This window comes from Streptomyces sp. NPDC004126 (genome assembly GCF_050275515.1).
Classification (GTDB): domain Bacteria; phylum Actinomycetota; class Actinomycetes; order Streptomycetales; family Streptomycetaceae; genus Streptomyces.
This window is the reverse complement of the sequence record NZ_JBNNPF010000056.1, coordinates 1-48,313: the sequence shown is the minus strand read 5'-3', so window position 1 is coordinate 48,313 and position 48,313 is coordinate 1. Positions and strand designations below refer to the sequence as shown.

Genomic DNA, 48,313 nt, shown 5'->3' with positions numbered 1-48,313 from the left:
CGGGCTGGAATTTCGCTGCGCGAAATCCAGCCCCGCCGGCGTCTGAGGCGCGGGGGTCTGGGGGCGGAGCCCCCAGAAAGGGGTCCGGGCGCAGCCCTGGGGGCACCTCCCAGCGGTAGCTGGGGGAGGAACGGGCGAAGGGTGGGTAGGGGACCTCGCCCCGCGCAGCGGCACCCCGCCCAGCGGACCGGGGGCCGAACGGCCCCGCGCAGCGGAGCGGCGGGGTCACCAGGGCGTCGGACAGCACCGCGCAGCGGATCGACGTCCCGTCGGGGTCAGGAGGCAGCGGCCCACCAGGCCCACGCCCGCGTCGAGGGACTCCTCGAACTCCTCCGCCAGATCGGGGGAGCGGCGCAGCGTCCACAGCAGGCGGGCCGACGCCCAGGCACCCGCCCGGGCCCGCTCCAGGCTCCAGGAGCCCAGCAGGTGCGTGAGCGGGTCGGCGACCTCCAGCAGGTCGGGGCCCGGCATCAGGTCCTCCCGGATGCGCTCCTCCAGGGAGACCAGGGTGTCGCCGACCCGGTGGAAGTCCGCTTCGAGGGCCGCCGGAGGGCAGTCCAGGGCGTGGCAGGTGGACACCACCGCCAGGGCCAGGTCGTGCCCGATGTGGGCGTTGATCCCGGCCAGCGCGTGCTGGAGCGGCCGCACGCCCGGGTGGCGCCGGTACTGGAGCAGCGGGCGCCAGCAGGCCGGCGCCCGGTCCGCCTCCACTGCCGTCAGGTACCGCTCCGCGAACCGCACGGCCAGCGTCTGCGCCTGTCGCGGCGCCGGGAACTCGCCCTGGCCGATCCGCCGGTGCAGGGTCTGCGTCACGGTCATGTACACCCGGTTGAAGACGGCGACACCGTCCTGCGCGGGGAGCCGCTCGTCGAGGGCGCGCATCCGCGCGAGTACCGCTTCCATGCAGGGCAGCGTCCCAGCCCGGACGCCCGGCGCGGGGAACTTGGCCGGTGGCTTCGCCGGTTCGGGCGAAGGGCCGTCAACCCCGCTTGTCGCCCCCGGCGTCGTAGTCGGACGTGCCCGAGTCCAGCAGCGGCTCCTGCTCCTTCAGGTGCGCGGGGGCGAAGTAGCGCAGCGCGTGGTAGCCGGTGATCACCACGATCGTGCCGAGCGCGATGCCGCCCAGCTCGAAGCTGTCGGTGAAGTGCAGCTCGACCCCGCCGACGCCGATGATGATGCCCGCCGCGGCCGGCACCAGGTTCAGCGGGTTGCGCAGGTCCACCCGGCCGTTCAGCCAGATCTGCGCGCCGAGCAGGCCGATCATGCCGTACAGGATCACGGTGATGCCGCCCAGCACCCCGCCGGGGATCGCGGCGACGACCGCGCCGAACTTGGGGCACAGGCCGAAGAGCAGGGCGAAGCCCGCCGCCGCCCAGTAGGCCGCCGTGGAGTAGACGCGGGTGGCGGCCATGACGCCGATGTTCTCGGAGTACGTGGTGTTCGGCGGGCCGCCCACCGCGGTGGACAGCATGGACGCCGCGCCGTCGGCGGCGATGGCGGTGCCGAGCTTGTCGTCGAGCGGGTCGCCGGTCATCTCGCCGACGGCCTTGATGTGCCCGGCGTTCTCGGCGATCAGCGCGATGACCACCGGCAGCGCGATCAGGATCGCCGACCACTCGAAGGCCGGGGCGTGGAAGGACGGCAGTCCGATCCAGTCGGCCTTGCCCACGCCGGAGAGGTCGAGCCGCCAGTGGTCCACGGCCTCGGAGCCGCCCACCGTGGAGTGGATCTTCCCGAAGAGCAGGTCGAAGACCCAGGAGACGGCGTACCCGAACACCAGGCCCAGGAAGATCGCGATGCGCGACCAGAACCCGCGCAGGCACACCACCGCGAGCCCGGTGAACAGCATGGTCAGCAGCGCCGTCCACTGGTCCTGCGGCCAGTACGTCGAGGCCGTGACCGGCGCCAGGTTGAAGCCGATCAGCATCACGACCGCGCCCGTCACCACCGGCGGCATCGCCGCGTGGATGATCCGCGCCCCGAACCGCTGGACGGCCAGACCCGCCAGGAACAGCGCCGCGCCCACGGTGAAGACCGCGCCCGTGACCACCGCGCTGTCCCCGCCGCCCGCCCGGATCGCCGCCGCGACGCCCACGAAGGAGAGCGAGCACCCCAGGTAGGAGGGGACCCGGCCGCGCGTCGCGAGGAGGAAGATCACCGTCGCGATGCCGGACATCATGATCGCCAGGTTCGGGTCCAGGCCCATGAGGACCGGGGCGACGAAGCTGGCGCCGAACATCGCCACGACGTGCTGGGCGCCGAGCCCGGCGGTGCGCGGCCACGACAGCCGCTCCTCGGGCCGCACCACCGCGCCGGGAGCGGGCGTCCGCCCGTCTCCGTGCAGGGTCCAGCGCACGCCGAAGCCCATGTCCCACCACTTCCGTTCCGTCGGCCGATCAAGGATCCTGGCCGCCTGCCGGTAGATCACCACAGAGATCACCGCGGAGATCACCGCAGCGGGCCAGCGGATATATTACGGCCGGATAGGGGCTGGTTCGTCCCGATTGGCGGGAGCGGCCGCGCCCGGCACCCGCCCGGTCCGCAGCACCCCCGCCCCCGCGGTCAGCGCGCAGGCCAGCAGGGTGACCAGCCCGAACGAAACCACCAGCGAGCTGGCGTCCGCCACCGCCCCGATCGCCGACGGCGCGATCAGCCCCGAGGTGTACGTGATCGTCGCGACCCCGGCGATCGCCTGCGCCGGAGCCGGCCCGCTGCGCGCCGCCGCCGCGAAGGCCAGCGGCACCACCACCGCGATGCCGAGCCCGATCAGCGCGAAGCCCGCCATGGCCGCCGCCGGCTGCCGGACGCCGACCACCAGCAGCCCGCCCGCGACGGCCAGCACCCCGCCCGCCCGTACGGTCCGCACCGCCCCGAACCGGTCCACCACCCGGTCCCCGGCCAGCCGGGCCAGCGCCATGGTCAGCGCGAACGCGGTGGTGGAGGCCGCCGCCGGCCCGGCCGCCGAGCCCAGCACGTCCCGCAGGTACACCGCCGACCAGTCCAGGCTCGCCCCCTCCGCGAAGACCGCGCAGAAGCCCACCCCGCCGATCAGCAGGGCCGTCCTCGGCGGCCGGGCGAAGCGCGGCGGGGCCTCCTCCTCGCGGGCGGCGCGCAGGTCCAGCACCCCGCGTACGGCGACCAGCCCGGCGGCGGTGAGGGCCAGAGCCGCGACCAGGTGGTGCAGCCGGGCGTCGGCCCCCGCGTGCGCGGCGACCGTACCGGCGGCCGAACCCAGCAGCGCGCCCACGCTCCACATGCCGTGCAGCGAGGACATGATCGACCGGCCGAGCCGGTTCTCCGTCTCCACGCCGAGGGCGTTCATCGCCACGTCCGACATCCCGGCGGTCGCCCCGTAGACGAAGAGGGCCCCGCACAGGGTCCACAGGTTCGGGGCCAGCCCCGGCAGGACCAGCGACAGCGTCCACAGGGCCAGCAGCCCGCGCAGGGCCGGGCGGGCGCCGAAGCGGTGGCTGATCCGGCCGGCCAGCGGCATCGCCAGCGCCGCGCCGAGGGCCGGGAAGCCGAGGGCCAGGCCCAGGGTGCCCGCACCGAGCTGGGCGTGGTCCTGGATCCAGGGGATGCGGGTGGCGAAGGAGCCGGTGACGCCGCCGTGGACGCAGAAGACGGCGGCGATCGCGAAGCGGGCGTGGCGCAGGCGCGCCGGGCTGAGGTCGGGTTCCCCTGTCATGGGAAGTAAACTATCAGGGAGCCTGCCTGATAGTTAGAGCATTTCCTTCCCTAGGATGGGCGCCGTGACCCCTGCCAAGGTGCTGACCCCCGCCGCGACGGCCGCGCCGTCCCCCGCCTCGCCGAGCACGGCCCGGGCCATCAACGACCGCCTCGCCCTCGAACTCCTCCAGGAGGAGGGGCCCCTGACGGCGGCCCAGCTCAAGCGGCTGACCGGACTGTCCCGCCCCTCCGTCGCCGACCTCGTCGAACGGCTCGGCGCGGCCGGGCTGATCGAGGTCGTCGGGGAGTCCGGCGAACAGCGCCGCGGCCCCAACGCCCGCCTCTACGGGATCGTCGCCGGCCGCGCCCACCTGGCCGCCCTGGACGTACGGACCGACAGCGCGACCGCCGTCGTCACCGACCTCCTCGGCCACCCCCTGGCCCGCGCCGCCCTGCCCGTCGACGCGGTCGGCGAGGCCGTGGCCCGGCTGGCGGAGCTGACCCGGGAGGCCGGAGCCCGGGAACTGCACACCGTGGTCGTCGGCGCGCCCGGGCTGGTCGCCCCGGCGAGCGGCGAACTGCGCGACACCGGCGGTCTGCCCGCCTGGCACCGGGACCTGGTGGCCGCCCTCCAGGAGACCCTGCCGGCCCGGGTGCTGGTGGAGAACGAGACCAACCTGGCGGCCCTGGCCGAGCAGCGCGTCGGAGCCGCCCGGGACCTGGACTCCTTCGTGCTGCTGTGGCTCGGCGCGGGCGTCGGCGCCGCCGTCGTCCTGGACGGGCGGCTGCGCCGGGGCGCCTCCGGCGGGGCCGGCGAGATCGGCTTCCTGCCCGTGCCCGGCACCCCCGGCCTGCCCTCCGCCACCGACTGCGGAGGCGGCTTCCACTCCCTGGCCGGGCGCGCGGCGGTGGCCGCCCTGGCGGTCGAGCACGGCTTCACCGGGCCCGTGGAGGAGGCCGTGGCAGGCGCGGCGGGGGAGGCCTTCCTCGACGCCCTCGCCGGGCGGCTCTCCCTCGGGGCGGCGGCCGTCGCCGCCGTCCTGGACCCGGGCTGCGTGGTCCTCGGCGGGGAGCTCGGCCGTGCGGGCGGCCCCGGCCTCGCCGCCCGTGTCGCGGACCGCCTGGCGGCCCTGACCCCCGTCCCGACGGAGGTCCGCGCCACCGGGCTCGGCGGCCCGGCCGTCCTGGAGGGGGCCCGCCTGGCCGCCCGGGCGGCCGCCCAGGACGACCTGTTCGGCTGACCCCCCCCGGCTGAGCCCCCTCGCTCACTTCCTCCGCTGGAGGAACTCCCCGAAGGTGATCCGGCCCACCGCCCGCCCGGGGGCCAGGTTCCCGCCGCGCCGGAAGCCCGCGTACGCCTTGCCCGCGAGCGGCAGCGGGACCACGCGCCGCCTGCTCCCGGTCGCCGCGAGGTAGGCGCGGCCCCAGTCCGCCAGCGTGCGGGTCTCCGGGCCGCCCATGTCGGGCACCCGGCCCGCCGGGACCGGCACGGCCAGCTCCGCGAGCCGGTCCGCCACCTCCTCGACGGCGACCGGCTGGACCCGTACGCCCCCGGGCAGCGGTACCACCGGCAGCTTCGCCGCCGTGGCCACCACCTGCGCCACCAGGTCGTGGAACTGGGTCGTGCGCAGGACGGTCACGCCCAGCCCGGAGTCCTCCAGCATCCGCTCCACACGCCGCTTCACCGCGTAGTACCCGAGCGGCACCACGTCCACCCCGACGATCGAGATGTAGACGACGTTGGTGACGGTCCCGCTGCGCCGGGCCGCCGCGATCAGGTGCCGGGCCGCGAGGTCGTCGCCGCCGCGCGGCGAGCTGGCGCAGTGCACCACCACCTGCGCACGCGCCATCGCCGCGTCCAGCCCGCTGCCGTCCCGCAGGTCCACGGGGAATTCGGGGGAGTGCCGGCTCAGGACCCGGACCTCGTGGCCCCGGGCCCGCAGCCGGTCGACGACCAGTGCCCCGAGGTTCCCGGTGCCGCCGGTGACGAGGATCGTGCTCATGAGGGTGTCCTTCCGCGTGGGAGTGCCTTCCCCCTGAAGACAGAACAGGGCCGCGGAATGTGACGTGCCGCGCGCGGAGGGCCCGGACGCGCGAGGACCCGGTGGCCGCCGGGCCACCGGGTCCTCACTCACGCTCGGTACAGGGGGTCAGCAGGCGCCCTGGTCCTTCCAGACGCCCCACTGGCCGGTGGTGCCGGGCTCCTCGTTCTGCGTCCACCACTGGGCCTTCCAGGTGTGGCCCTTGTGCGAGACCACGCTCCCGGAGTTGTAGACCGTGCCCGCCGCGTACGCCGGGGAGGTGCAGGTCCCGGGGGTGGTCGGCGGGGTCGTCGGCGGGGTGGTCGGAGGGGTGCTGCCGCCGCCCGGCTCGCCGGTGGTGGTGCCGCGCGCCAGGTCACCGGCGAGGGCGTAGGTGGTGCCGGAGATGTTCACCGTCCAGTTGGAGGGCGTGGACACCGGCAGGTAGTAGTTGAACGCCAGGTCGACGGAGGCGCCCGGGGCCAGCGTCTGCCAGGCCGGGAGCTTCAGGGAGACCCGCTGGAAGTCGCCCTTCAGGCCGCCGACGTTGCTGCCGGTGTGCCCGGTGGCGATCACCTTCGTACCGAAGCCGGACTGGTCCGAGGCGTTGGCCGGGGCCGAGGTGCCGTAGTCGAACTGGAACTCGGTGCCGCCGGGCAGCGTGCTCTTCGTGTTGTTGGTGATCTTGAGCTTCGGGGTGATCGGGTAGTTGGAGTCGCCCAGCTTGAACTCGGTGAACTCCGTCTTGATGTCCACGGCCTGCGCCGGAGGCACGGTGGTGGCGCCGGCCTTCTTCGCGCCGTACGGGGTGGCGGCCTTGAACTTGTCGTACATCAGGGAGGTGAGCGTGTCGCCCGGCTCGTACTGGCCCTTGGCGGCGTTGTAGGCGTAGTCGCCGGCCAGTTCCCAGACCATCGTGCCGCCGATGCCCCGGTCGACCACGTAGTCGGCCTTGGCCGCGACGGACTGCTCGTCCTCGGTGGACAGGAAGACCTTCTTCTGCGCGTTCCACAGCCACGGCGCCACCAGCGTGGAGTCGTACTTGCGGGCGTAGCTGCCGGTCAGGGTGGTGTTCGCGGGGAAGCCGTACTTGGCGACGTAGTCGCCGACGACGCCCTTCTCCAGGTTCTTGGCGTGCCACATCGGGTTGGAGCCCGCCGGGGACTCGACCCCGTTGGCGTCCTTGTCGTGCCACAGGTTGTCGATGCCGACCGCGCCGTCACCGCACTTGGTCAGACCGGCGCCCGCCGGGCAGCTGGTGGCCGGGGCCTTGCCCCACAGGCCGTCCGTGCCGCCCTGCACGTTCTTGAAGCCGCGGGTGTAGTACGGCAGGCCGATGTTGATCCGGCCGGAGGGCATCGAGCCGCGGAAGTAGTGGTAGGCCCAGTCGGTGTTGAGGTACCCGACTCCGCCGTACTGCGCGCTGCCGTAGACGCCGGCGGCCGCCAGTTCGGCGTCCTTGCCGTCGTCGAAGAGGGAGGCGTTGGGGCCGACGTACTCGTTCCAGGCGCCGTGCAGGTCGTAGGACATGATGTTGACGTAGTCCAGGTACTTCTGCATCTGGAACGTCTCCATGCCCCGCAGCAGGTAGCCGGAGGAGGGGGCGGCGACGGAGAGCAGGTAGTGCTTGCCGTCGGCGGCGCCCGCGCGGTCGAGCTTCTCGCGCAGCGTCTTCATGAGGACGTCGTAGCCCTTGACCAGGCCGGCCCGGCGGGCGTTGGACAGCTGCCAGTCCAGCGGGTTGCCCGCGTCCTTCATGGTGGTCGGGTACTCGTAGTCGATGTCGACGCCGTTGAACCCGTACTTGCGGACGAACTCCACCGAGGAGTCCGCGAAGGTCTCGATGCCCGCCTGGTTGACCGAGCCGTCGGCGTTGGTGGCCATCGAGTAGAAGCCGCCGGAGGCGACCCGGTTGCCGTCGTCGCCGAAGTAGCCGCCGGTCTCGGCCCAGCCGCCGACCGAGATCAGGGTCTTCACGTTCGGGTACTGCTTCTTGAACTTGTTCAGCAGGTTGAAGTGGCCCTTGTACGGGAGGGCCGGGTCCATCTCGGCCCCCGCGACGCCCGGCCAGGTCATCCCGGTGGCGGCGTTGTTCGCGTTGTCCGACCCGACCGAGATCTTGTTGTCGGCGCCGACGTGGGCGAAGGCGTAGTTCAGGTGGGTGACCTTGGACCACGGGATGTTGTTGGCGAGGTAGGCGGGCGTGCCGTCCTTGCCGGTGCGCCAGCCGGTGAAGTAGCCGATGACGCGGCGCTGGTGGTCGGCGCCCATCTTCTCGCGGCCTTCGGAGTCGTAGACCGAGCAGTACGGGACGTCGACGCCGGTCGTCTTGTAGAGCCCGTCCGGGCGACAGGTCTCGTTGTCGGGGGCGGCGTGGGACACGCCCGCGGAGAGTCCGCCGAACAGCAGTCCGGCGATGGTCGCGCCGGATGCCAGGAGCATCGCTCTCGTACGCGTGGGGGACAGCATGGAGCCTCCTGGGGAGGGGAGGATGGCAGGGCCAACGTGCGGCAACAGGCAGGAAGGTGGCGCTGGTTGGCCCGTGACGTGCGCACGTCGACAGGCCGGCTCCCGGGGAAGATGAAGGGAACGTTAAAAGGACTAGACCAACCCGTCAATAGGTCTGGACCAAAGCGGGGCGGGCGGGGATCGAGACACCGGTGGCGCAATAGGGGCGCTCGAGAACGGCGCCCGTGTGAGCCAGGCCACAGCGCTTCACCCGCATGGCCTCCGATCACCCGTGGCACACTGGCCCTAGTACCAGTAGCAGCGCACTCCGGGGTCGGTGTAATTCCGAACCGGCGGTATAGTCCGCGACCCGTCCGCATCCAGCGGCCGGTTGACCAGGTGAAATTCCTGGACCGACGGTTAAAGTCCGGATGGGAGGCAGTGCGCGGCGGGCCAGTCACCGGTACGCCGCCGTCGGCGGTCCATCGGCGTATCCCCAGCGGATACGTGTCGGACGGACCGTGCTTTCCGGCCTCGGCGTCCCCGCGTGCGCTACCCGCTTCATCTGTCGTATCCCGACAGGCCCCGGAGTCCGTGCCCGATGAGGCAGGAGGACCCGGTGGCGACACACGCCGCGCAGGCAGCACCCGACCCGAGCATCACCGCGATGCGCCGGGCCATCGAGCTGGCCTCCCGCGGACTCGGCTCCACCAGCCCCAACCCCGTCGTCGGCTGCGTCATCACCGACCCCGCGGGCGCCGTCGTCGGCGAAGGCTGGCACGAGCGGGCCGGCGGCCCGCACGCCGAGGTCCACGCCCTGCGCGCGGCGGGGGACGCCGCCCGCGGCGGCACCGCCTACGTCACCCTCGAACCCTGCAACCACACCGGCCGCACCGGCCCCTGCGCCCAGGCCCTCGTCGACGCCGGCATCACCCGCGTGGTCTACGCCGTCTCCGACCCGAACCCGCAGGCCAGCGGCGGCGGAGCCACCCTGCGCGCCGCCGGGATCGCCACCGAGGCCGGCCTGCTGGCCGACGAGGCCGAACAGGGCAACACCGCCTGGCTGACCTCCGTCCGCCTCGGCCGCCCCCACGTCACCTGGAAGTACGCCGCCACCCTCGACGGCCGCAGCGCCGCCGAGGACGGCAGCAGCCGCTGGATCACCTCCCCCGAGTCCCGCGCCGACGTCCACCGGCTGCGCGCCGAGGCCGACGCGGTCCTCGTCGGCGGCGGCACCCTGCGCGCCGACGACCCCCACCTCGCCGTCCGCGGCGTCGACGGAGCCGTCCAGCCGCTGCGCGTCGCCCTCGACACCCGCGCCGGCCTCCCGGCCACCGCCCGCATCCTCGACGACGCCGGCCCCACCCTGATCGTCACCGGCGAGGACGCCGACACCGCGCACCTGCCCGGCACCGACGTGCTGCGGCTGCCGCTGCGCGACGGCCGCCTCCCCCTCGACCTCCTCCTCGCCGAGCTGTACGGGCGCGGAGTGCGCTCCGTCCTCCTCGAAGGCGGACCCACCCTCGCCGGAGCCTTCCTGGAAGCCGGGGCCGTCGACCGCGTCGTCGGCTACATCGCCCCGGCCCTCCTCGGCGCCGGCCCCGCCGCCCTCGCCGGCGCCGGCATCACCAACATCGCCCACGCGGTACGCCTCGACATCACCGAGGCCGTCCGCACCGGCCCCGATCTGCGCATCACCGCCGTTCCCGCCAACGCCCCCAAGGAGCACTGAGTGTTCACCGGAATCGTCGAAGAACTGGGCGAGGTCACCGCCGTCGAGCAGCTCGCCGAGGCCTCCCGCTTCCGCCTGCGCGGCCCCGTCGTCACCGAAGGCGCCAAGCACGGCGACTCGATCGCCGTCAACGGCGTCTGCCTGACCGTCGTCGAGACCGAGGACGGCGAGTTCACCGCCGACGTCATGCAGGAGACCCTCAACCGCTCCAGCCTCGGCGCCCTCGCCGCCGGCTCCCGGGTCAACCTGGAGCGCCCCATGGCACTCGGCGGGCGCCTCGGCGGCCACCTCGTCCAGGGACACGTCGACGGCACCGGCCGGATCCTCTCCCGCACCCCCTCGGAGCACTGGGAGATCGTCAAGGTCTCGCTGCCGGAGAACCTCGCAAGGTACGTCGTAGAGAAGGGCTCTATCACTGTGGACGGCGTCAGCCTCACCGTGGTCGAGGCCGCCGCCGACTACTTCACCATCAGCCTCATCCCCACCACCCTCGCGCTGACCACCCTCGGCATCAAGCAGAGCGGCGACCCGGTCAACCTCGAGGTCGACGTCCTCGCGAAGTACGTCGAGCGCCTGCTGGCCGCCGGCGTGAACCCCCTCCACGCGAAGGAGACGGAGCAGTGACCGCCCTGACCTGGCTCAACACCCAGGCCTTCGAGGTCTTCGGGCAGAAGGTCATCTGGTCCGACATGATCGGCAACCTGATGGGCCTGGCCGCCCTCGCCCTCGGCTGGCGCCGCTCCATATGGACCTGGCCCGCCCAGCTCCTCTCCGGCCTGATCCTGGTCACCGCCTACGCCTCCGCCCACCTCGCGGGCGGCGTCGGCAAGCAGCTCCTGGTGATCTCCGTCGCCGTCTGGGGCTGGCGCGCCTGGCAGCTCGGCCGGCAGAAGGCCCAGGACGGCTCCATCGCCGTCCGCACCGCCACCTGGAAGGAGCGCGGACTGCTCCTCGCCGGAGCCGCCGCCGGCACCCTCGCCGTGGGCGGCCTGTTCACCCTCTTCCCGAACCTGTCGTGGAGCCCGTGGGCCGACGCCTACATCTTCGTCGGCACGATCGTGGCGATGGTGGCCCAGGCCCGCGGCCTGGTCGAGTTCTGGTTCGCCTGGCTCCTCGTCGACCTCGTCGGCGTCCCCCTCGCCTTCAACAGCGGCCTGGCCTTCTCCGGCCTCGTCTACGTCGTCTACTTCGCGCTCGTCCTGTGGGGCGCCTACGACTGGTACCAGCGCTCGCGCACCACCCCCGCCACGGTTCTCGAAGGAGCAACGGCATGACCACCATCCTCAAGTCCGTGCCGGACGCGGCCGACCAGGAGACCTTCCGCCTCGACCCCGTCGAGCAGGCCATCCGCGACATCGCCGCCGGCCGCCCCGTGGTCGTCGTCGACGACGAGGACCGCGAGAACGAGGGCGACCTCGTCATCGCCGCCGAGAAGGCCACCCCCGAGATCGTCGCGTTCATGATGAGCGAGTGCCGGGGCCTGATCTGCGCGCCGATGGAGGGCCCCGAGCTGGAGCGCCTGGAGCTCCCGCAGATGGTCCAGAACAACACCGAGTCGATGAAGACCGCCTTCACCGTCTCCGTCGACGCCACCGCCGAGCACGGAGTCACCACCGGCATCTCCGCCGCCGACCGCGCCACCACCCTGCGGCTGCTGGCCAACGGCACCTCCGAGCCCGGCGACTTCGTCCGCCCCGGCCACATCTTCCCGCTGCGCGCCAAGCCCGGCGGCGTCCTGGTCCGCAACGGCCACACCGAGGCCGCCGTCGACCTCGCCCGGCTCGCGGGCCTGCGCCCCGCCGGCGCCATCGTGGAGATCGCCGGCGAGGACGGCGTCATGCTGCGGCTCCCCGAGCTGATCCCCTTCGCCCGCAAGCACGGCCTGACGATCATCTCCATCGAGGACCTGATCGCCTACCGCCGCTCCTCCGAGCCGACCGTCCGCCGCGAGGCCGAGGTCAGCCTGCCGACCGCCGCCGGAGACTTCACGGCGTACGGCTACCGCTCCACCGTCGACGGCATCGAGCACGTCGCCCTCGTCCACGGCGAGATCGGCGACGGCGAGGACGTCCTGGTCCGGATGCACTCCGAATGCCTGACCGGCGACATCTTCCAGTCCCAGCGCTGCGACTGCGGCCCCCAGCTCCAGGCCGCCATGGCCCGCATCCAGGCCGAGGGCCGCGGCGTGGTCGTCTACCTGCGCGGGCACGAGGGCCGCGGCATCGGACTGCTGTCCAAGCTGCGCGCCTACGAGCTCCAGGAGCGCGGCCGCGACACCCTGGACGCCAACCTGGAACTCGGCCTGCCCGCCGACGCCCGCGACTACGGGGCCGGCGCCCAGATGCTCGCCGACCTCGGCGTCCGCAGCGTCCGGCTGCTGACCAACAACCCCGACAAGTCGGACGCCCTCGTCCGCCACGGCATCGCCGTCGCCGGCCGGGAGCCCATGCCCGTCGAGGCCGGGGAGCACAACCTGCGGTACCTGCGCACCAAGCGGGACCGGATGGGCCACGACCTGCCCTGGCTGGAGGGTGCCGTACCCACCTCCGCCTGCGGCAACCAGTAGCCACCCACCAAGCAGACACACCACCCGTACCCACCCAACCGAAACACCGAGGAGCAGAGCTGTGAGCGGCAAGGGCGCACCCGAACTGAGCGTGAAGAACTGCGGAGACCTCCGGGTGGCCGTGATCGCGGCCCAGTGGCACGAGAAGGTCATGGACGGTCTGGTCGACGGCGCCCTGCGGGCCCTGCACGAGCTGGGCATCGACGAGCCCACCCTGCTCCGCGTCCCGGGCAGCTTCGAACTCCCCGTCGTGGCGAAGGTGCTGGCCGGCCGCGGCTACGATGCCGTCGTCGCCCTCGGCGTGGTCATCCGCGGCGGCACCCCGCACTTCGACTACGTCTGCCAGGGCGTCACCCAGGGCCTGGTGCAGGTGTCGATCGACACCGGAGTCCCCGTCGGCTTCGGCGTCCTGACCTGCGACAACGACGAGCAGGCGCTGGACCGCGCCGGCCTCGAAGGGTCGAACGAGGACAAGGGGCACGAAGCGGTCACCGCCGCCGTCGCCACCGCCATGACGCTGCGTACCGTCAGCGAACCCTGGCGGTAGTCCAAGGAGTGAACCCCGGCACCGGGGGACCCGGGTGAGCCCGTACTCTAAGGGCATCATGGCGAACGAACCCACCAAGAGCTTCGAAGAGCTCTTCACGGAGCTCCAGCACAAGGCCGCCAACGGCGACCCCAGCACCTCCCGCACCGCCGAGCTCGTCGGCAAGGGCGTCCATGCCATCGGCAAGAAGATCGTCGAGGAGGCCGCCGAAGTCTGGATGGCCGCCGAGTACGAGGGCAAGGAAGCCGCCGCCGAGGAGATCTCCCAGCTGCTCTACCACGTCCAGGTGATGATGGTGGCGCGCGGGATCTCCCTCGACGACGTCTACGCGCACCTCTAGGCCGGAGCCCGCCGTACCGGAGCCCGCAGTACCGGGGTCGGGGCCCCCGCCCCGCCCACACCCTTCGCACCTACGCACCAAAGGAAGCCCATGCTGCGCATCGCCGTCCCCAACAAGGGTTCACTCTCCGGACCGGCGTCGGCGATGCTCCATGAGGCCGGCTACCGCCAGCGCAAGGAGTCCAAGGAACTCGTCACGGTCGACCCCGACAACGAGGTCGAGTTCTTCTACCTCCGCCCGAAGGACATCGCGATCTACGTCGCCTCGGGCAAGCTGGACATCGGCATCACCGGCCGCGACCTGCTGCTCGACTCCGGCGCCAACGCCGAGGAGATCCTGCCGCTGAACTTCGGCCGGTCCACCTTCCGCTACGCCACCAAGCCCGGCACCGCCAAGGGCCCCGAGGACTTCGGCGGGATGACGATCGCCACCTCGTACGAGGGGATCGTCGCCAAGCACCTCGCCGACCAGGGCATCGACGCCTCCGTCGTCCACCTGGACGGCGCCGTCGAGACCGCCATCGAGCTCGGCGTCGCGCAGGTCATCGCCGACGTCGTCGAGACCGGCACCAGCCTGCGCAACGCCGGCCTGGAGGTCATCGGCGAGCCGATCCTCCAGTCCGAGGCGACCGTCATCCGCCGCACCGGCGCCGGCGTCGAGGACCCCAAGGTCGCGCAGTTCCTGCGCCGCCTCCAGGGCGTCCTGGTGGCCCGCAGCTACGTGATGATGGACTACGACTGCCGCGCCGAGCACCTGGAGCGCGCCGTCGCCCTCACCCCGGGCCTGGAGTCCCCGACGATCTCCCCGCTCCACAACGAGGGCTGGGTCGCGGTCCGCGCCATGGTCCCCGCCAAGGAGGCCCAGCGGATCATGGACGACCTGTACGAGCTCGGCGCGCGCGCGATCCTCACCACCTCGATCCACGCCTGCCGCCTCTAGGACGGTCCCGCCGGCAGGGGTCCGCACCCGGACCCCTCCCGGCCCCACCGCCCCCGTACGGCGCAGCACCCCCGCGCCGTCTCCCGTACGCGACCCCAGAAGGCCCAGCGCACCATGAGCGAGTCCGCCGCCCACCCCGCACCCCCCGCCCTGCCGGTCACCTTCCGGCCGAACCGCACCCGGGCGGTGCTGCTCAGCGTCGGGACCGTCATGTTCGCCACCATCACGGCGATCGCGCTGCTCCTGGAGAACCTCAGCCCCGGCGAGCGGGTCAGCTTCGTCTTCACCGCCGCCCTGATGGCCTCCGTCCTCGTCCTGCTCAGCCGCCCCAAGGTGGTCGCGGACGAGAGCGGCGTCACCGTGGTGAACCTCACCACCACCCGCCGCCTGGAGTGGGCGCAGATCCTCCGCGTCAACCTCCGCCCCGGCGACCCGTGGGTCTTCCTCGACCTCAACGACGGCACCAGCCTGCCCGTTCTCGGCATCCAGCCCGGCGTGGCCAGGGCCCGGGCCATCGGCGACGCCCGCGCCCTGCGCGCCCTCGCCGAAACCCACGGAACCGGCACAAACGACCACTGACCCGGCCGGGCCCCGTCGCTGCGTCCCATTGCGGCGGCGATCTCAATGACTACCCTGGTGGCGGGGCGCGCCCGTGCGCCCTCCCACCGCCCCGGGACCCCGTGGCCCGTGGGCACCTGCGACCAGAGGAGTGACTCCCTCCAGCAATGGACGGATCGTCCGGTAGTACCCGCGCCGCCCTCCCCACGGAGGCGGCGGCATGACCATCCCGCTACTGCTGCTCGTGGCGGCCTTCGCACTGATCCTCGCCAACGGTTTCTTCGTGGCGGCCGAGTTCGGCCTCGTCACCGTCGAGAAGCCCGAGGCCGAGCGCGCCGCAGCCGAGGGCGACCGCCGTGCCCGCACGGTCGTCGAAGCCCTGCGGGAGCTGTCCTTCCAGCTCTCCGGCACCCAGCTCGGCATCACCATCACCTCGCTCGTCGTCGGCATGCTCGCCGAACCGGCCCTCGCCGGCCTGCTGTCGGGGCCGCTCGCCGCCACCGGCCTGCCCGCCGGAGCCGTCTCCGGCATCGCCGTCTTCACCGGCATGCTGCTCGCCTCCGCCGTGCAGATGGTCGTCGGCGAGCTCGTCCCGAAGAACTGGGCGGTCTCCCGGCCGCTCCAGGTGGCCCGCTTCGTGGCCGGTCCGCAGCAGGCCTTCTCCCGGGCCTTCCGGCCCGTCATCGCCGGCCTCAACTCCGTCGCCAACCGCCTCGTGCGGGCGCTCGGCGTGGAGCCCGCCGAGGAGATGGCCTCCGCCCGCACCCCCGGCGAACTGGTCTCCCTGGTCCGCCATTCGGCCCAGGCCGGCGCCCTCGAACAGGACACCGCCGACCTCTTCGTACGGACCCTCTCGCTCGGCGAACTCACCGCCCAGCACGTCATGACCCCCCGCGTGAAGGTCAGCGCCCTCCAGGACACGGCCACCGCGGCCGACGTGCTGAACCTGACCCGGGCCACCGGCCTGTCCCGCTTCCCGGTCTACCGCGAGCGCATCGACGAGGTCACCGGCGTCGTCCACCTCAAGGACGCCCTCGCCGTGCCCGAGTACGAACGCGCCCGCACCTCCGTCGCCCGGATCTGCGTCGCCCCGCTGCTGGTCCCCGGCTCCCTGCCGGTCCAGCCCCTGCTGGAGCGGCTGCGCAGCGAACAGCCCATGGCCGTGGTCGTCGACGAGTACGGCGGCACCGCCGGCGTGGTCACCCTGGAGGACATCGTGGAGGAACTCGTCGGAGAGGTCCGCGACGAGCACGACCTCGCCGAGGACGACAGCCCCGAACTGGCCGCCGTACCCGGCGAGGACGGCCGCCCCTCCTGGGAGGCCGACGGCAGCTGCCGCGTGCAGACCCTGCGCCGGATAGGCCTCGAAGTGCCCGAGGGGCCCTACGAGACCGTCGCCGGGCTCGTGGCCGACCTCCTCGGCCGGATCCCCTCCCCCGGGGACCGGGCCGAGCTGCCCGGCTGGAAGCTGTCCGTCCGTCAGGTCCGGCGCAACCGCGCGGAGCGGGTGCGCCTGGTACGCCTCACCGCCGTGCCGGCCCCCGCGAGCGGCCGCCCGGCCGCCGAGCTGGAAGGCGCCGCCCTGTGAACGCGCTCCAGCTCCTCTTCGCCCTGCTCCTCGTCCTGGCCAACGGCTTCTTCGTCGGCGCCGAGTTCGCGCTCGTCTCCGTACGCCGCAGCCAGATCGAGCCGCTGGCCGCCGGGTCCAAGCGGGCCCGCCAGGTGCTGTACGGCCTGGAGAACCTGCCGCGCATGATGGCCGCCGCCCAGTTCGGCATCACCATGTGCTCGCTGACCCTCGGCGCCGTCGCCGAGCCCACGGTGGCCCGGCTGCTGGAGCCCGTCTTCCACGCCCTGCACGTGCCCGAGGGCCTGATCCACCCCCTCGGCTACGTGGTGGCCCTGTCGGCGGTCGTCTTCCTGCACCTGGTCATCGGCGAGATGGTCCCGAAGAACCTCGCCATGGCCGCCCCCGAGAAGACCGCCCTGTGGTTCAGCCCCGGGCTGGTCGCCTTCGCCCGCCTCTGCGGCCCCGTCACCACGGCGCTCGGCGCGTGCGCCGCGCTGGTCCTGCGGCTGTTCAAGGTCGAGCCGAAGGACGAGGTCGAGGCCGTCTACACCAGCGCGCAGCTGGGCCGGCTGGTGGAGGACTCCCGGCAGGCCGGGCTCCTCGAACCGGTCGAGCAGGAGCGCCTGGAGGACGCCCTGGAACTGGGCAGCCGCCCGGTCACCGACGTCCTGCTCAGGCGGGACCGCCTCGTCACGGTGGGCCCGGCCGTCACCCCCCGGCAGATCGAGCAGCTGACGGTCCGCACGGGCTACTCCCGGTTCCCCGTCCGCTCCGAGGCCGGGGCGTTCATGGGGTACCTCCACGTCAAGGACGTCCTCGACCTGGAGGACCGCGAGCGGGCGGTACCGCAGCGGGTGTGGCGCCGGATGACCACCCTGTGCTCCACCCTGCCGCTGGACGACGCCCTCAGCGTCATGCGCCGCGACGCCACCCACCTGGCCCAGGTGGCCGACCCGTCGGGCCGGATCCTGGGCCTGGTGGCCCTGGAGGACGTCCTCGAAATGCTGGTGGGCGAGGTCCGCGACCCCGCCCACCGGCCCTTCGCCCGCGCCTGATCCGGCTCAGCCCGGGACGAGTGCCTCCCACTCGTCCCGGGTCGGGCCGTCGTGCCCCGGCGCGAAGTCCGGGTTGGCCTCCAGCCAGGCCGTCACGGCCCGGTCCACCTCCTCGCTCCCGTAGGCCTCCGCGGCCGGCAGCAGGAGGTGGCGGACCCGGGCCCGGGCCCGCATCACCACCGGGTCCTCGAAGGCGCAGGCGCCCACGGCGGCCGCCCGCCGGTCCGGCGACGCCGGGGCGCTCTCGGCGAGGCGCTGCTCGTTGGCCCGGTCGGCGGCCACCTGGTCGTCGAACCACGGGCGCAGGTTCCGGACCGTCCACTCGTGGTAGCCGGACGGGTCCGAGGCCGTCTCGTCGGCGTGGGCGGCCAGGTACCGGGCGGCGAGCAGGCCGAAGGCGACGCCGTGGCCCAGCGTCGGGTTGGTGTGGACGAGGCTGTCGCCCGCGTTGACCAGGCCGGTGACCACCGGCCCGGCGTCGTCGGTCAGGGAGGTCCAGCGGTTGGGCAGGCCCGCCATGGGCAGCACGGCCGACTGCGGTTCGGGGTCCAGGCCGAGCCAGGCGGCGGCAGCGGGGAAGCGGCGGGCGGCGGCCTCGAACACGGCCGGGTCGGTGACCGCGCTCCGGGTCGGGTCGCCCGTGGAGAGCACCAGGTGCACCGCGAAGGTGTCGTTGTCGGACGGGAACACCCCGGCGAGCGCGAACGGCGCGGCCGAGCCGGTCTTCACCTTCCCGGGGTCCCGGGGGCCGTCGGCCCGCAGCGCGTACCAGCGGCAGAAGTAGGCGAGCCCGGTGCGGTGGCTGTCGACGACGGGTGCCCGGCAGCCGGCCGCCGTGAGCCAGGCGGGGACCGGCGAACGCCGCCCGGACGCGTCGACGACCAGATCAGCCCCGTGTTCCGCGTCCCCCACCCGCACGCCGGTGACCCGCGGCGGGCTGCCCTCGGCGAAGGCGAGCCCGCTCACCCGGCTGCCGTGCCGCACCTCGACGGCCGCCTCCCGGCGCACCGCCGAGGCCAGCGCCGCCTCCAGCACGATGCGCCGGGTCCGCAATGTCACCAGCTCCTCGTCCCCGTCCCGGACCGGCGGGTGCTCGCCGAACCAGTCGAAGTCGTGGTACTCCCGGGCGCCGCGCGCCAGCAGGTCCGCGTAGACGTCGGGGGTCTCGGCGCGCAGGACGCTGCGCACGGGGGCGAGGAAGGAGTGCGGCTGCACGGCCTGCGGGACCCGGGGCCGGTCCCATGCGAAGAAGTCCCGGTCGAGGTCCTCCCCGACCCCCCGGACGTCCTGCTCGTACAGGGTGACCGCATGGCCCCGCCGTCCGAGCAAGAGGGCCGTTCCCAGCCCGCTGACACCCCCGCCTATCACTGCAACCCGCGCCACTGAGGCTCCCCTTCGCGTCGTGTTGCGGATCGACCCTACAGGCCGGGTGACCCCCGCCCGGCCACCGGGTCGCCCCGCCGGCACGCCCCGCAGCCCGTCAGGAAGGGCTCGGGCCACGCCCGGAGAGCACTTCCCCGTACGCCTGCATGAGGTCCGGCAGCCGCAGCGTCGCCAGGTCCTCCCGCGACGGCTCACCGGCGAACCCCGCCAGCCGCAGGTCCCGGTAGGCGCAGCTCTTCTCGTACAGCGTGCGCAGGAACCGCCCGTTCCCCAGCTCGTCGATCCAGCCCTGCTCCACCACGTGCCCGCTGATGCTGCGCAGCTCCTCCCGCGCCTCCTCGTCCCAGCCGTCCCCGTTCGCCTCCGCCAGCACCCCGCCGATCGCGGTCAGTTCCGCCGGCCGGTAGCTCGGGAAGTCGACCCGGGTCGTGAACCGCGAGGACAGCCCCGGATTGGCGGCCAGCAGCCGGTCCATCCCCGCCGGGTAGCCCGCCAGGATGACGACGAGGTGGTCCCGGTTGTCCTCGGCCCGCTTCAGCAGCACCTGCAGGGCCTCGTCGCCGTACGCGTCGCCCTTGCTGTAGCCCGAGTTGGACAGGCTGTACGCCTCGTCCACGAACAGCACCCCGCCGATCGCGGAGTCGATCAGCTCGTTCGCCTTGACCGCGGTCTGCCCGAGGAACTCCCCTACCAGGTCGGCCCGTTGGGCCTCCACCAGGTGGTCCCCGCCCAGCAGGCCCAGCGCGTAGAAGACCCGCCCCAGGATCCGGGCCACCGTGGTCTTGCCCGTTCCCGAGGGCCCCGAGAAGACGAAGTGCCGCTTCGGCGGCTGTACCGGAAGGCCCTGCGCGGCCCGCAGCCGGGCCATGTGCAGCTGCGCCGACAGCGCCTTCACCTGCCGCTTCACCGGCTCCAGGCCGACCATCCGCTCCAGCTCCGCCAGCGCCTCGGCGAGCAGCGCCGGATCGGGCGGGCCGGCCGGCAGCCCGGGCGGGGCGCCCTGCGGGGGCACCGGCAGCCGGTGCCGTACGCCCTCCAGCCGGCCCGTTCCCGGCGGCTCCCCGGGGGTCGGCGGATCGGCGTCCACCTGCCCGTCCGGCGCGATGTCCTGGACCGGGCCGCCCCCGCCGCCCCCGCCCCCGCCGCCCAGGGCGACCGCCGCGTAGTGCCCGGCGAAGCCCTCGCTCAGGTGGCCGCCGTACCCGCCGTACCCGAAGGCGTCGGCCAGCCCGGCCATGTCGTCGGGGTCGGTGCTGTCCTCGATCGCCGTCAGCCGGGCCGCGGTGTCCATGAACGCCGGGTCCACCCGGTGGACGGCCCGGTACAGCGGCAGTGCCGCCGCGCTGCGCCCGGTGCCCTCGCGGGCCCGCGCCAGCCAGTAGCGCAGCTCCTTGCGCTGGGGCTGCTCGCTGCGGCAGCGCATCAGCGCGGCGGACAGCATCGGTTCCGCCTGCCCGTACATCTCCAGCCGGACCCGGGCCATCCCGCCGAAGAGCCCCGCCTCGATCCCGAGCAGCGGGTCGAGCACCAGCGGCTCGGTGTGCCGTACGAGCTGCTCCCAGTCCTTGACCAGGTAGGCCCGGCAGGCGTGCAGGAACCGGACCTGGGGATCGGTGTCGACCGGCGGCAGCGCGGCGAGGGCCTGGTCCAGCTCGGGGACGTGGCGGCCGTCCAGCCAGTGCGAGGCGTGGGCCAGCAGCAGGTCCCGCCGGCTCTCCAGCACCGGCTGCACCCACCAGCCCAGCCAGTACCAGGAGTTGAGGGTTCGCCGGTGCCGGGTGCGCTGTTCGCCGAAGCGGTCCCGGTGGGCGTACATCCGCAATAAGGCGTTGGTGGTGTCCACCCGCAGCGCGTGCAGTCCCAGCCAGGCGTCGGCCATGGTGGGATCGAGCCCGACCGCCGTGCGGAACTCCTCCTCGGCCTGCGGGTACGCGCCCATCGTGCAGGCGTCGACCCCGCGGAGCCAGGCGAGTTCGGCCGGAGCGTGTGCGCTGCCCGGCATGCCGAAGTCCATCACATCCCCCACAAGCATGCCCCGTGGTGCGCGGCAAACTCCGCGTCGCGCACCAGAGTTGTCGACCCCGCCGATGAAATCAGGGCTGCATCGTACCTGCGGTGACGCACCTTACCCAGGGTGCGGTGGGCACGGGTCGTGGGCGTGCCCCGGAAGCGCAGGGTAACTCAGGGTGAAGAAGGGCGGGCGCAGTGACGCGCGGCGCACCGGTCCCGGGCAGAACGAAGCCCCCGATCACGGGGGAACAATCGGGGGCTTCGCGTCCGCGGCGGCCCTTGCGGACCGCGCATTCAGAACGTACGGCGGTTCCCGGGCCCGGGTCAAGCGGGTCGGGGAAGCCCCGTGCGGCCGTCGGGGCGCGGCCGCTCAGGCCTGGGGGAGTCCGTGACGCTCGGTGACGGAAGGGGCCGTTCCCGGGGTCGCAGAAGCCCCGGAAGTCCACTCGTATCCCGTACCACTCTGGTGTACCAAGGTGTCCGCGAAGGGGCGTGAAGGGTCGTCCGAGAAGTGCGCGAGCTCCGCGCGCTCCCATCCGTCCCAGAAGTCGGAAAGCTCCTGTCCGTCCCGGTTCCGCCCGCGCCCCCAGGACCTCTCCCGCGGGGTCTCCATCCACAGCAGCCGTGCCAGACGGGGCCGCAGTGCCCGCCGTCCCGCCCCCACGCCCTCGACGAGCAGCACGGGCGCGGGCTCCAGCACCCGCTCGGCGGCGAACCGGCGCTCCACCCAGTCGTACGGGGCCCAGTGCGCGGCCCGTCCGGCGGCCAGCGGCTCCAGCACCTGCGCCCGCAGCCGCCCCGCCCAGCCGAACGGCTCCTCGTGGGTGGCCACGTCGTCCAGGTGCAGCACCGGAGCGCCGCCCAGGGCGTCGGAGAGCCGCCCCGCGAAGGTGCTCTTGCCCGACCCGGCGTGCCCGTCGATGCCGATCAGCCGCACCGGGCCGAGCGAGGGCGGCAGGGCGGCGAGCTCCCGCGCGAGTGACTCAAGTGACTGCTGTGGCTCCACCCGGCCAGGGTACGGGCCCCCGACACGGGCCCCGGGCTTCGCCGCCGCACGGCCGGGAACTGGAAGGGTGGAGCAGCCGCACCACCAGACCGACCCCCTGGGGGAACAAGCCGATGACCGCACCCACGCCACGCAGGGCCCTGCTGGCCGTCGCCCTCGCCGCCGCCACCGCGGCCACCGTCCCCGGCGGGCGGGCCTCGGCGGCCTCCGACCCGGCCGCCGCCGGCCCCGACCGGGGCCCCGCCCCGGCCCCCGAGGGCGCAGGCGGGGACGCCGCCGGGGACGCCGCCGCGGAGGCGCCCGCCGGTGCGGCCCCGGCCCGGACGGTCGACAACCGGTTCTGGTACGCGTACGCCCACTGGCAGGCCGGCACCCACCGCGGCACCACCGCCGTCGCCGGCGCCCGGCCGGGGCTGGAGATGGCGGCCCCGGCCGGCCGCACCGAGTACACCGACCCCCACACGGCCCGGAAGTCCGCCTGGGAGTACGCCACCTGGACCTCCCCCGTGCACCGCACCACCGTCCCCGCCACCGAGGCCATCGCCTCCTGGAACGCCCGCACCCCGGCCGGCACCTGGATCCAGACCGAGCTGCGCCCCTCCTACGGCGACGGCACCTCCGGCCGCTGGTACGTGATGGGCCGCTGGGCCGCCGGCGACGGCGACATCCGCCGCACCTCCGTCGACGGCCAGACCGACGGCCGCACCACCGTCTGGACCGACACCCTGGCCGTGGACGCCCCCGCCGCGGCCGCCGGCCTGCGCATCACCGGCTGGCAGCTGCGCCTCACCCTCCACCGCAGGCCCGGCGCCGCGCAGGGCCCCAAGGTCTGGCTGGCCGGGGCGATGGCCTCCGCCGTCCCCGACCGCTTCACCGTCCCGGCCTCCGCCCCCTCGGGCCGGGCGCACGAGCTGAAGGTCCCGCGCTACTCCCAGGAGGTCCACGCCGGCCAGTACCCCGAGTACGACAACGGCGGCGAGGCCTGGTGCAGCCCGACCTCCTCCCAGATGATCATCGAGTACTGGGGGCGCAGGCCCAGCGCCGCCTCCCTGGGCTGGGTCCGCCCCGGCTACGCCGACCCGCAGGTCTGCCACGCGGCCCGCTCCACCTACGACGCCGCGTACAAGGGCTGCGGGAACTGGCCCTTCAACGCCGCCTACGCGGCCACCTACCGCGATCTGGCAGGCGTCGTCACCCGGCTGACCTCCCTCACCGACCTGGAGACCCTGGTCCGCGCGGGGATCCCGGTCATCACCTCCCAGTCCTTCCTCGCGCCGGAGCTCACCGGGGCCGGCTACGGCACCGCCGGGCACCTGATGACGGTGATCGGCTTCACCGCTGCCGGGGACGTGATCGCCAACGACCCGAACTCACCGGACAACGACTCCGTCCGCCGCGTCTACCGGCGCCGGGAGTGGGAGAACGCGTGGCTGCGCACCAAGCGCCGGAACGCCGCCGGGAAGACCGTCTCGGGCACCGGCGGCATCTGCTACCTCTACGCCCCGGCCCGGCCCGGCGCGGACCAGGTCAGGGCCCTGCGGGAGGTCGGGGTGCTGTGAGGCGCGGACCCGGCCGCCGACCGGCGGGAAAGGTCCGCTCGCCCGTGTGGCTTAACGGGCTGAATATGGGCATAAAGGGCGTATAAGGCTTCTCTAGGAGGCAGCCCACCATGACCACCCATTCGAGCATCGAACAACACCCGGACCTTGCCGAGATGCGGACTCGGTTCGAGCGGGTGACGAGCACTCCCGCCGCGCAGGCCGTGGAGGCACTGGCCCTGATCTCGGGCCTGTACCTGGCGGCCTCGCCCTGGATAGCCGGGTTCAGCGTGCTGGGCCCGCTGGCCGTCAACAACCTGATCGCCGGTCTGGCCTTCTGCCTGTGCATGGGCGGACTGGGGACGGCGTACGAGCGCACGCACGCGATGGCCTGGACGGCCGTCGCGATCGGCGCCTGGACCATCGTGGCCCCCTGGGTCATGGCCGGTGAGATGGACACCACCCGCAGTGTCGTCAGCAACGTCATCACCGGCGCGGTCATGCTGTGCCTGGGTCTCGCCATGGTCTCCATGGGCGGAGGCCGGCGCACGACGACCTGACCGGGAGCGCATCCCGCCGCCGGGCCCCGGCAGCACCTCCGGACACCGGAGGCCGCCGGGGCCCGGCGGCGTGACCGGCGCCACCGGTGACGCTCGTCATATACCGCGAAAGCCGCGAACGCTGGCACATTGGACGGCATGACCGCACACACCGCAGCCCTCACCGCCCGCGCCCGCCGCCTCGTCGGCACGGGCGGCCCCAAGGAAGACTCCGCCTGGCTGGAGCACGTGCTCGGCTGGACCCTGGTGGTCGTCGTGGCCATGTTCGTCACCCAGCTCGGCCTGATCTGACCCCGTCCGACCGGTCCGACCGGTCCGACCCGTCCGACCCGTCCGACCCGTCCGACCCGTCCGACCCGTCCGACCCGGCCGTCACGAGGCTCCCAGCCGCAGGCCCTCCGTGACGATCACGTCCGAGGTGACCAGCGCGTGCTCGGCGCTGACCCGGGTCATGAACACGAACGGCGGGATGACCGGCGGGGCCGGCAGCCCGTCCGGGCTGAAGGTGACGCACAGCAGCCCCTCGATGCACCCGCTGAACCTCGTCAGGTACAGGGTCACGTCCCCGCGCAGCTCCAGGGAGTCCGCGGCCAGCGCGTACTCCTCGCCCCCGTCACGCGTGTGGAGCCGGTAGTCGCGCAGCGACGCCGCCGCCATCCGCAGCACCAGCACCCTGCGGGGCCCGTCCGCCGTGGGCAGCTCGGTGACGCCGGCCAGCGCGAAGCCCCGCGGCGCGAACAGCGAGGTGGTGACCGTCGGGGGAGTGCGGGCCGCCGTCGGCGGTCCCGCGGCGACCGGCTCCGCCCGCGCCTGCGGGGCCCCCGAGGCCAGCGCGGCCAGCAGTACGACGGGCAGCACGGCGGCCGGCAGCCGCGACGCCCCGCCGGCGGCCTCCCCGCCCCCGGCCTCCTCCCCGGGCTCTTCCGCGGCCGCTTCCTGTGCCAGCGGGGTCCAGCCGAAGCCCAGGGCGCTGCCCGCGATCCCGAGCAGCATGCCGACGAGGAACCCGCCCAGGTTGGTCGCCACGAAGGACAGCACCGACAGCAGCAGGGCGTGCACCGACACGTACGCCCGCGCCTGCGGCAGGAACCACAGGAACAGCCCCGCCACGATCAGCGCCGCCCCGATCCCGATCGCGGCGATCCCGCCCAGCCCCAGGCTGACCAGCACCGTCAGCGGCGAGAGCGGGACCAGCAGCAGCTCGGCCCCGCCCAGGACCAGCAGCAGGCCGCCCCAGAACGGCCGGGTCCGGCGCCAGGCCCGCAGCCGCGCCCGCGCGCCGCGCAGCGGCAGGGACGGCGCCGGCGCCAGGGGCCCTAGAAGCACGTCCGGCCGTCCAGGCTCACGTCCAGCGTCATGCCCTTGAGCCGGAAGTTGCCGCCGGTCGCCGACCAGGCGTGCGACTTCACGCCCACGACCTCGATGTTCCCGGCCTGGAGGCCGAACTTGCCGGGTTCGCCCCGCACCCCGTCCACCTGGTCGAGGGTGGAGGCGTCCCGGCCGATCTGCGCCGTGCCGAAGGTGGCGTCCCCATTGAGGTCCTCGCCGTCGATGACCAGGTTGCTGGCGGTCACGTTCCCGGCCGGCCCGCCGGCGGTCAGTTTGAACACGACCTTCCCCAGCGGGGTGTCGACCTCGGCGGACTGGCAGATGTCGCTGAGGGTGGCCTCCCCGATGCCCAGCAGCGCCACGGGGTGCCCCTTGCCGTCGACGGAACGGTCGGTGTGCACGTAGGAGGCGAGCCCCTTGCTGCTCAGCTTGGAGGAGGAGACCTGGAAGGAGGTCCCCGAGACGGCGAAGGAAGCGGCGAGCGCCCCCTGCGCCGTCACCACCCCCAGCACCCCGACCAGGGCGGCCGCGGGCAGCGCGACGAGCGCCGACCTCCGCCAGTCGACCCGGCCTTCGGCGGCCGCTCTGTTGCCCTTGCCCATGATGTGCCTCCCGTGTGGATTCCGGAGGATCGGTGCGAAAGGAGCGCGACAGGCAGGTCTGCCATACTGCGGGCAAATCCTGTGGCGGTTCGAGGCTAGGGCTGAATTTGAATAATAGTCAACAGCGCGGCGCAGCCCCGCGTTCGCAGGTTCGACGGGCCGAACTCATAGCCATCGGGCGGAAGTTGTTCGCCGAAACCCCGTACGACGCGCTCTCCATGGACGACATCGCACGACAGGCCGGCGTCGCCAAGGGGCTCGTCTACTACTACTTCAAGAGCAAGCGCGGCTATTACCTCGCGATCGTCGAGGACTCCGTCGCCGGGCTCGTCGCCCGAGCCGGAGGGGACACCGGCCTGCCGGCCGCCGAACGGGCCCGCCGCACGATCGACGGCTACCTCCACTACGCCGAGCACCACCGCGCCGCCTACCGCACGATCGTCACCGGCGGGGTCGGCTCCGACGACGAGGTGCTGGCCATCCGCGACTCCGTCCGCGAGGAGCTCGTCGCCACCATCGCCGAGGGCGCCTACGGCCGCCGCGAGGTCCCGCCCCTGGCCCGGCTCGCCCTCGTCGGCTGGCTCTCCGGGGTGGAGGGCACCACCCTCGACTGGATCGGCACCCCGCCGACCGCGGCGCGCCCCGAGCGGGACACCCTCGCCGCCCTGCTCGTGCGACAGCTTCGGGCGGTGCTGACCGTGATCGAGGAGTTCGTCCCCGACTGTCCGGCTCCTCCAGCGGCTCCCGAGGAGACCCCGAGCGGATCGAATGATCATGGCAATCATGTACCGGTGACGTAAAGCGCCTGATCGGGCATACTCAAGCCGCCGCAGCCGCTGAGCGAGCCGTTCCGTAACCCGGGAGGGCAGCATTCGGCTGTGAGAGCACCGAGACCCGGCGGCGCGTCCCACACCTCACGCGTCGCCGCCGTGCCCGACGAGGGAGGAGAGCGCCGCCATGACCGACCGCGCCCCGCAGCCGGTGGACCGTCAGCTGCCCACCGAGGAGTCCCGGGACCTCCTCGCGCTCGTACGCGAGATCGCCCAGAGGGAGATCCGCCCGCATGCCGCGGACGAGGAGGAGACCGGCAGGTTCCCCCGCGAGGTCTTCACCCTGCTGTCCGAGGCCGGACTGCTCGGCCTCCCGTACGGCGGCGAGTACGGCGGCGGCGAGCAGCCGTACGAGGTCTACCTCCAGGTGCTGGAGGAGCTGGCGGCCGCCCGCCTGACCGTCGGCCTCGGCGTCAGCGTGCACTCCCTGGCCTGCCACGGCCTGGCCGGCTACGGCACCAAGGAGCAGAAGTCCGCCCACCTGCCCGACATGCTCGGCGGCGGACTGCTCGGCGCGTACTGCCTCTCCGAGCCGGCCGCCGGTTCGGACGCCGCCTCGCTGACCACCAAGGCGGTCCGTGACGGCGAGGACTGGGTGATCACCGGCACCAAGGCCTGGATCACCCACGGCGGCGTCGCCGACTTCTACACCGTCCTCGCGCGCACCGGAGCCCCGGGCGCCAAGGGCATCACCGCCTTCCTCGTCCCCGGCGACGCGGCGGGCCTGACGGCCGCCGTCCCCGAGAAGAAGATGGGCATGAAGGGCTCGCCCACCGCCCAGCTGCACTTCGACGGCGTCCGCGTGCCCGACTCCCGGCGGATCGGCGAGGAGGGGCAGGGCTTCACCATCGCCCTGGCCGCCCTGGACGCCGGCCGGCTCGGGATCGCGGCCTGCGCCATAGGCGTCGCCCAGGCGGCCCTGGACGAGGCCGTCTCGTACGCCCTCGGCCGCAAGCAGTTCGGGCACCCGATCGCGGACTTCCAGGGGCTGCGCTTCATGCTCGCCGACATGGCCACCAAGATCGAGGCGGGCCGGGCCCTCTACCTCGCGGCCGCGCGGCTGCGGGACGCGGGCAAGCCCTTCTCCCGGCAGGCGGCGATGGCCAAGCTGTTCTGCACGGACGCGGCCATGGCCGTCACCACGGACGCGGTGCAGATCCTCGGCGGCTACGGCTACACCGCGGACTTCCCGGTGGAGCGCCTGATGCGCGAGGCGAAGGTCCTCCAGATCGTGGAGGGCACCAACCAGATCCAGCGCATGGTCATCGCCCGCCACCTGGCCGGCCCCGAGACCCGCTGACGCCGGACGCGTGAAAGGCTCTCGGCCGCCGGGCTGAACCCGCGGGGGTTCTGCCGTGTCGCCGGGAGCCGCACGGCGGCGCCGGAGAAGATCATGGGCGGTGACCCGCCTCAGACGCTCCGGGCCGTTCCTGCCGTACGTCCTGCTGCTGCTCGCCCTCCTCGTCGTACAGGCCGGAGGGGGAGCGGCCCGGGCAGCGCCGGCGGACCCCTGCCGGGCGGACCAGCTCGGCGCGGCGAAGGTCACCGCCTCGGCGGAATTCGACCACCGGGGCCGCAACGACACCCTCCTCACCAGCGCGATGGAGATCCGGGTCCCGACGGGTTGGGGGCCCGCCCCCGACCTGCTCCTGGACCCGCGCTCGCCGCGTTACCGCTCCGCGCTGCGCTGCCTGCTGGGCAAGGTCACCCAGAAACAGATCTACGACTCGGAATGGCGGCTCAAGCCGCTGACGGTGAAGGCCGACGGCACATGGACCACCGTCCACTACGAGGCCGTCGTATGGGTCGGGTCGCTCGGCCCCTATTCCGTTGGACCCTGGCAGCTCGACGCGGCCAAGAACGAGTGGACCGTCGCATTGCGGCCGCCACCGAATCTCGCCCGGGCCACCTGGGAGGACGTGCAGGTCCGGCTGGGCGGCCCCGGGGCCATGTCGGTCATCCCGGCGCCGGCCTTCGGTGAGAAGGGCACCGAGCTGAAGTGGCGGAACCTGAAGGGCGAGCAGGTCTTCCGGGTGGTGTTCCGTCCGCCCACGCCGCAGCAGTGGAGCGCCATCACCTGGACGGTGGGCGAGTTCTGGGAGACCTTCGGCCTCGACAGTGCCTCAGGCACCGTCTGGTACCTGGAGGCGAGCACGCTGTTGCTGCTCTGTGCCAGGAGCCTCCGACGAAGTCGGGGGAGCGACCTGGCGCCGAGGGAGGAACAGTCGCTCAAGCTGATGAAGACCTGGGCGCTCCTCCAGGCGCTGCTGGTCCTCGTGGTCTACCTCGGTGACAACGCCTTCCGCTTCATCAGCCGACAGGTCTCCTGGGCGAAGAACTACGAGCCGGATGTCTGGCTCTTCACCCTGCTGGGGCTGGGACTCGTCCTGTGCTTCCTGGGGAGGGTGGGAAAGCCCTTCCTCATCGGGGCGTGCACCTTCACCTTCTGTCTGGCGGCAGCCTGCGTCTATGTCGAATGGTCCGAATCCCCCCTGCTGACCAGCAGCGACACCGAGATCCGGCCGCCCGGTTCCTGGATCGTGCCGCTCGTCCTCCTGGCCGTCGTCTTCGTGTGCGTCTTCGGGCTGGTCTCGTCGGGGCAGAGGCTCCTGCTCATGGGCGACGGAAGACTGCCGCGTTGGCTGATGGCATCGGTCGCCTTCGTGGTGGCGGCATCGACCGTCCTGTGGTCCTTCGTCGCCTTCGGCCGGGACTGGGAACGCGCCACCTGGCTCGCCGACCCCGACTGGCAGACGTACGGGCGGGAATGGGCCACCTCCTACGACGGGTGGTGGTGGGCGTTTCCCAAGGCTGCTCTCGGCATCCTGATGCCGCTCGCCTCCTACCTGACAGCGTTGGTCCTGGTCGGGGTGCTCCGGGTCTGCCGTTCCGAACAGCACGAGGAGGACGCGTTCACGCCGGACCAGGCCGAGAAATTCCTGCTGGTGGCGCTGTTCGCCATGGCCGTGGTACCCAGCTACGCCTCGTACTACGGTTTCTCGGGTGACATCGTCGTCTTGATCGTCAGCCTCGCCACGGCTTGGGCCCTGCTCGCTCTGGGGCATGCCAGGTCCGTGCTGGAGCGGCCTTCGGCGGACAACGTCCCGCTGGGGAAGGCCGTCACGAGGACCGACCGTTCCGACTTGCTGCGCCTCGCGCGGCGCTTCCGGCAGCTCCAGTCGCGGCTGCAGCGTGCGGGCGCCGGCCAGTCGGGCGAACGCAACCCGACGCAGGAGTCGATCGAGCACGAGATCGACGAGTTGGACCGGTGTCTGCCGGAAGGGGTGCGGCCGGTGGACCTGCCGTTCGCCTGCGGTCCCATGCCCACTTGGTGGGGAAACGCCTGCAGGGGCGCGCTGATCGCATGCTGGGTCGGCCTGCCCGCCACGGCCTTGATGTACTGGACGGAGATGATCCGGAACGAATCGTGGCTCTTGACCACTCAGGCCAGCGGCGGTGTCCTCCAGATCCTCTCCGAGATCCTCTACTGGCAGTCCACCTGGGTGGCCGGAGGGTTCTTCCTCGGGGCGCTCTGGCGCGAGCTCCCCGGCCGGCACGGCCCGACCAAGGCGCTCGGTGTCGCCGCGGCGTTCACCGTACCGGTTGCGGCCCACCAGGTGATCGCCCAGACCATCGGTCAGAGCATGGAGGGGACGAACCCGGCCATGGCGGCCTTCGCCTCGGTCATGACGTTCACCGGCCTGGTCATGGACGTGCAGACGTTCCAGAGCGAGCGGCGCTACTGGCCGACCAGCGCCGGCCTCGTCGCGTACGTCTACCAGATGCGCTTCGCCTCGGTGGCGTTCTGCCTGGCGCAGCTCCTGGCTCTCGCCACGATCTGGAAGACCTTGAGCGAAGGGGGCCCGATGTCGCCCATGTCCCGGTGAACCCGTCGGCGCGCATCCGCTCAGCCCCCGTACAGCGGCCCGCTCGGCCAGATCGGGGAGGACGCGATGCGGGACCACTCCGGGTCGCGCCGTCCCGGCAGGGTGCGGCCGTCGGCGGCCCAGCGGGCCAGGAGGTCGCCGTAGATCGGCGGGTCGGGGTGGCGCGGCCGGCCGTGCTGCCCGCCCGGCGCGGGGATGGCCTGCTGAACCGATTCTTCGTAATCCGGCGGGGTGGGACGCCGCCTGCGCCCCGCTCTCGCCGACGGCGTTTCGAGAGTGGTCATGCACCGCCAACGCCGGATCCGGCGCGGGGGTAACCCGTCCCCGTCCGCGCCCATCCGTTCGAGGCGTCCCACTGTCCGCGGGGCCGGGGAGTGGCGATCATGGGCTGATGCGTACACATCACGCCCTTCCGGCGGCGCTGGCCGCCACCGCGCTCCTCGCGCTCACCGGCTGCCAGGAGGCGAAGCCCGCCGGCGGAGCCGCGGCCGGTTCCGCTCCGGCCTCGGCCTCGGCCTCGGCCCCCGCTCCCGCGTCCCCGCCCGCCGCGAAGCAGGGCACCCTCCCCGACCTCGTCGGCAAGGGGCTCCAGGCCGCGCAGGACGAGGCGCAGGCCGCCGGCTTCCACCGCCTCGTCTCGCACGACGGCCTGGGCCGGGGTCGCGCCCAGGCCTTCGACCGGAACTGGAAGGTGTGCTTCCAGAGCCCCGGTCCCGGCGCCGCGTCCACCGAGGCCAGGATCGACTTCGGCGCGGTGAAGGCCGATGAGGCCTGCCCGGCCTCGGACCCCGGCCTGCCCTCGGCGGCGGCCGGTACGACGCCCGACTTCTACCGCAAGTCCGTCAAGGCCGCCCGGGACGCCCTGCCCTCCGGCGTGAGCGTCACCGTGAAGGACGCGCGGCAGGGCCGGGCGGTCCTCCAGGAGACGAACTGGCAGGTGTGCGCCCAGCTCCCGAAGGCCGGCAACCCCCTGAACGGCGGGCCGGTGGAGCTGAACGTCGTCCGGTTCGGCGAGACCTGCCCCTGACCTCCGGCGCGGGGCGGGGCGGGGGCTTCGCGGAGCCGTGCGGTGGCTCGCCGTGCCGCCTTGGCAGGGTGTGCCGGAACCCTGGCACCGGGCGCGGTTTCTGACGTACCGTCATATCCGCTCAGCAGCCCTGACCGCCCCGTGCCCCAGGAGGTTTGCCGTGCCCGCGGACCGCCCCGTCGCCCTCGACGAGTACCCCGTCCACCAGGCCCCGCTGTCGATGAAGCACCACGTCAGCGGCGACCGGAACGCCTACGACCGCTGCATCTTCCACGTCTTCGACCACGCCGGCCGCGCCGTCCTCATCCTCGGCCTCGGCGTCTACCCCAACGCCGGGGTCATCGACGCCTACGCCACCCTGCGCCTGGGCGACGACCTCCTCGCCGTCCGCGCCTCCGACGCCCTCACCGACGACCGGATGAACCTCTCCGTCGGCCCCCTGTCGATCACCGTCGACGTACCGCTCAAGCGGCTCACCCTGCGCTGCGCGCCCGACCCTGCGGACCCGCACGGACTCTCGTACGACATCACCTGGACCGCCGAGTTCCCCGCCGTCTGGGAACCCCACCACATCCAGCGCCGCGGCGACCGCCTCATGCTCGAAGGCCGCCGCTTCGTCCAGGCCGGGAACGTCACCGGCACCGTCCGGGCCCGCGGAGAGGAGTTCACCCTCACGCCGGGGGAGTGGACCGGCACCCGCGACCGCAGCTGGGGCGTGCGCCCGATACCCGGGGAGGACGGCGGCCGGGCCGCCGAGGAGATGCGGCCCGAGGGCTTCCACTGGCTCTGGATACCCGTCCGCTTCGAGGACCGCTTCCTGATGGTCATCGCCCAGGAGGACGCCGACGGCCACCGCACCCTCAACGAGGCGGTCCAGGTCTTCCCCGAGGGCAGCGGCCGCCACGACGTCCAGCTCGGCTGGCCCCAGACCGAGATCTCCTACCGCTCCGGCACCCGCCACCCCGAGCGCGCCGTCGTGCACCTCGCCGACCCCTCCCGCAAACCCCTCGAACTCGGCGTCGAGATCCTGAACTCCTCCCCGCTCGCCGTCGGCGCCGGCTACCCGCCCGCCGCCGACTGGCAGCACGGCACCTGGCAGGGCCGCGGCTGGACCGACCGCCGCACCTACGACCTCTCCGACCCGGCAGCCCACCCCATGGCCGCCTTCGGCGTCACCGACCACTCCGCCCGCTTCACCCTCGACGGGCGCACCGGCTTCGGGATCTTCGAGCACGGCAGTTTCGGCCGCCACGACCCCAGCGGCTTCGCCGACTACTCCTCCGTCGCTCCCTGACCCACCCCCTCCCCCCGAGACAGGAAGGGCCGGCCATGGCCACGGCACCCCGCCCCCGCACCTCCACCCGAGAGCCCGAGGAACTCGGCCGCCGCCTGGAGGCCTGGCTCGACGGCCGGCTCCCCGGCGCGAAGGTCGTCAACACCACCGTCCCCGGCTCCAACGGCATGTCCAGCGAGACCCTGCTCTTCGACATCGACCACCCCGACGCCCCCGTCCGCGCCTGCGCCCTGCGCCTGGCCGCGGACCCGGCCGCCTACACCGTCTTCCCCACCTACGACATGCCCCGCCAGCACCGCGTGATGAGCCTGGTCGCCGAGCACACCGACCTGCCCGTCCCGCGCGTGCTGTGGCTGGAGGAGGACCCGGCCCCGCTCGGGGCCCCGTTCTTCGTGATGGCCCGCGCCGAGGGCCGCGTACCGCCCGACGTCATGCCCTACACCTACGAGGGCAACTGGCTGCACTCCGCCACCGACGCCGAGCGCGCCGAACTCCAGGAGGCGAGCATCTCCCTCCTCGCCCGGCTGCACGACCGGTTCCCCGCGAAGGAGGCCGAGTTCCTGCTCCCGGCCGGCGAGGGCAGCCCGCTGCGCCGCCACGTCGACGCACAGCGCGCCTACTACGAGTGGGTGGTGTCCGGCCTGGCGCGCTCGCCCCTGCTGGAACGGGCCTTCGACCGGCTGGAGGAACTCTGGCCCGCCGACGAGGGCGACCCGGTCCTCAACTGGGGCGACGCCCGCATCGGCAACGTCATCTACGACGGCTTCCGGCCGGCGGCCGTCCTCGACTGGGAGATGGCGGCCTGCGCCCCGCGCGAGGTCGACCTCGGCTGGACCGTCTACCTGCACCGCTTCTTCCAGGACCTGACCGTGGGCTTCGGCCAGCCGGGCCTGCCCGACTTCCTGCGCCGCGAGGACCTGGAACGCCGCTACGCGGAACTCACCGGGCACACCCCGAGGGACATGGAGTTCCACACCCTGTACGCGGCCCTGCGGCACGGGATCGTCATGCTGCGCATCGCCTACCGGCAGGCGTACTTCGGCGAGGTGGAGGTCCCCGCCGACCCCGACGGACTGATCCTGCACCATGCCAGCCTGGCCGACATGGTGCAGGGCACCTACTGGTAGCCGCGGATCAGGCGGCCTGCGCGTGCTGGCTCTTGCTCGGCAGCGCGGCCGCCGTCGGCCGCACGGGACGCGATCCCGGCCCGCCGACGTGCGAGAACGGCTGCGTCCGCCAGTCCAGGCCCTGCGGCAGGTCGAGGTGCACGACGACGTCCAGCTCCTGCTGCTCCGGCAGGAGCGCGCCCAGCGTCGGCAGCGCGTCCGAGACCGGGCGGCCGGTGCCGGCGCACACCGTGAGCCCGAACGGGTTCCACGGGGTCAGGCACAGCGCGTGCTGCGGCAGGTGCTCCTCGTCCGCGACGAGGGCGATCGCCTGCCCGCAGTCCGGGCAGACGGCGTGGTGGACCTCGAAGTCCTCGGCGTCGCCGGGTTCGAGGTACTCTCCGTCGTCCGCGTAGCCGGCCTCGACGGACTCCAGGGGCTCCGGTTCGGTGCGACCGGCGCGCTTGGTGTTCAGCATGGATGTACTCCCCCTTGGGTGGGCCGGGCGGGCAGGTACTTCGGCCACGGCCACACCAAGCACTTCCCGCCGCGCGGCACGAGTAACCACCAGAGCGGGATGTACGCCCGTACACGCCTGTGGCTTTGGTCACATGCCCGCCGCAGGTGCCACTTCTCCGTGGACACCGCTGTGCCGGAAGCCGCTCGGGGCAATAGGTTGTGCGGCTATGAGCGCAATGGAGGAGCTGGACCGCCAGATCGTGGATCTGCTCGTGCGGGACGGGCGGATGAGCTACACGGACCTGGGCAAGGCCACGGGCCTGTCCACGTCGGCGGTCCACCAGCGAGTACGCAGGCTGGAGCAGCGCGGCGTGATCCGCGGGTACGCGGCCGTCGTGGACCCCGAGGCCGTGGGGCTCCCGCTGACGGCCTTCATCTCGGTCAAGCCGTTCGACCCGAGCGCGCCGGACGACATCGCGGACCGGCTGGCCGGCGTCCCCGAGATCGAGGCCTGCCACAGCGTCGCGGGCGACGAGAACTACATCCTCAAGGTCCGCGTGGCCACCCCGCTGGAGCTGGAGGACCTCCTGGGCCGCCTCCGAGCCCTGGCCCACGTCTCCACCCGCACCACAGTGGTCCTCAGCACCCCCTACGAGGCCCGCCCACCGCGGGTCTGATCCAGCCTCGCCTGGGGGCACCTCCCAGCGGTAGCTGGGGGAGTTCGAGGCGCGGGGGTCTGGGGGCGGAGCCCCCAGAAGGGGTCCGGGCGCAGCCCGGGGAACGCACCCCGCCCCGCCCCACCCGGGGAAAACCGCGGCCGGCGGAGGGGCGAGACTGGTCCCCATGACCGACCGCACCCCCTCCGCCGAAGCCGCCGGAGCCACCGCACCCTCCCGAACCGTCCTCCTCCGCGGAGGCGAGGTGCACAGCCCCGCCGACCCCTTCGCCACCGCGATGGTCGTCGAGCGCGGCCACGTCGCCTGGGTCGGCTCCGAGGGCGCCGCCGACGCGTTCGCGCAGGGCGTGGACGAGGTCGTCGACCTCGGCGGGGCGCTCGTCACCCCCGCCTTCACCGACGCCCACGTCCACACCACCTCCACCGGCCTCGCCCTCACCGGGCTCGACCTGACCGGCGCCCGCTCCCTCCCCGAGGCCCTCGGCCTCGTCCGCGCGTACGCCGACCGGCGGCCCGCCGACCGGGTGCTCCTCGGCCACGGCTGGGACGCCGCCCGCTGGCCCGAGCGCCGCGCCCCGCGCCGCTCCGAGCTCGACGAGGCCACCGGGGGCCGCCCGCTCTACCTGAGCCGCGTCGACGTCCACTCCGCGGTGGTCACCACGGCCCTGCTGGACCTCGTCCCGCAGGTGCACCCGCACGGCGACGACGTCCCGCTCACCAAGGACGACCACCACGCCGTCCGCCGTGCCGCGCTCGCCGCCCTCACCCCCGCCCAGCGTGCCGAGGCGCAGCGCGCGGCCCTGGACCGGGCCGCCTCCCTCGGCATCGGCTCGGTCCACGAGTGCGGCGGGCCCGACATCTCCTCCGCCGAGGACTTCACCGGCCTGCTGGCCCTGGCCGCCGAGCACCCGGGGCCGCGCGTCCACGGCTACTGGGCGGACCGGGACCTCGCCCTGGCCAAGGAGCTCGGCGCGGTCGGCGCCGCCGGTGACCTGTTCGTGGACGGCGCCCTCGGATCGCACACCGCCTGCCTGCACGCCCCGTACGCGGACGCCCCGCACACCGGCACCGGCTACCTGGACGCGGCCGAGGTCGCCGAGCACGTCGCCGCCTGCACCGGGGCGGGCCTGCAGGCCGGGTTCCACGCCATCGGGGACGCCGCCGTCGCCGCCGTGGTCGAGGGCGTCCGGGCGGCCGCCGCCAAGGTGGGCCTGGACCGGATCCGGGCCGCCCGGCACCGCGTCGAGCACGCCGAGATGATGACCCCGGAGACGATCGCGGCCTTCGCGGAGCTCGGCCTCACCGCCTCCGTGCAGCCCGCCTTCGACGCGGCCTGGGGCGGCGAGGACGGCATGTACGCGGACCGGCTCGGCGCGGAGCGCGCCCGCACCCTCAACCCCTTCGCCGCCATGCTCAAGGCCGGCGTCCCGCTGGCCTTCGGCTCGGACGCGCCCGTCACCCCGCTCGACCCGTGGGGCACGGTCCGGGCGGCCGCCTTCCACCGCACCCCCGAGCACCGGATCTCCGTACGGGCCGCCTTCGCCGCCCACACCCGGGGCGGCTGGCGGGCGCTGGGCCGCGACGACGCGGGCACCCTCGTACCGGGCGCCCCGGCCGACTACGCCGTCTGGCGGACCGGCGACCTGGTGGTCCAGGCCCCCGACGACCGGGTCGCCCGCTGGTCCACAGACCCCCGCTCCGGCACCCCGGGCCTGCCCGACCTGAGCCCGGGCGGGGACCTGCCGGTGTGCCTGGCGACGGTGGTCGGCGGCCGGGAGGTATTCGTACGGCCACAGGGGTGATCCACCGGGCCTCGGTGCGGTACGGGCGGCCCGACCCGGATAGGTTCGGCCGGGCCCACCACAGGACGTCCCCACCGGACGGCTCCGTCCGCTCCGCGCGCCCGCGCCTCGGGGGCGAGGGAAGGTTTCGCCGGTGGGGGCGGCCCCCGGCGCGTACCGGGGGAGGGTGGCCCCGGACCGGGCCCGGCGGCCCAGTAGACAACGGTCACGGCGGCCCGCAGCCAGCGGGAGCCGGTCCGGCCCGAAGGGCCGCCGGTCCCGGTCGCCGGCTGTTCTAAAATCATCCTGTCGTGACGGGACGGACGAAGAACACACAAGGGGAACCAGTGAGCGATGGCGGGCAGCGGACGTACGGACCGCTCGGCACCACCTTGGTGATCATTCCGACGTACAACGAGGCCGAGAACATCGGCCTGATCACCGGCCGGGTCCGCGCCGCCGTCCCCGAGGCCCACATCCTGGTCGCGGACGACAACAGCCCCGACGGGACCGGCAAGCTCGCCGACGAGCTGGCGGCCGCCGACGACCACGTCCACGTCATGCACCGCAAGGGCAAGGAGGGCCTCGGCGCCGCCTACCTCGCGGGCTTCGCCTGGGGTCTGGAGAACGGCTACGGCGTCATCGTCGAGATGGACGCCGACGGCTCCCACCAGCCGGAGGAGCTGCCCCGGCTGCTCACCGCGCTGGGCGGCGCCGACCTGGTGCTGGGCTCCCGCTGGGTGCCGGGCGGCCGCGTCGTCAACTGGCCCAAGAGCCGCGAGTTCCTCTCCCGCGGCGGGTCCACGTACTCCCGGCTGATGCTGGACGTCCCGATCCGCGACGTGACCGGCGGCTACCGCGCCTTCCGCCGCGAGACCCTGGAGGGGCTCGGCCTCGACGAGGTCGCCTCGGCGGGCTACTGCTTCCAGGTGGACCTGGCCCGCCGGGCGGTCCGCAAGGGCTTCCGGGTCGTGGAGGTGCCCATCACCTTCGTCGAGCGCGAGCTGGGCGACAGCAAGATGAGCAAGGACATCGTGGTCGAGGCCCTCCTGCGGGTCACCCAGTGGGGCCTGAAGGAGCGCGCCGCCAAGCTGGCCGGCAAGCGCCGCTGACCCGGCCCGGGCCCCGGGCAACCCCTAGGGGATGCCCGGTACCTCCGGCTGAGCCCGGTTTCGCCTGGGTCCAGGCACACTGGGGGGTATGACGACCGGCACTGGCCCTTCGAGTACGGGCACTCCGACGGCCCCCCGGCGGCGCTCGCCCGCCCGTACCTTCATCCCCCTGGCGGTCGCCGCCTGGCTGATCCTGGAGATCTGGCTGCTCAGCCTGGTCGCCGGGGCGGCCGGCGGGTTCACCGTCGCGGCGCTGCTCGCCGGCGGGCTGGTGCTCGGCGTGGTGGTCATCAAGCGGGCCGGCCGCCGCGCCTTCAAGAACCTCACCCGCAGCTTCCAGCAGGCCCAGGAGCAGGCGATGGCGGGCGGCATACCGTCCGCCCCGCAGCCCCCCAAGGGCTCCGGCAACGCGATGACCATGCTGGCGGGCCTGCTGCTGATCATGCCCGGCCTGCTCTCCGACCTGGCCGGCCTGCTCCTGCTGCTGCCGCCCGTACGGGCCTTCGTGGGCCGCCGGGCCGAGCGCACCCTGGAGCGGAAGATGGCCTCGGGCGCCCCGGGCGGCTTCGGTGACGCGTTCACCCAGGCCCGGATCCACTACCCCGACGGCAAGGTCGTCCAGGGCGAGGTGATCCGCGAGGACGCCCCCGAGCGCTCCCCGGGCCCGGACACCGGCTACCGCCCCCCGCTGGCCCCCTAGCCGGGGGCCCGCCGGCGTACCCGGCACAGCGGCACGAGCACGCGGAAGCGCCGAGGGGCCCCGCCACTGATGTGGCGGGGCCCCTCGGCTACTGCGCGGTGTCCGCGGGTCAGGCGGACTTGCGGCTGTCGCGCGGATGCACGGCGATGTTCATGGCGCCGGAGCGCAGGACGGCCAGCCGTTCGGCCAGCACCTCCTCCAGCTCCTCGCGGGTGCGCCGCTCCATGAGCATGTCCCAGTGCGTTCGCGCAGGCTTGCCCTTCTTCTCTTCGGGCCCGTCCCCGTCCACCAGGAGTGCCATGGCGCCGCACGCCTTGCACTCCCACTCCGGCGGAATCTCTGCCTCAACCGAGAACGGCATCTCAAATCGATGTCCGTTCTGGCATGCGTACTCCACCGCCTGGCGCGGGGCCAGATCGATGCCGCGGTCCGTCTCGTAGCTGGTAACCACGAGCCGCGTACCGCGGAGAGCTCGCTCACTCATGAATCGTGCCTCCCGGGCTTGTCGCCCACAGGACAGGTGTCGCTGTCGTCGTCATCCGGTCAACGTCCGGTCGGCGGTATAGATTCCCGCTCCGGGTCAATGCGTCGCCCGTCGTGCCGCCCCTTGTTGTACCCACCAGTGCCCGTTTTGTCACATCTGGCAGCAGATGTCACCCAACGTCTACACTTCTTGTGCGCGCAGTAACGGTCCGCCTGGCAGGCCAAAGGCGTACACTACCGGCCCTTTGCCGCAACGTCGAAATTCGTTCGGGATTCGTTCGTGAGTCCGGATCCCCGGCGGGCGGCGGAGGGGCCGGATCCGGGCCCGCCCGGGCCCGGATCCGCGCTTCAGAGGCGTACCGGAACAGGATTGCCCGCCGCCTCCACCGCACGCCGCACCGGCACCCGGGCGAGCAGCACGAAACCCAGTGCGAAGAACACCACCAGCGAGATGATCGCGTCCCGGTAGCTTCCCGTGAGCTGGTACGTCAGGCCGAAGACCAGCGGCCCCACCCAGCTCAGCCCCCGGTCGCTCATCTCGTACGCCGAGAAGTACTCGGCCTCCTTGCCCGCCGGCACCAGGTGCGAGAACAGCGAACGCGACAGCGCCTGGCTGCCGCCCAGCACCAGCCCGATCATCGCGGCGAGCGCGAAGAACCACACCGGGGTCCGGGCCGGCAGGAAGTACCCCGCCGCCAGCGTCAGCGCCCACGCGGCCAGCGAGCCCAGGATCGTCCGCTTCGCCCCGTACACGCGGGCCAGCCGGCCCATCGCCAGCGCGCCCGCCACCGCCAGCACCTGGACCAGCAGCACCGCGCCGATCAGCGTGGACTGCTCCAGCTCCAGCTCCTCGGAGCCGTAGACCGAGGCCTGGGAGATCACCGTCTGCACGCCGTCGTTGTAGATGAGGTACGCGAGCAGGAACGACAGGGTCAGCGGGTAGCGCCGCATGTCCTTGAGGGTGGCCACCAGCTGCTTCCAGCCGCTGACGGCCGGCGCGCCGCCCGCCTCCCGGACCACCGCCCGGTCCCGCAGCCGGCGCAGCGGGATCAGCGCGAAGGCCCCCCACCACAGGCCCGCCGAGGCCAGGCAGATCCGTACGGCCTCGCCCTCGGAGAGGCCGAACGAGTCGTGGCCCAGGTACAGCACCAGGTTCACCACGAGCATCAGCGAGCCCGCCGTGTAGCCGAAGGCCCAGCCCCGCGACGAGACGGTGTCCCGCTCGTCCGGGGTGGAGATCTGCGGCAGGTAGGCGTTGTAGAGCACCATCGACACGGACAGGGCCGCGTTCGCGACGATCAGCAGGAACCCGCCCAGCAGGTAGCGCTCGCCGCCCAGGAAGAACATGGCCGCCGTCGCCGTGGCGCCGGTGTACGCGGCCACGGCCAGCAGCGGCTTCTTGCGCCCCGTCCGGTCGGCGACCGCGCCCGCCAGCGGCATCAGCAGCACGGCGAGGATCACCGACGCCGACACCGAGTACGCGAAGAAGGAACCGGCCCGGACCGGGATCCCCAGGGGGTGGACGTAGCCCTCGGCGTCCGCGGCGGCCTTCGCCACCGAGGTCAGGTACGGGCCCAGGAACACCGTGAGCACGCTCGCCGAGTACACGGACACGGCGAAGTCGTAGAAGTACCAGCCCCGCTGTTCCCGCTTGCGTGCGGCCGCCGCCTCCGCGGACGGTCTGCCGTCCTCGGCCCCGGGCTCCGTCCCGTCCGTCGTCTGCGCGCTCATTCGAGAGCCCCCTCGCTGGTCCCCGTACCGCACGGCCGCGGGCGCCCGCACGGCGGCCGGGCGGTGTCAGGCCCAGGCGCCGCGCCGGTCCAGCACCGTGCGCAAGATGTCGATCCGGTCGGTCATGATGCCATCGACGCCCAGGTCGAGGAGAGCCTCCATGCGTTCCGGTTCGTTCACGGTCCACACGTGCACCTGGAGTCCCCGCGCGTGCGCGGTCCGTACGAACCGCCGGTCGACCACCCGGATGCCCGCCTGGGTCTCCGGCACCTGGGCCGCCACCGCGCCGACGCGCAGCGCCGCCGGGATCGCGAAGGAGCGCAGCCGCAGCCCGATCACCCCGCGCACCCCGTACGAGGTCGCCAGCCGGGGCCCGGCGATCTTCTGCGCCCGGGCCACCCGGCTCTCCGAGAAGGAGCCCACGCACACCCGGTCCCAGACCCCGGCCCGCGCGATCAGGTTCACCAGCGGGTGCAGGGCCGACTCGTCCTTGAGGTCCACGTTCCAGCGGGCGTCCGGGAACTGCTCCAGCAGGTCCTCGAAGAGGGCCAGCGGCTCGGTCCCCGCCACCCGGGCCTCGCGCACCCGGCTCCAGGACAGCTCCCGGATCCGGCCGCCCATGTCGGTGACCCGGTCCAGCGTGGCGTCGTGGAAGGCCACCAGCTTCCCGTCCGCCGTCGCGTGCACATCGGTCTCGAAGTACCGGTAGCCCGCCTCGGCGGCCCTGCGGAAGGCGGCGGCGGTGTTCTCCAGCCCGTCCGCGGCCCCGCCCCGGTGGGCGAAGGGGATCGGAGCCGGATGGTCCAGGTAGGGGTGCCGGAGGCGTACGTGAGTCACGGCCGCAGTATGCCCAATGCGTCCCGCCCGGCGGGAGCGCCACGGGAGCGGGAGCGTGGCCGCGGGGTGAACGGGCGCACCCGCCCGGCGCCCGCCCGGCACCCCCCTGGCCGGAATGGACCGGCCCATGACAGTCTGGGGCCCCGCGAACAATCCAATACCGGCCCCGGGATCCCCGTCCGGGGGCCAATCCGACGAAAGTGGACCGGACGCCATGGCTCAGTGGACCTCAGCGGTCGGTGCCGCGCAGCTCGCCCGGCTCATCGGCTCCCAGCAGGACCGGCCCGCGCCGCCCGGCGCCCGCAAGCCGCCCGCGTACCGCACCCTGGCCGACGGCATCCGGCTGCTCGTCCTGGAGGGCCGCGTGCCGGTCGCAGCCCGGCTGCCCGCCGAGCGGGAGCTGGCCGGCGCCCTGTCGCTGAGCCGCACCACCGTCGCCGCCGCGTACGAGGCGCTGCGCGGGGAGGGCTTCCTGGAGTCCCGCAGGGGCGCGGGCAGCTGGACCTCCGTACCGGCCGGGAACCCGCTGCCGGCCCGCGGCCTGGAACCGCTGCCCCCCGAGTCCCTCGGCTCGATGATCGACCTCGGCTGCGCCGCCCTCCCGGCCCCCGAGCCCTGGCTGACCAAGGCCGTCCAGGGCGCCCTGGAGGAGCTCCCGCCCTACGCGCACACCCACGGGGACTACCCGGCCGGCCTGCCCGCGCTGCGCCGGATGCTCGCCGACCGCTACACCGAGCGGGGCATCCCGACCATGCCCGAGCAGATCATGGTCACCACCGGCGCGATGGGCGCCATAGACGCCATCTGCAGCCTCTTCGCCGGGCGGGGCGAGCGGATCGCCGTGGAGTCCCCCTCCTACGCCAACATCCTCCAGCTGATGCGCGCCGCCGAGGCCCGCCTCGTGCCGGTGGCCATGGGCGCGGGGCTGACCGGCTGGGACATGGACGTCTGGCGGCAGGTGCTGCGCGACTCGGCCCCCCGCCTGGCCTACGTCGTCGCCGACTTCCACAACCCGACCGGCGCCCTGGCCTCGGAGGACAAGCGGCGCGCGATGGTCGAGGCGGCCCGCTCCGCCGGGACCGTGCTGATCGCCGACGAGACCATGGCCGAACTCCAGCTGGACCCGGACCTCGTCATGCCCCGCCCGGTCTGCTCCTTCGACCCGGCCGGCTCCACGGTGGTCACCGTCGGCTCCGCCAGCAAGGCCTTCTGGGCGGGCATGCGGATCGGCTGGGTCCGCGCCGCCCCCGACGTCATCCGCAGCCTGGTCGCCGCGCGGGCGTACGCGGACCTCGGCACCCCGGTGCTGGAACAGCTCGCGGTGAACTGGCTCATGCGCACCGGCGGCTGGGAGGAGGCCGTCGGGATGCGCCGCGCGCAGGCCCGGGAGAACCGGGACGCGCTGGTCACGGCGGTGCGCCGGGAGCTGCCGGACTGGGAGTACGAGGTGCCGCGCGGCGGGCTCACGCTGTGGGCCCGGGCCGGCGGCCTGTCCGGGTCGCGGCTGGCCGAGGTGGGGGAGCGGGTCGGCGTCCGCGTCCCCTCGGGCCCCCGGTTCGGCGTGGACGGGGCCTTCGAGGGCTACGTCCGGCTGCCGTTCACGGTCGGCGGGCCGGTGGCCGAGGAGGCCGCCGTCCGCCTGGCCGCGGCGGCCAGGCTGGTCGGCACGGGGGCGGGCGGCAGCGGGGCGGAGCCCCCGCGCACCTTCGTCGCGTAGCGGGCCGGGAGGGCCTGCCTACGGCGCCTCCGCCGGGACCTCCGGGATCTCCGAGGCGTCGATCGAGGAGGGTTGCGGCTGGACCTGGAGCGGCCTGCACGGGACCGGCGGCCCCTCGCCGCCCCGGCCCGGCGCCTGGCGCTCCGGCAGCAGATCCAGCACCGCCTGCCGGTGGGCGGGGTGCGCGGCGTCGTCGTACGGGTCCGGGGTGGCCGGCACCTGGAGGCGGTGCACGGGCCCGGTGCCGAGCCGCGCGTACCCCCGGCCGGGCGGCAGCTGCGGCGGCGGGGTGGTGTGCGGCGGCAGCCCGAGCACGTCGGCGACCTGCTGGACCGGGGCCGGCCCCAGGACCACCCGGGCGCGGGTGTGCTGCCAGACGGCGTCGTTCAGCAGCTCCAGGTGGTCGAAGTGCTCGGCGACGACCACCGTGACGTGCGCGGCGCGCCCGTGCCGCAGCGGCACCTGGAGCTGGGCCAGCGGGTCGGGGCGGCCGTCGGCGGCGGCCAGGTGCGCGAGCACGCTGGGCCGGTCCAGCAGGATCCACAGCGGGCGCCGGGAGTCCTCGGGCGCGGGGCGGCCCGCCTCGCGCGCCCGGTGCGTGGCGATCAGCCGCCGCTCGGTCTCGTGCGCCGCCCACTCGACGGAGGCCAGCGCCCCCGTGGGGCCGCACTCGACGGCGAGCACCCCGGCCCGGCCGGCCAGGCAGGCGTACTCGCCGCTGCCGCCCCCCTCGACGATCATCACGTCGCCGCCCTGGCCCAGGGCCTGCAGGGCGATCGAGCGCAGCAGGGTGGAGGTGCCGCTGCCGGGCTGGCCGACGGCCAGCAGGTGGGGTTCGGCTGAGCGCGGTCCGGTCCGCCAGATCACGGGCGGCACGTCGGCCCGCTCCTCCCCCTCCAGTACGGGCACGGTGCGCTGCACGCCGCCGGGGTCGGTGAAGCCGAGGACGGTCTCGGCCGGCGAGGTCACGAAGCGCTGGGCGGCGATGTCGGTGGGCAGCGCGGCCAGCACCCGCAGGTCGAGCTGGTTGCCCTCCTCGTCCCAGTCGAAGAGGTACTCCCGCCCGCGCCCGGCCTTGGCGTGCAGCAGGGCCTCGATCCGGGCCCGCGAGGCGGTCTCGCCGTCGGTGAAGTAGGCCGGGTAGCGGATGCGGAGCCGGCTCACCCGCCCGGCGCCGTCGAACTCGTAGCCGCTGAAGGCCTCCTCCCAGGCCCCGCCGTGGGAGAACAGCGGGCTGGGGTCCTCGGCGGCGGAGAAGTACGGCACCAGCGCCTCGTACAGCGAGCGCAGCCGTTCGGCCTCGGCGTCGCCGGGTGCGGACCCGGCCGGGGAGCGGTCGCGCCCGTGCCAGGCTGCGGCCGCCATGACGCCGATCAGGGCGCAGAGGGGGCCGTAGGGGACGATCGCGACCACGAGGACGCAGGCGGCCCCGAGGAACAGCGCCGGACCGCGCTTGTCCTTCGGGGTCGCCGCCCATCTGCGCCGCCCGGTGGAGGCCAGGACGCGCAGGCCGCGTCCGATGACGATGAGCGGGTGGAGCACGTCGGTGGCGTTGTCGGCAGCCGTGCGGGCGAGGTCGCGGCCCCGGGTGAGCGACACGCTGCCGCTGCTGAGGATGCGGGGGAGGGGGCGCCGGGCCACGGTCGTCTCCTGGAGTGGTGGTGGTGCGGGGCGGTGGTGTCAGGGCCCGGGCGCTGGCGGGCTGGGCGGAACCCAGGCGGCCGAAGCCGCGGGCCTGATCGTGGGGGGCCCGTGCGGGGCCGGAGCCCCGGCGGGGCCGGCGCCCGTGCGGGCCTGGAGCGCCGGCGGGCTAGAGCTTGATCCCGCCGAGGAGGCTCGCGAGGCTCGCCGTACTGGCCGTGATGCTCGGGGCGATGGCGGAGCCGGCCAGGAAGAAGCCGAACAGCGCGCAGACGAACGCGTGCGTCAGTTTCATCCCGTCCTTCTTGAAGAACAGGAAGCAGATGATGCCGAGCAGGACGACACCTGAGATGGACAGGACCATGTGACGTTCTCCTGATGAGTCGAGGCTCCTGGTGGGTGGATACGGTCACCATCAGTTGTTCCAGGCTCACAGGAAGTATCAATGCGATAAAAGGTGCATACGGGTGAATCCTGGCTTTTTTCACTTGACCGGCCGCGCCTGACTGGCGCGGCCGGCGCTCACGGTGTGGGAGGCGCCGCCGCCAGGCATCCTTGCCTCGGACCGCCCCCGTCATGTCCCGGAACGGGCGCTACCCTGGCGATTCACCCGTACGGACGCAGTGCCGTGCGCCGTCCTGCCCTCCCGGCCTGGGGAAACTCCTTACGGGGGCGGCAAGCCGACAAGCCGGAGACGAAAGGCGGTACGACCGATGAGCGAGCACCAGGACGCCCCCGACGAGGATGTCGTCGAACTGGCCGGCAAGATCTTCGACCTCGCCCGTCAGGGTGAGGCCGCGACGCTGGCCGCCTACCTGGACGCCGGGGTTCCGGCGAACCTCACCAACGACCGCGGCGACACCCTCGTCATGCTCGCCGCCTACCACGGCCACGCCGAGGCCGTCACGGTCCTCCTGGAGCGCGGCGCCGAGGCGGACCGCGCCAACGACCGGGGCCAGACCCCCCTCGCCGGCGCCGTCTTCAAGGGCGAGGAAGCCGTCATCCGCGCACTGCTCGCGGGCGGGGCCGACCCCCACGCCGGAACCCCCTCCGCCGTGGACACGGCCCGCATGTTCAACAAGGCCGACCTGCTGGAACTCTTCGGAGCCAAGTAGTCCGCTTTTTCCGGGGCGCCGCCCGGCCCCGACGGGCCCCGCCACCTCACGGCTTGGTCACGGAGCCCTTAAATGTGGTCGCGGCGCACAAACCGCCTGGGTCATCATGGCGTCGGATTCGATTCGCGGACATGACGGACGGGCAGGAGCGGGCTGGACACGACGGGTGTCCACACCCACCCCTGCCGCACCGGCCGCCGTGGTCGCGAAGCACCGACGAGAGTGAGAAGGCAATGGTCTACATCGAGCTGAACCAGACGGCGGACGTCCTCACATGCTGTTACGCGGCTCTGTGAATCCCGATTCCCGGTCGCGTCCCCAGCTTGATTTGAGGCCATCCCCATGTTCGAACCAGTCATAGCGCCGAGCGGCACCCTGCTCGGGCTCCTCCAGCGGGGCCGCGGCGACGGCACGCTGCACGCCCTCGCAGCACCCAGGCCCGAAGCCCTCGCGGCCCTCAACCAGTGCGTGCTGCACGACCCGCGCCAGGACTGGCAGGTCGAGAACCGCTCCCTGTACTACGCGCGCCTGTACCTGGACCTCGACGGCCCCCTCGGCGAGATCGAGGCCCACCTGTTCGGCGCGGACGACCTCTTCGACGAAGAGGACCACCGGACCGGCCTCGCCCTGTCCGTCCTCGGACACCTGGCCTCGTACGGCCGCGACGACGCCCTCATGCTGCTGCGCCGCTACGCCGCCTCCGGGGCCAACTGGGCCTGGGCGCTCGACGAGCTCGCGCTGCGCGACGACGACGGGGGACTGCGCTCCCTCGCCGCACCCGTCCTCGCCCGGTTCCCCGCCACCGCCGAGGGTGAGGCGCGGCTGGCCGCCGCCGTCCGCGACGCCTACGAGCCCCGCCCGTGGGCCCTGTGGGAGGAGTTGCCCGCCTACGCGGAACGCCTGCGCGCCGCCCGCCAGCAGGGCTCCTTCGACCGCTGGCAGCGCCAGATGACCCCCAGCGGCCCCCGCCCCGGCTGGGGCGTCCAGGCCGTCTTCGACTGGGCCGCCGACGGGCTGCGCCGGGGCACCCCGCTGCACGTGCCCGCCGCGCGCTGCCTCGCCGCCGTGGCCGCCCCCGAGGACCGGCCCGCCATCCTCGCGGCCGCCGCCGGAGCCTCCGGGGAGGCCGCCCGGGCCACCGCCCTGCACCACCTGGTCCTCGCGGAACCGGAGAACCCGGCCGTCCTGGACCTCATCGAAGCCGCCGGGGACGAGCCCGCCGTGGCCGCCTACGAGCGCATGTGCGGCCCCGCAGCCCTCGACCGGGCCCGGCTCTGGGTCCACCGCCCCGACGCCCTCGGAGCGGCCGCCGCGGCCCTCCTGGCGGCCCGCGGCGGCGCCGACGACGCCGGACTGGTCCTCGGCGCCCTCCGCAACACCGTCCGCGGCTCCGGCCCGGACTCCGTCCGCCTCTTCACGCTGGTCGACGGCGCGGGCCGGCTCTCCATCGGCTGCGCCGCCCCCGTCCTGCGGCACGTCTACCGCGAGACGGCCTCCTCCCACCTGCGCGGCCGCGCGGCCCGCGCCCTGGCCGCCACCGACCCCACCTTCGGGGCGGGCTTCGCGGTCGAATGCCTCTGGGACTGCGAGGAGACCACCCGCGAGGTCGCGGCCCGCCACGCGGAGACCGCAGACGCCCGGGTGGCCCCCCGCCTGCGCCGCCTGGCGGCGGACCCGGCCGAGGAGGAAGACGTCCAGTCGGCCGTCCGCAGCCGCATCACCCCGGAATCGGCGGTGTAACCCCCGGGGCGGGCCCCGGCCCCGCGGCCCCGGGCCGGGTCTGCGGGCGCCGGTGTGCCGGGTGCCGGGCCGCTGCCGCTGCGCGGGGCTGCTCCCCTACCCGCCCTTCGCCCGTTCCCCGGGCTGCGCCCGGACCCCCCTGGGGGCTCCGCCCCCGGACCCCCGCGCCTCAATCGCCGGCGGGGCTGGAATTTCGCTGCGCGAAATCCAGCCCGCGCGGCGTTTGAGCGCACCGGGCGCGGAGCGTCCGGTATCGGGGTCAGGGGCGGAGCCCCTGGGAACGGTGGAAGGGCGGGTAGGGGAC

44 protein-coding genes and 1 riboswitch are annotated in these 48,313 nt (G+C 73.6%); of the genes, 27 read left to right on the top strand and 17 right to left on the bottom strand.

Annotation, left to right across the window (positions count from 1 at the left end):
• Window positions 1-225: 225 nt before the first annotated feature.
• From ACQKM2_RS34395 to ACQKM2_RS34385, 3 genes are all read right to left on the bottom strand, one after another.
• Window positions 226-903: a DUF5995 family protein gene (locus tag ACQKM2_RS34395; protein ID WP_427716844.1), complete on the bottom strand. Its 678-nt coding sequence runs from the start codon at window positions 901-903 to the stop codon at window positions 226-228.
• Window positions 904-979: 76 nt separating this feature from the next.
• Window positions 980-2,368, bottom strand: coding sequence for a uracil-xanthine permease family protein (locus ACQKM2_RS34390; protein WP_427716848.1), 1,389 nt, complete (start codon window positions 2,366-2,368; stop codon window positions 980-982).
• 105 nt (window positions 2,369-2,473) lie between these two features.
• On the bottom strand, window positions 2,474-3,688 hold the full coding sequence (locus ACQKM2_RS34385; protein WP_427716842.1) for an MFS transporter: 1,215 nt from the start codon (window positions 3,686-3,688) through the stop codon (window positions 2,474-2,476).
• Between the two features lie 55 nt (window positions 3,689-3,743).
• Between ACQKM2_RS34385 and ACQKM2_RS34380 the strand changes: the two genes are divergently transcribed.
• The gene (locus ACQKM2_RS34380; protein WP_427716841.1) at window positions 3,744-4,910 is read left to right on the top strand and encodes an ROK family transcriptional regulator; all 1,167 of its coding nucleotides are present in this window, start codon (window positions 3,744-3,746) and stop codon (window positions 4,908-4,910) included.
• A 24-nt stretch (window positions 4,911-4,934) separates the two neighbouring features.
• On the opposite strand, the gene ACQKM2_RS34375 is transcribed toward ACQKM2_RS34380, so the two are convergent.
• Together ACQKM2_RS34375 and ACQKM2_RS34370 are read right to left on the bottom strand one after the other, a co-directional pair.
• Window positions 4,935-5,672, bottom strand: a complete 738-nt coding sequence (locus tag ACQKM2_RS34375; protein WP_427716839.1) for an SDR family oxidoreductase — start codon at window positions 5,670-5,672, stop codon at window positions 4,935-4,937.
• Window positions 5,673-5,819: 147 nt separating this feature from the next.
• Window positions 5,820-8,159, bottom strand: coding sequence for a chitinase C-terminal domain-containing protein (locus ACQKM2_RS34370; protein WP_427716837.1), 2,340 nt, complete (start codon window positions 8,157-8,159; stop codon window positions 5,820-5,822).
• Between the two features lie 298 nt (window positions 8,160-8,457).
• Window positions 8,458-8,587: riboswitch (FMN riboswitch) on the top strand.
• A gap of 152 nt (window positions 8,588-8,739) precedes the next feature.
• Between ACQKM2_RS34370 and ribD the strand changes: the two genes are divergently transcribed.
• From ribD to ACQKM2_RS34320, 10 genes are all read left to right on the top strand, one after another.
• Complete coding sequence (ribD, locus tag ACQKM2_RS34365; protein WP_427716836.1) at window positions 8,740-9,870, top strand: bifunctional diaminohydroxyphosphoribosylaminopyrimidine deaminase/5-amino-6-(5-phosphoribosylamino)uracil reductase RibD; 1,131 nt, start codon at window positions 8,740-8,742, stop codon at window positions 9,868-9,870.
• Window positions 9,871-10,494, top strand: coding sequence for a riboflavin synthase (locus tag ACQKM2_RS34360; RefSeq protein ID WP_427716834.1), 624 nt, complete (start codon window positions 9,871-9,873; stop codon window positions 10,492-10,494).
• Window positions 10,491-11,144: a nicotinamide mononucleotide transporter family protein gene (locus ACQKM2_RS34355; RefSeq protein WP_427716832.1), complete on the top strand. Its 654-nt coding sequence runs from the start codon at window positions 10,491-10,493 to the stop codon at window positions 11,142-11,144. The genes ACQKM2_RS34360 and ACQKM2_RS34355 overlap by 4 nt, the downstream gene beginning before the upstream one ends.
• Window positions 11,141-12,436, top strand: coding sequence for a bifunctional 3,4-dihydroxy-2-butanone-4-phosphate synthase/GTP cyclohydrolase II (locus tag ACQKM2_RS34350; RefSeq protein WP_427716830.1), 1,296 nt, complete (start codon window positions 11,141-11,143; stop codon window positions 12,434-12,436). Before ACQKM2_RS34355 ends, ACQKM2_RS34350 begins: the two co-directional genes overlap by 4 nt.
• 61 nt (window positions 12,437-12,497) lie before the next feature.
• Window positions 12,498-12,983, top strand: a complete 486-nt coding sequence (gene ribH / locus ACQKM2_RS34345) for a 6,7-dimethyl-8-ribityllumazine synthase (protein WP_427716828.1) — start codon at window positions 12,498-12,500, stop codon at window positions 12,981-12,983.
• A gap of 58 nt (window positions 12,984-13,041) precedes the next feature.
• The gene (locus ACQKM2_RS34340; protein ID WP_007262950.1) at window positions 13,042-13,323 is read left to right on the top strand and encodes a phosphoribosyl-ATP diphosphatase; all 282 of its coding nucleotides are present in this window, start codon (window positions 13,042-13,044) and stop codon (window positions 13,321-13,323) included.
• A 90-nt stretch (window positions 13,324-13,413) separates the two neighbouring features.
• Window positions 13,414-14,262, top strand: coding sequence for an ATP phosphoribosyltransferase (hisG, locus tag ACQKM2_RS34335; protein ID WP_125603397.1), 849 nt, complete (start codon window positions 13,414-13,416; stop codon window positions 14,260-14,262).
• Between the two features lie 114 nt (window positions 14,263-14,376).
• Entirely contained in the window at window positions 14,377-14,841 is a 465-nt protein-coding gene (locus tag ACQKM2_RS34330; protein ID WP_427716826.1) for a PH domain-containing protein, read from the top strand.
• A gap of 199 nt (window positions 14,842-15,040) precedes the next feature.
• Window positions 15,041-16,408, top strand: a complete 1,368-nt coding sequence (locus tag ACQKM2_RS34325; RefSeq protein WP_427716824.1) for a hemolysin family protein — start codon at window positions 15,041-15,043, stop codon at window positions 16,406-16,408.
• A complete protein-coding gene (locus ACQKM2_RS34320; protein ID WP_427716823.1) occupies window positions 16,405-17,445 on the top strand; it encodes a hemolysin family protein in 1,041 nt (346 codons plus the stop codon). The genes ACQKM2_RS34325 and ACQKM2_RS34320 overlap by 4 nt, the downstream gene beginning before the upstream one ends.
• A gap of 6 nt (window positions 17,446-17,451) precedes the next feature.
• Here ACQKM2_RS34320 and ACQKM2_RS34315 read toward each other — a convergent pair whose 3' ends face one another.
• From ACQKM2_RS34315 to ACQKM2_RS34305, 3 genes are all read right to left on the bottom strand, one after another.
• Window positions 17,452-18,828 carry an FAD-dependent oxidoreductase gene (locus tag ACQKM2_RS34315; protein ID WP_427716821.1) on the bottom strand — a complete coding sequence of 459 codons (1,377 nt, stop codon included), beginning with the start codon at window positions 18,826-18,828 and terminating at the stop codon, window positions 17,452-17,454.
• Window positions 18,829-18,925: 97 nt separating this feature from the next.
• Window positions 18,926-20,842, bottom strand: a complete 1,917-nt coding sequence (locus tag ACQKM2_RS34310) for an AAA family ATPase (RefSeq protein WP_427716820.1) — start codon at window positions 20,840-20,842, stop codon at window positions 18,926-18,928.
• Window positions 20,843-21,208: 366 nt separating this feature from the next.
• A complete protein-coding gene (locus tag ACQKM2_RS34305; RefSeq protein ID WP_427716818.1) occupies window positions 21,209-21,844 on the bottom strand; it encodes a uridine kinase family protein in 636 nt (211 codons plus the stop codon).
• 113 nt (window positions 21,845-21,957) lie between these two features.
• Between ACQKM2_RS34305 and ACQKM2_RS34300 the strand changes: the two genes are divergently transcribed.
• The 3 genes from ACQKM2_RS34300 (at window position 21,958) to ACQKM2_RS34290 (ending at window position 24,233) form a co-directional block, all read left to right on the top strand.
• Complete coding sequence (locus tag ACQKM2_RS34300) at window positions 21,958-23,403, top strand: peptidase C39 family protein (RefSeq protein WP_427716817.1); 1,446 nt, start codon at window positions 21,958-21,960, stop codon at window positions 23,401-23,403.
• 110 nt (window positions 23,404-23,513) lie between these two features.
• A complete protein-coding gene (locus ACQKM2_RS34295; RefSeq protein ID WP_427716815.1) occupies window positions 23,514-23,942 on the top strand; it encodes an SPW repeat protein in 429 nt (142 codons plus the stop codon).
• Window positions 23,943-24,080: 138 nt separating this feature from the next.
• The gene (locus tag ACQKM2_RS34290; RefSeq protein ID WP_386275185.1) at window positions 24,081-24,233 is read left to right on the top strand and encodes an SCO1431 family membrane protein; all 153 of its coding nucleotides are present in this window, start codon (window positions 24,081-24,083) and stop codon (window positions 24,231-24,233) included.
• An 81-nt stretch (window positions 24,234-24,314) separates the two neighbouring features.
• On the opposite strand, the gene ACQKM2_RS34285 is transcribed toward ACQKM2_RS34290, so the two are convergent.
• Entirely contained in the window at window positions 24,315-25,268 is a 954-nt protein-coding gene (locus ACQKM2_RS34285) for a DUF6114 domain-containing protein (RefSeq protein ID WP_427716814.1), read from the bottom strand.
• The gene (locus ACQKM2_RS34280; RefSeq protein ID WP_427716812.1) at window positions 25,259-25,873 is read right to left on the bottom strand and encodes a DUF6230 family protein; all 615 of its coding nucleotides are present in this window, start codon (window positions 25,871-25,873) and stop codon (window positions 25,259-25,261) included. Before ACQKM2_RS34280 ends, ACQKM2_RS34285 begins: the two co-directional genes overlap by 10 nt.
• 107 nt (window positions 25,874-25,980) lie before the next feature.
• Here ACQKM2_RS34280 and ACQKM2_RS34275 point away from each other — a divergent pair, with 107 nt between their 5' ends.
• The 3 genes from ACQKM2_RS34275 to ACQKM2_RS34265 all read left to right on the top strand — a co-directional run bounded on the left by ACQKM2_RS34275 (window position 25,981) and on the right by ACQKM2_RS34265 (window position 30,590).
• Window positions 25,981-26,673: a TetR/AcrR family transcriptional regulator gene (locus tag ACQKM2_RS34275; RefSeq protein ID WP_427716811.1), complete on the top strand. Its 693-nt coding sequence runs from the start codon at window positions 25,981-25,983 to the stop codon at window positions 26,671-26,673.
• A 157-nt stretch (window positions 26,674-26,830) separates the two neighbouring features.
• Window positions 26,831-28,003, top strand: a complete 1,173-nt coding sequence (locus tag ACQKM2_RS34270; RefSeq protein ID WP_427716810.1) for an acyl-CoA dehydrogenase family protein — start codon at window positions 26,831-26,833, stop codon at window positions 28,001-28,003.
• Between the two features lie 100 nt (window positions 28,004-28,103).
• Complete coding sequence (locus ACQKM2_RS34265) at window positions 28,104-30,590, top strand: DUF6185 family protein (protein ID WP_427716809.1); 2,487 nt, start codon at window positions 28,104-28,106, stop codon at window positions 30,588-30,590.
• 20 nt (window positions 30,591-30,610) lie between these two features.
• Here the strand turns inward: ACQKM2_RS34265 and ACQKM2_RS34260 are convergent, their stop codons facing one another.
• On the bottom strand, window positions 30,611-30,874 hold the full coding sequence (locus ACQKM2_RS34260) for a hypothetical protein (RefSeq protein ID WP_427716808.1): 264 nt from the start codon (window positions 30,872-30,874) through the stop codon (window positions 30,611-30,613).
• A gap of 107 nt (window positions 30,875-30,981) precedes the next feature.
• On the opposite strand from ACQKM2_RS34260, the gene ACQKM2_RS34255 reads away from it, so the two are divergent.
• From ACQKM2_RS34255 to ACQKM2_RS34245, 3 genes are all read left to right on the top strand, one after another.
• Window positions 30,982-31,617, top strand: a complete 636-nt coding sequence (locus ACQKM2_RS34255) for a hypothetical protein (protein WP_427716807.1) — start codon at window positions 30,982-30,984, stop codon at window positions 31,615-31,617.
• A gap of 220 nt (window positions 31,618-31,837) precedes the next feature.
• Window positions 31,838-32,911: a hypothetical protein gene (locus ACQKM2_RS34250; protein WP_427716847.1), complete on the top strand. Its 1,074-nt coding sequence runs from the start codon at window positions 31,838-31,840 to the stop codon at window positions 32,909-32,911.
• 35 nt (window positions 32,912-32,946) lie between these two features.
• Window positions 32,947-34,038 carry a phosphotransferase family protein gene (locus tag ACQKM2_RS34245; protein WP_427716805.1) on the top strand — a complete coding sequence of 364 codons (1,092 nt, stop codon included), beginning with the start codon at window positions 32,947-32,949 and terminating at the stop codon, window positions 34,036-34,038.
• A gap of 7 nt (window positions 34,039-34,045) precedes the next feature.
• On the opposite strand, the gene ACQKM2_RS34240 is transcribed toward ACQKM2_RS34245, so the two are convergent.
• A complete protein-coding gene (locus ACQKM2_RS34240) occupies window positions 34,046-34,495 on the bottom strand; it encodes a hypothetical protein (RefSeq protein ID WP_427716804.1) in 450 nt (149 codons plus the stop codon).
• Window positions 34,496-34,712: 217 nt separating this feature from the next.
• Between ACQKM2_RS34240 and ACQKM2_RS34235 the strand changes: the two genes are divergently transcribed.
• From ACQKM2_RS34235 to fxsA, 4 genes are all read left to right on the top strand, one after another.
• Window positions 34,713-35,153: an Lrp/AsnC family transcriptional regulator gene (locus ACQKM2_RS34235; RefSeq protein ID WP_030011705.1), complete on the top strand. Its 441-nt coding sequence runs from the start codon at window positions 34,713-34,715 to the stop codon at window positions 35,151-35,153.
• 166 nt (window positions 35,154-35,319) lie between these two features.
• Window positions 35,320-36,954: an amidohydrolase gene (locus ACQKM2_RS34230; RefSeq protein WP_427716802.1), complete on the top strand. Its 1,635-nt coding sequence runs from the start codon at window positions 35,320-35,322 to the stop codon at window positions 36,952-36,954.
• Between the two features lie 326 nt (window positions 36,955-37,280).
• Window positions 37,281-38,045, top strand: coding sequence for a polyprenol monophosphomannose synthase (locus tag ACQKM2_RS34225; RefSeq protein ID WP_042800610.1), 765 nt, complete (start codon window positions 37,281-37,283; stop codon window positions 38,043-38,045).
• Window positions 38,046-38,133: 88 nt separating this feature from the next.
• Complete coding sequence (fxsA, locus tag ACQKM2_RS34220) at window positions 38,134-38,745, top strand: FxsA family membrane protein (RefSeq protein WP_427716800.1); 612 nt, start codon at window positions 38,134-38,136, stop codon at window positions 38,743-38,745.
• Window positions 38,746-38,854: 109 nt separating this feature from the next.
• On the opposite strand, the gene ACQKM2_RS34215 is transcribed toward fxsA, so the two are convergent.
• The 3 genes from ACQKM2_RS34215 to ACQKM2_RS34205 form a co-directional block, all read right to left on the bottom strand.
• Window positions 38,855-39,229 (bottom strand): RNA polymerase-binding protein RbpA, encoded by a 375-nt coding sequence (locus ACQKM2_RS34215; protein WP_007262928.1) that lies wholly within the window; start codon window positions 39,227-39,229, stop codon window positions 38,855-38,857.
• 347 nt (window positions 39,230-39,576) lie between these two features.
• On the bottom strand, window positions 39,577-40,959 hold the full coding sequence (locus ACQKM2_RS34210) for an MFS transporter (RefSeq protein WP_427716799.1): 1,383 nt from the start codon (window positions 40,957-40,959) through the stop codon (window positions 39,577-39,579).
• A gap of 66 nt (window positions 40,960-41,025) precedes the next feature.
• Window positions 41,026-41,796 (bottom strand): glycerophosphodiester phosphodiesterase, encoded by a 771-nt coding sequence (locus tag ACQKM2_RS34205; protein ID WP_427716798.1) that lies wholly within the window; start codon window positions 41,794-41,796, stop codon window positions 41,026-41,028.
• Window positions 41,797-42,010: 214 nt separating this feature from the next.
• Here ACQKM2_RS34205 and ACQKM2_RS34200 point away from each other — a divergent pair, with 214 nt between their 5' ends.
• Window positions 42,011-43,513 carry a PLP-dependent aminotransferase family protein gene (locus tag ACQKM2_RS34200; RefSeq protein WP_427716796.1) on the top strand — a complete coding sequence of 501 codons (1,503 nt, stop codon included), beginning with the start codon at window positions 42,011-42,013 and terminating at the stop codon, window positions 43,511-43,513.
• A gap of 18 nt (window positions 43,514-43,531) precedes the next feature.
• Here the strand turns inward: ACQKM2_RS34200 and ACQKM2_RS34195 are convergent, their stop codons facing one another.
• Window positions 43,532-45,154: a hypothetical protein gene (locus ACQKM2_RS34195; RefSeq protein ID WP_427716794.1), complete on the bottom strand. Its 1,623-nt coding sequence runs from the start codon at window positions 45,152-45,154 to the stop codon at window positions 43,532-43,534.
• A gap of 169 nt (window positions 45,155-45,323) precedes the next feature.
• Window positions 45,324-45,518: a hypothetical protein gene (locus ACQKM2_RS34190; protein WP_007262923.1), complete on the bottom strand. Its 195-nt coding sequence runs from the start codon at window positions 45,516-45,518 to the stop codon at window positions 45,324-45,326.
• 349 nt (window positions 45,519-45,867) lie between these two features.
• Here ACQKM2_RS34190 and ACQKM2_RS34185 point away from each other — a divergent pair, with 349 nt between their 5' ends.
• Window positions 45,868-46,269 (top strand): ankyrin repeat domain-containing protein, encoded by a 402-nt coding sequence (locus tag ACQKM2_RS34185; protein ID WP_125818261.1) that lies wholly within the window; start codon window positions 45,868-45,870, stop codon window positions 46,267-46,269.
• A gap of 342 nt (window positions 46,270-46,611) precedes the next feature.
• The gene (locus ACQKM2_RS34180) at window positions 46,612-48,009 is read left to right on the top strand and encodes a HEAT repeat domain-containing protein (protein WP_427716792.1); all 1,398 of its coding nucleotides are present in this window, start codon (window positions 46,612-46,614) and stop codon (window positions 48,007-48,009) included.
• Window positions 48,010-48,313 lie beyond the last annotated feature (304 nt).

Excerpts from the sequence above, each read along its gene's own strand:
- ACQKM2_RS34255 (WP_427716807.1), top strand. The coding sequence starts at position 30,982 with ATGCGTACACATCACGCCCTTCCGGCGGCGCTGGCCGCCACCGCGCTC.
- ACQKM2_RS34230 (WP_427716802.1), top strand. The coding sequence starts at position 35,320 with ATGACCGACCGCACCCCCTCCGCCGAAGCCGCCGGAGCCACCGCACCC.
- ACQKM2_RS34280 (WP_427716812.1), bottom strand. The coding sequence starts at position 25,873 with ATGGGCAAGGGCAACAGAGCGGCCGCCGAAGGCCGGGTCGACTGGCGG.
- ACQKM2_RS34330 (WP_427716826.1), top strand. The coding sequence starts at position 14,377 with ATGAGCGAGTCCGCCGCCCACCCCGCACCCCCCGCCCTGCCGGTCACC.
- ACQKM2_RS34215 (WP_007262928.1), bottom strand. The coding sequence starts at position 39,229 with ATGAGTGAGCGAGCTCTCCGCGGTACGCGGCTCGTGGTTACCAGCTAC.
- ACQKM2_RS34235 (WP_030011705.1), top strand. The coding sequence starts at position 34,713 with ATGGAGGAGCTGGACCGCCAGATCGTGGATCTGCTCGTGCGGGACGGG.
- ACQKM2_RS34380 (WP_427716841.1), top strand. The coding sequence starts at position 3,744 with ATGGGCGCCGTGACCCCTGCCAAGGTGCTGACCCCCGCCGCGACGGCC.
- ACQKM2_RS34270 (WP_427716810.1), top strand. The coding sequence starts at position 26,831 with ATGACCGACCGCGCCCCGCAGCCGGTGGACCGTCAGCTGCCCACCGAG.
- ACQKM2_RS34240 (WP_427716804.1), bottom strand. The coding sequence starts at position 34,495 with ATGCTGAACACCAAGCGCGCCGGTCGCACCGAACCGGAGCCCCTGGAG.
- ACQKM2_RS34185 (WP_125818261.1), top strand. The coding sequence starts at position 45,868 with ATGAGCGAGCACCAGGACGCCCCCGACGAGGATGTCGTCGAACTGGCC.
- ribD (WP_427716836.1), top strand. The coding sequence starts at position 8,740 with ATGAGGCAGGAGGACCCGGTGGCGACACACGCCGCGCAGGCAGCACCC.
- ACQKM2_RS34340 (WP_007262950.1), top strand. The coding sequence starts at position 13,042 with ATGGCGAACGAACCCACCAAGAGCTTCGAAGAGCTCTTCACGGAGCTC.
- ACQKM2_RS34350 (WP_427716830.1), top strand. The coding sequence starts at position 11,141 with ATGACCACCATCCTCAAGTCCGTGCCGGACGCGGCCGACCAGGAGACC.
- ACQKM2_RS34395 (WP_427716844.1), bottom strand. The coding sequence starts at position 903 with ATGGAAGCGGTACTCGCGCGGATGCGCGCCCTCGACGAGCGGCTCCCC.
- ACQKM2_RS34250 (WP_427716847.1), top strand. The coding sequence starts at position 31,838 with ATGAAGCACCACGTCAGCGGCGACCGGAACGCCTACGACCGCTGCATC.
- ACQKM2_RS34375 (WP_427716839.1), bottom strand. The coding sequence starts at position 5,672 with ATGAGCACGATCCTCGTCACCGGCGGCACCGGGAACCTCGGGGCACTG.
- ACQKM2_RS34385 (WP_427716842.1), bottom strand. The coding sequence starts at position 3,688 with ATGACAGGGGAACCCGACCTCAGCCCGGCGCGCCTGCGCCACGCCCGC.
- fxsA (WP_427716800.1), top strand. The coding sequence starts at position 38,134 with ATGACGACCGGCACTGGCCCTTCGAGTACGGGCACTCCGACGGCCCCC.
- ACQKM2_RS34390 (WP_427716848.1), bottom strand. The coding sequence starts at position 2,368 with ATGGGCTTCGGCGTGCGCTGGACCCTGCACGGAGACGGGCGGACGCCC.
- ACQKM2_RS34200 (WP_427716796.1), top strand. The coding sequence starts at position 42,011 with ATGGCTCAGTGGACCTCAGCGGTCGGTGCCGCGCAGCTCGCCCGGCTC.
- ACQKM2_RS34210 (WP_427716799.1), bottom strand. The coding sequence starts at position 40,959 with ATGAGCGCGCAGACGACGGACGGGACGGAGCCCGGGGCCGAGGACGGC.
- ACQKM2_RS34370 (WP_427716837.1), bottom strand. The coding sequence starts at position 8,159 with ATGCTGTCCCCCACGCGTACGAGAGCGATGCTCCTGGCATCCGGCGCG.
- ACQKM2_RS34325 (WP_427716824.1), top strand. The coding sequence starts at position 15,041 with ATGACCATCCCGCTACTGCTGCTCGTGGCGGCCTTCGCACTGATCCTC.
- ACQKM2_RS34310 (WP_427716820.1), bottom strand. The coding sequence starts at position 20,842 with ATGGACTTCGGCATGCCGGGCAGCGCACACGCTCCGGCCGAACTCGCC.
- ACQKM2_RS34180 (WP_427716792.1), top strand. The coding sequence starts at position 46,612 with ATGTTCGAACCAGTCATAGCGCCGAGCGGCACCCTGCTCGGGCTCCTC.
- ACQKM2_RS34245 (WP_427716805.1), top strand. The coding sequence starts at position 32,947 with ATGGCCACGGCACCCCGCCCCCGCACCTCCACCCGAGAGCCCGAGGAA.
- ACQKM2_RS34300 (WP_427716817.1), top strand. The coding sequence starts at position 21,958 with ATGACCGCACCCACGCCACGCAGGGCCCTGCTGGCCGTCGCCCTCGCC.
- ACQKM2_RS34190 (WP_007262923.1), bottom strand. The coding sequence starts at position 45,518 with ATGGTCCTGTCCATCTCAGGTGTCGTCCTGCTCGGCATCATCTGCTTC.
- hisG (WP_125603397.1), top strand. The coding sequence starts at position 13,414 with ATGCTGCGCATCGCCGTCCCCAACAAGGGTTCACTCTCCGGACCGGCG.
- ACQKM2_RS34295 (WP_427716815.1), top strand. The coding sequence starts at position 23,514 with ATGACCACCCATTCGAGCATCGAACAACACCCGGACCTTGCCGAGATG.
- ACQKM2_RS34260 (WP_427716808.1), bottom strand. The coding sequence starts at position 30,874 with ATGACCACTCTCGAAACGCCGTCGGCGAGAGCGGGGCGCAGGCGGCGT.
- ACQKM2_RS34290 (WP_386275185.1), top strand. The coding sequence starts at position 24,081 with ATGACCGCACACACCGCAGCCCTCACCGCCCGCGCCCGCCGCCTCGTC.